The following is a 53,560-nucleotide window of genomic DNA, read 5'->3' as shown; positions in this document are numbered from 1 at the left end:
CGTCGAACGGGATTGGACGGTTGCGCGTCCAGATGCCGCCCGGCGAGCGGAAATCCGGGATGCCGCATTCGGTCGAGATGCCGGCACCGGTGAACGGCACGATTCGCTTCGCTTCGGCGATCATGTCGCCGAGCCGTTCAACGCCGCTGCCAAGGTCCGATGCTATCACGCGCTGCTCCCGATGTGTGTTGCGCTCGCTGCAAGACAAGCGGCAAGATAATTGACGCTCTGATCCACCGTGGCGAAAAGAGCGAACAGAAACAGGACTCGGCAATTCCTGCTGCCCATCGCATATCACAATCCTGCAATGCCTCCTCCCCATTGACGCCCCATTCGGGAGCCCCAATGGATGTATCGAATCCGACTCGCAGCGCGATGCGGCGGCAGTGCTCGAGGTCAGTGGAAACAGGTGCGAACAGAGGGGATGGATATGACCGAAGATGAAGAACGCAAAGCGCGCGAACGCGAGGAGATTGCCACCCGTGTTGCCGCCTTCCGCGCCACCCAGGAGAAGTTCAAGCGCGAGCGCGAGGAATATTTCGTGTCGACGCTCGAGAATGCCCGCAAGGTCGAACGTCCCTCGCTCTGGCCGTAGGGCGTGACGTCACGCGCACACGAACGAAAAAAGCCCGGAGCCTCGCTCCGGGCTTTTCGCTTTAAAACTCGCTACCAGTGCCGCCAGTAGTGGTGCCGGTAGTACGGTCCGCCGCCATAATAGGCGTAGGGACCCGGTCCGTAATAGTAGCCCGGGTCGTCATAATAGCCGTAGCCCGGCCCGTAATAGCCATAGGGATGCGATGCTGCGACTGCGCCCGCCGTGATTGCGCCGGCGGCAAGGCCGAATGCGAGGCCCGGACCGATGCCGCGGCCGCGCGCCTCGGCTGGCGCAGGCGCCGCGACCGCGGTTACGCCGACGGCTGCGACGGTGGCCAGAACTGCCAGTGTCTTCTTCATGATTTTCCTCCTTCGCGCGTCTCGCGGGACAACTGCGAGGGCCTGCGATGGTTGCGCGCAGTGCGGAACCGAAAACGGTCAAAAAAACCGTGAACCCGCGGGAACGAACGCTCGCTGCGCCGATTGACATCGCAAGTGCGGAAGCCTCCGCCATCCGGGTTGAGGCGACAGCACGAAGACCTCGTCAGCATCCTCCGCGGTGCTGGCGGGGTTTTTTAGTTTCGCAGGAGAGATGCAGCAGACCATAGCGGCCGCCAGCGTTGCGGCCTTCGGCCGGCAGTTCGATCCTTCCTCGCGGCACCGAAAGACGTTTCTTTTTGTGAGCGCGGAACAAGATTTTCGCGCACACGTTGAAGTCGTCTTCAGGCAGAAGAGGCCCGACATGCCCGCGTGGCTCGAAGTCCTGCTCAACCTGTGCGGTTATGCCGGTTTCGTGGCGCTCGCGACGCGCGGCGGCACGTTCCGGGATACGTCCGCGAACGACCGGATCTGCGGCGAGAAGCGCTAGTTCGCGTGCAGCGCCTGCCCTGCCGTGCGCACCAGCCGATCGGCCTTGACCGCGACACGGGTGTCCTCGGCCTGCGGCCGCAGCGAGAAGCTGATCCCCACGAAAGCGAGACAGAAGAGCGTGCCGACGATGGCGACGCGCCGGTAGGTGTGGCGATCGCCTTGATGAAAGGACGGCTCTGAAAATGGCGTCATGACAAAATGGCTTCTTCGCAAAATCGCTTCTTGATTGTCGTTGCCACACCTATCCCAAGTAGCGGCAAGCGCAACGCGATTGGGCTTTTAACCTAACCGAATAGGGTTATCGGCTTTCGGACAAGGTTTCGTTAGGCGTTGCGTCGCCCCGGCTCGACGACCGCCTTTGTTCCAGCTTCGACTCCCTTTCGTTCGCGAAGAGCGAATCGGAATCGAAGAAATCGGCGCGGAGCAACTCTTAACAAGTGGTGTGAGCGCGCGCGGCGAGTGCCCGATCACGTGAGGTCGATCGCTGCGGCACCGACAGTTTGTCCTGGCGCAGCCGCGAGTCGCGGTCGCAACAAACGACTGCCTGCAAAAGCCAGCCGTGACCGACATGTCCCGCATCGATACAGAAGGCACGGCTTGTTCTGCATCCGACTCCATTTCGTTCGCAAAGAACGAATCGGAGTCGGAAAAATCAGAGAGATGCGAATCCTAACGATCGATGAAAGCGGGCGCCGCCACCGGCACAGGACTCTTCGGCGGCAAAATTTTCGGCGGCAAGAATTTAGACTGTGAACACGATGACGATCTCGCGGCACGACTCGCACCGAAAGCTGTTGGGTGAGTTTGCCGTCATCGGCTTGGCGCATTGCGGGCACGTCATGCTGCGCGAACGCGTGACTTCACACGTTCGTTCCGTCGCACGTTGCGTCGACTCTCGCCGATCCACTCACGCCGCCCGCTTTGCTTTGCCCTTCTCCGAAAAGCATTCCAGGATCTGGATGCGCAGCTCCTCTGCAGCCGGGCCTTCGAGCTTCCTGAGCTCGTTCCAGAGCCTGATCACTTCGCGCTGTTTCTCGACGGTCATGAATCACCTCCAAGAGAAGATGATTGACTAGAACAAAATGAGAACAAAAAGTCCAGCCCCTCCCCGAAATTCCACAGGGGCACGGCGGCTTGAACCTTTTCCGCGCTGCGCGGGACCCATGGAGGCTGGGGATTTCAGGGCCCAGTCATACGGCAGCGCCGCCTGACGAACATACTCCGTCATCGCGGCGCTGTTGCTTTTTGGATTTTCAACCTTACGTTACGAACGTAGCCGGCGGCCAGGCGCTGAAATCCCAACGCCGTCGGCCAAGAGAGCCCCGTGCGAAAGCGCGGGGTTTTTCTTGTCAGCCGCGGTTGCGCGGCAGGCGACGGCCGGCGGGCCCTGTGGTTTCTCCTGATCGTCGTGGTGATCGCCGAGCACCACCTCGACTTCAGCCGCTGATCCGTTGCGATGCTGCGCGAAGTGGCCCGCCGGCGCCTTAGACGGCGTCCTTGGCCACCTTCAGCGGCGAGGCCTTGACCGACTTGCTCGCCGGCTTGGCCGCAAACTGCATCGGCTCCTTGGTGAAGGGATTGATGCCCATCCGGGCTTCGGTCGCGGGCTTGTTCACCACCGACATCTTGACGAAGCCGGGAATGACGAACTCGCCGGACTCGTTGAGCTCCTTGTAGCCCACCGTCGCCATGTATTCGATCACCGACTTCACGTCGTTCTTCGACAGCTGCGTGCCTTCCGCAATTGCATCGATCAATTGGGTCTTCGTCATCTTCGCCATGTTCTGAATTCCTTTGAAGGGATGCGCGTGCGTAAACTCTGCTGTGGACGCGGCCGGACCGCGGAGGCGCGCTTCTAATTCATGCCAGAGGTCATGAAGTGACCGGGCTTAGAGCCTATCGAGGCCCAAAACGCAAGCAGGGGTTCTCTAGGGTTCCCGACTTCCTGTGAAAGATGTTGCAGCATTTGCCGATTCTTTTTGAACCATTTGCCGCCTGGCGCGTCTTACTCATTGAAGTCCCTAAGCTTCACCCCACCAGAAAGCCCCGCTTTCCCCAGGCGGGGTTTTCGCTTTTGCCGGCCTGATAGAGCGCCGCGGCTGCTATATGGTCGAAAGGTTTCTCGTGGGGGACTCATGAAGGTCGCTATCGTCATCGCCGGCTTGATCGTTGTTGCAATCGCCGCCCTCGTCGCCATCCAGCCGAGCTTCTTGAAGCCCGCGTCCCTGGCCCTCGTGAAGAAATCCGACATCTTCGGTTTCTCGCCCGGGATGACGTTCGACGAGACCGGCAAGCTCGTCAGTCAACGTCGCTACCTCTGCCGCCAGATCCGGGGCTCGTACGTCCTCGAATGCGAGATCAATGGCGCCAAGGTCACGGTCGATAATGACGACGCTGACGCCAAGCACCCGATCTGGCGCGTCCATGCGGAGTTGAACAATCCGGGGCCGCAGGACGCCGCCGTCAAATCGATCTCCGACCAGTTCAACGCCCAGCCGATCAAGGTCCACGCGGGATGGACATGGATCGTCGGCCGTGAGCTCAAGCTGAGCTATGACGGCCTCGCCTTGAACCTCGTGGACGAGGCTGCGGAGGCCAGGCTTCGCAAAGACGAAGCCAAGCGCTAGCGAGCACGACGAGTCACCTCATCGTGAAACTTGTGACTGGGCACGCCTTGTTGAGACTTCGGTAACCTAACGCCTCCAATCTCGCATCAGTATCGTTGCGTTGGAGTATCCTCACAGTGCTGGATTTTAACGAGCTGCGTGAACTCGCGGCTGATGTACGCGTTTTTGTCGATATCGCCGAGGACAAGGCCGAAGCGCTGCGAGCCGTCATCGCAGCTTATGACGTCGTGCTCGCGATCTTCCCCTCTGGTGACGGCATGGGCCTCCACGTCATCAAAGGCAAAGAGATCCTGGACAAGATCGCAAACTCGCGGAGCCATGCGATGTACAGCCACACGGCCATCGCGGTCCCCGACCTCGAGCATGCAGAAGTGCTCAAATACCTGACGGCGCCGGTCGAGCAACGGATCGCAGCCTGAAGCGGATGCGTTTTGATTGAATCGGTGCGGGCCGTGAGCACCTCTCCCGTAGGGAGAGGTCGGATCGCATCGCAAGATGCGATCCGGGTGGGCGAGCCTTCCCACATTCACTGGCCGCCCAGCACGAACACCGTGAAGCCAATCACGATGCAGCCGAGCCCGAAGACCGCCGTCACGCTTTCGACGACGTTTTCCAGACCGAAAAATCGGGCGGTGGCGCTCCATGCGGCAGACAGGAGCATCTCCGCGATCGCGCTGAGCAGGCCTTGAAGCATGGCAATAGGTCGCGTCGGTCGTCAGCGGGGTTCAACCGCCGTAACCACTCGGCCTGTCCGCAGTAGAACCGCCCCTCACCGAACGTCCCCGGCCTTCCGGCTTTCACCAATTGAAACCGGCTTGTTCAGGAAATACTCGCGATTACCGGTCGCAGCTTCCGCGTACTGGTCGATGGCCACGATGATGGCCTGGACGTGGGCATAGCACCACCCTTCCCGCGTCGCTCTTCGGCGAACATCCTCGAGCGCGGTCAGGAAGGGCGATAGCTCTCTCTCATCGTCGAACCAACGCCTGCTCACCATGTCCTCCCGCCGAGCACCCTGCCCTTGGTCTGGCGCGGCTGCGCGCTCTTCAGCGCGTCCCGCTGGGCGCAAAGACTTTCAATCTTCGCTTCCATCCGCGACAGCAGCGCTTCGGCCGAGGCCGTCCCGACTCCCGCCCGCTGCAATTGGAGGATCTCCTTCCTCTGCCTTCCCATCCGGATGCGCATCCGTTCGATCTCCCGCCTGACAACGTCCAGGTCCGGCATGTTCAGCCCCGCGATTTTGAATATGGCCCATGAGAACAAAAACGGAACGTAAAGTCGAGTCCGACGTTGGACTGAGAAGTAGGAATTGTGCCGCCTGCGCCGCCCTTACGTCGCACCCGCCCAGACGGATGCACGCGTGCGAGTGCGCGGGTAGCCCTACCTTCCATAGGGAACAGACGATCGCCGCTCGTTTTGACTAGGCTGACCCAAATGCTGGAGGAGCCGGGATGCCGTACTTCATGCCCAAGCAGGACCAGGCGCAACGCACTTACAAGGTGCTTGCCGACGTCTTCTGCGCGATCATGCTCGCAACCTTTTCGATTGTGTTCTTCGGACTGCTCGGCGGCATTGTTGCCTTCGTTCTACTTGAGGCCGGCCTGCTTGCGATCGATTGGCTCTTGCCGAACGAGGACGACGATGCGGCAGGCGTTGTTCGCTAGCGGACTTTCAGCGGACTTTCCCGTGGTAGCCCCACGCCGACTTGCTCGAACCCATGAGGTCGACGAGCACGGTGCAAGTCCGGCCGGCTCCCGCTTGTTGGCCAGCGACCACTATTAGAGGCCTCCGAAAAGGACTCCGAGCGCGACCGGGATGGCTCTCGCACACAAAGCCGATGCCAAGCCAGATCGGGCAATCAGGCTTTGTCAGAACAGATCGCCTATGAGCTTGAGGATGCTGACGATCAGGCCCGAGAGACATGCTGCAGTGCCGAGGTCGGCCAGATAAAGCAACACGTCACGTTCGTCCTCACTCAGTTCTGCCAGTGCCTTGCGCATCTTCCCTCTCCATGGCCTCGATCAGCTCTTCGTCATCGAGAACATCCAGCAGATCATTGATTGTCTTGTTGCCGTCGCGCGCCCCCGGCTCGACATAGCTTGCGAGAATGGCCTGGGCCTGCTTGACGGCTGCCCTCACGCGATCCGGTTTCACGGCCGGTACTCCACGCATACTGTGGAAGCTAAAACGCAGCTAGGAACGGCGCGTTCCTTTGCTCAGCCCCTTGAATGAGCTGGCGCGCAACAACCCTTCGGATGTGATGTCGCGATACTCCACGTCAGCGTAGAACTTCGGCTCGACCCAGGTGGCCTTCGGCTTACTGACGGGCTTGGTGAGCTTGGTTTTGGGGCTGACGACGGTCTCCAGTGCCTTGCGGATCTCCGCGGACTTGGTTCGAGACCAGCCGGTCCCGACTTTGCCCATGTAGCGCAGCTCTTTGCCCTCCTGCTTGCCGAGGTATAGCGCCGCGACGCCGGAGGGATCTTTGATGAACCCGACCACGGGAAATTTCTCGCGCTGGACAGCCTTGATCTTCTGCCAGGCTTCGACCCGGTCCGACCGGTACGGCGCGTCAACCCGCTTCGAGATGATGCCTTCGTAGTTGAGCTTGCTTGCGGCCTCGAACAACGCCTGCCCGTCCCCGACATGGTGCTCGCTGTAGACGATCGGCTTCTCCAGCTTGTGGCTCTCGATCAGCTGCTTCAGCAGCTCTTTGCGGGCAAGCTGGGACAAGTTCCGAAGGTCTCGCCCATCGAGCCACAGGAGATCGAAGGCGAAGTACAGCAGGCGATCCTGATCGCCCCTTGCGAGATCGGCCTGCAGCTCGGCGAAGCTGGGACGATCCTCGTGGATGACCACGACCTCGCCATCCACGATCGCCTGTCCCTGGATGTCGAAGGCGCCCGCAATGGTGGAAAACTTGTTCGTCCAATCCAAACCTTTCCGCGTCAAGGCTCTGCGGTCGTCGCCGTCAATGCGGAGCTGGATGCGGTAGCCGTCGTATTTGATCTCGTGAATCCACCGAGCCCCCGAAGGCGGCTTCATCTTCGGGATCGCCAGCTGCGGGCTGATGAAGCCCGGCATGGGCGCGGCTTCCGGCGCTTTGGCCGGAGGTGCCTTGGTACGCTTCGCCACTGACGCAACTCATGAGAGCCCGCCGCTGGCGTTGGGCGCTGAGGCGGGCAGTGCACCTGCCTTACTCACGTGTCGCAAACGCGGAGGCGTTCTCCGCGTTCCGAAATTCTGGCTGAGGTTGGGTGGGGCCAGGCGATCTACTAGGACGCGGTCTCCCGCGCGGCCGACTTGGGAGCTGCGATGCTCGTTGCAGAATCAACTGCTGGGACCTGGGATCGGCTTCTTCTCGGAGCTGACAATGATCTCTTGAAGTACTGCTCTAGCAGCCCGAAGATCTAGTGTCTCAAAGCCCTCAGCGAACTGGCCATAGAGCGGACTGAGCAGGTCGTGAGCTTCGCTGCGCCGGCGCTGTTCTATCCAAAGTCGCGCGAGCGATGTCGCTGCGCGCAGTTCCCAGAGCTTGGCGCCTTGCCGGCGCGCGGTTGCAGCGGCATGGCAGAGCCGTGCTTCCGCGGCGATCGGATCGGGCCTCGGCAGCCTCAGCATCAGCTCGCCCATCATCCGATGGAGTTCGGCCTCGAACCACCGCTCGCCGGTTTCTTCCACGCGGTCGAGCGCCTTTGCAATCAAATCCAAGCCTTCCTCCACTGCGCCGGAGCGGCCAAGCGCCTCGGCCTGGAGGCCGAGGAAATGCGGTTCATAGACATTTGCCCCGGTGGCACGCCAAGCCGGCAAGCCCTGCCGAAGCTGCGCCAGCCCTGTCTCTAACTCACCTGACTCGGTCAGAGCCCATCCACGGATCACGATGGCAGGCGCGAGGAAATGCGGAAAACCCTGCTCGGTCGAGAGCTCAACCAGTGCCTCGGCTCGATTCCGGGCTTCGGGCCCCGCCCGGCGGTACTGCTCGAAGAGACACGCGAACAGGAGAGCGTACGCCAGCGTGTTGAGGTGATTGAGATCGTTGGCGGCATCGAGCGCTTCGCGGCTCCGTGCCAAGGCCTGTTCCGGATAGCCCAGCGCCAACAACGTCCATGACAGCGCCGACAGCGCCGCCACCCGAGGATCCTGCACGTAGAAAAAGGCGAGCGAGCGATGCCGCTCTGGGTCGTAGAGCGCGAGCGTCCGCTCCAGATGGAGGCGGGCAGCGGCGATCTCGCCGCGCCACAGGGCACCGGTCCCGCTGACGCGGTGAGCAACTATGGTTGCGGAAGTTTCCTGATGATTCTGCGCCCGGCGCAAAAACTCGTCTGCCACCTCGCGCGCCGCGTTGTGCTCGGCGCGCACGCCGTGAAACACCCATTGACCATAGAGCACGGGCCAGAGCTGGGCGGTGGCTCCGATCTGCTCGCAGAGCTCGCGGGCACGGGCGTTGGCCCGTCCAGCTTCCGGCGACGCCCAGCCTTGCGTGGCCATCAGCGCGACGCCCAACGCAACCTGCAGGTCAAGTTCGCGCCGCCTTCGATCGGCCTCGGGCAACCCCGCGACAAGATTCAATCCGTTCCGTAACTGCGCAAGCGCTTCAGCCATAGCCGATCGGGCGATGGCTCGTTGTCCCGCCTTCAACCAATACTCGGTCGCCGGCTCGGTCAGTCCTCCCTCCGTGTAGTGGTGGGCCACAAGTTCGGGCTGCGCCTGCATAGTCTCCGGAAAATGCTGCTCGATCGCGGCGGCGATGCGGGCGTGCAGGCGCTGTCGCTTGACGCGCACCAGGGTCGCATAGGCGGCGTCCTGCACGAGCGCATGCTTGAAGCTGTAGGTTGCCTGCGGCGGCGTCCCGCGCCGGAACACGAGGCCCGAATCGACGAGGTCATCCAACCCCGCCTGCAGGTCGCTCTCCGGCAACTGCGCCGTCCTCGCGAGCAGTTCATAAGAGAATTCCCGCCCGATCGCGGCCGCGACCTGCGCCACCTCACGGGCGGGGGCCAGCCGGTCAAGCCGGGCCAACAGCGATTCCTGGAGTGTGGTTGGGATTGCCATGGGCGGCAGCGGCCCCGCGAGCGCGTAATGGTCGCCCTCATCGCGCAGCAGATTGGTCTCCAGCACAGTCCGCGTCAGCTCCTCGACGAACAGCGGCACGCCGTCGGTCTTCGCGACGATCTGGTCGAGCACCGCAGGCGGCAGCGCCTTGCCGCCGCTCAGCCGCGCGACCATTGCCGCGCCCTGCCGGCGGCTCAACCGGCTGAGGGTCAGCGGGGTCACATGGGCATAGCGCGTCCAGCGCCGCACGAACTCGGGCCGGAAGGTGATGAGGACGAGCACGGGGGCGCCTTGCACCCGGTCGACCAGCAGATCGAGCAGCTCGAGCGAGGTCGGATCTGCCCAGTGCACATCCTCAAACAAGGCGAGGACGGGCCGGCGCGTCGCAAGCCCCAGGACCTGATCGACCAACGCCTCGAGCGTCCGCTCCTTCTGCCGATGCGGGCTCATGTCGAGCGGCGGGTAGCGCGCATCCGTCTCGAGCGACAGCAATGCCGCGAGCAGCGGAGCCACCGCGGCGACATGTTCGGTCGATAGCGCGAGCAGCGCCTCGAGCTTGTCGAGCCGCGTTGCAGCGGGATCGTCCGCAGCAAAGCCCGCCGCCCGCTCCAGATGCCCGATCACAGGATAGAGCGGGCTGGTCTGATGGTGCGGTGAGCAGTAGTGGCTCAGGGCCGTATGCGGCTCATTCTCAAGTCGCCCGCGCAGCGCCCGCAGAAGGCGCGACTTGCCGATGCCAGGCTCGCCCCCGAGCAGAACCACCTGGCCATCTCCCTCCTTGGCCCGCTCCCAGTGCTCGAGCAACAGGCCGATCTCATGGTCGCGACCGACCAGCGGCGTCAGGCCAGCCCCGTGCAACGCCTCGAACCGGCTCTCGGCGGCGCCTTCCCCGACCACGCGCCAGGGCCGCACCGGAACGGGAAAGCCTTTCAAGATCTGCATGCCGAGCTCGGTAAGCTCGAACAGTCCGCCGATGAGCTCCCGGGTGCGGGCGGAAATCACCACAGTGCCGGGCGCGGCCATTGTCTGCAGGCGCGCGGCGAGGTTCGGCGTGTCACCGACCACGGTCTCCTCGCGCGCCGCACCTTCGCCGATCAACTCGCCGACAACCACCGGACCGGTCGCAATGCCCACACGGGCCGCCAGCGTGTCGCCATCCGCCGATGCCAGGCTGTGTACCGCCGCGACAGCCGCGAGGCCGGCGCGCACCGCGCGTTCGGCCTCATCCTCATGGGCGCGCGGATAGCCGAAATAGGCCAGCACGCCATCGCCCATGTACTTCGCCACGTGCCCTTCGAACCGCGCGATCGCGCCCGCCACTGCACTCTGATAGGACCGCAGGACTTGCGCCATTTCCTCCGGATCGAGCCGCGCCGCGAGCGCGGTCGAGTCGACCAGGTCGACAAACATCACGGTGAGCTGGCGGCGCTCAGCCTCCGGTGCAAGCGCAGCGCTGCCGGAGGTGACGGTGGGTACGGCCGTAACAGGGGTGGTTGCCGACATTGAGCCGGCGCGCAGTGCAGCAATGGCGGCAAGCAGCTTGCGGCGATGGCCGATCGAGACGATCCCGAGCCCGACCAGATCCTCGGCCGTGAGGTGCATGAGGACCCCGGCATCGATGTCGTTCTCCCGGAACGCCTGTTCGTACTGTCCCAGCCCCAGACCACATAGCCAGGTCCCGATGTCCATGGGCTCCTCCCGGCTTTGGTATTCAGCGCTAAGGTGCTCCAGTCTATCTCAAGATGGCGTGCGCCGGGCGCGGTGAAACGTCACGAGTTGAGCACGGAGGAAGGGCAGAATTTCGGTGACAGTGCATCAAATTCATTCGCCAGACGCCCTGCGCCCCCGCGCCTTCGATCAACGCTAGCGGCGCCTGAATTGAGTGCACTGTCACCGTAACTCCGTAACTCCAGCTGCCGCTGTTTCCACGCCCTAACGTCGGCTTGCGGGGTTGCGAACGGGCCCAGGACGAATATGGCGGCGACGTCCCCATGTGACCTCCAGCAGACGTTCGCTGGGTCGACTTTTGTTCTGGCGTCGCGCCGGTTCCGGGTGCACACTGGTTCTATCACCGCACGGCGCTGTGCTTTGATCGGTGATGAGAACGCCGGTTTGCGCTCCCTCCCAATTCACGCAGGGAAAGGAGAGTGCCATGGGAAGACACTCACAATCCCACATTGACGACAACCTGAACGCGGAACGTGCCCGCATCATAGCGGAACTGGAAAATACGCAGCCAGGACCACAGCGTGATCTTCTAGAAAGCAAAATGCGCCAGCTCGAAACCGCTTCTCATATAGATGAATGGCTGACGTCGTCGGGTCTGCAACCCCCCGAGGAATAAGGCCGTCTCAGGCCGACCGAGCGCGTAGGGGTCAGCAGATAGCGAGAGGTCTTTCGATGACTATCACCCTCAACCACACCATCGTCCCTGCCCGCGACAAGAGGGCAGCGGCGCAATTTTTTGCACGCATTTTTGGCCTCCATGCCGATCCGAAAGACGGCCATTTCGCGCCCGTACGTATCAACGACACGCTCACGCTCCTCTTCGACGACGACGAGGCGTTCGAGAGCCACCACTACGCCTTCCACGTCAGCGATGCCGAGTTCGATGCCATCTTCGGCCGCATTCGCGAGGCGAATCTCGCCTATGGCAGCGCACCCTGGAGCCTCGACGACGGTAAGCTCAACGACTGGAACGGCGGCCGCGGCGTCTATTTTCGCGACCCTGACGGCCACGTGCTAGAACTCATGACCGTACCGCAGTGAGCCGCTACAGCGACGAGGCGATCGAGGAAATTGTCGTTGTGTCGTGTGTGAGATCATCTGGTATTACGGCGACTGTGCACAAATTCATTCGCCAGATGTCCTGCTCCCCGCGCCTTCGATCGACGCTAGCGGCGCCTGTCAATTGAGTGCACCGTCACCGTACTTCCGAGGGGTTGACATTGAGGTCAACAAAAAACTCCGAGATACGGCGCAAGAGCGAGACTTTGGTGAGCCGGCAGAGCTCGTAGGATGGGTAGAGCGAAGCGAAACCCATCGAGGGCCTCGTTGCCTGACGAAACATGATGGGTTTCGCAAGTGCTCTACCCATCCTACGAGCTGCGAGTCCGGCCGCTAGAGTATCGGGTCTATCCGCAAGAGGAACACCCAAGAACCAATTGCGTTTACGCGCGGAGGGCTTTGGAATGAAGCCGACGAAACAGATCAAGCAGCAGGCCCTGGTAGCCGAGCGGGCGGCTCGGGAAACCGCAGACGAGTTCGTGTCGCGGCAGTTGAAGGCGTTGGCCTCAGGCTTCAGGGCCCAAGCAAAGGTCATCAAGAAGAAAAAGAAGAAGGGGCCTAGCCGCCCCGCCTGAGGCGCTATTGAAGACCCCGTCCACCCGATGGCTGGGTCAGGTCAGTGGCTCTCCAATAGACACTGGCAACAACAGGCACCGTCGGGGTCTCGACGCAGCGTCCCATAGGAACAGGTCGACAAGTCGGAATCGATTGATCAAGCGGTGCCGGCATGCTCCTTCTGCATGTTGGCACTGAAAGCCCCGTGGCGTCGTCGCTGCGGGGCTTTCCTTGAGGAGGCCGTCATGAGGATCGCGCAGGCGATGAGCCCGCACCTCTGGTGCTTTTCGGCATGGCCGTTCTCCCTGTCATCGCGGTGCTGGCGTGGTTCGCGTTCTGACTTCAATTGACGATATTCCGAGGCGCACTTCGGCTCGGCAGGGCCACTTAAACCCCTTTGCCTTTCCTGTTGAGCTAAGAGCGCCGGCACGCGGAGTCGAGCTGACTTAGTCTCTCAATGTTGCGAGTTCGTCCATGGAAAGGGGAATCGATTTGTATGGCCTCCTGAGATGAGGAAGCACTCACGCAATCGAGAGCGCAAAGGGCAGGTGGCACGCAATTGTCACGCGAACCCCTGCACCATGTTTGAATTTGCTGCTATTTAATGCCCGTCGTGTCGAAACGGGCGGAAACTTCCTACAACGTTCTGAGAAGGATAAGAAACATGCGATACCTCCACACCATGCTGCGCGTGCGCAATCTCGATGTCGCGCTGAAGTTTTACCAGGATGCGCTGGGCTTGAAGGAGGTGCGGCGGATCGAGAATGACAAGGGGCGCTTCACGCTGGTGTTCCTGTGCTCGGCCGATGATCTCGAGGCGCTGAAGAAGCAGCCGCAAACGCGCGGCGCGCCGCTGGTCGAGCTCACCTATAATTGGGACGAGGAGAAATACGGCGAGGATCGCTTCTTCGGCCATCTTGCCTATGAGGTCGACGACATCTACGCCACCTGCGAGAAGCTGATGAAGGCCGGCGTCACCATCAACCGGCCGCCGCGCGACGGCAACATGGCCTTCGTCCGCTCGCCCGACCTGCACTCGATCGAGCTGTTGCAGAAGGGCGAGCCGAAGCCGCCGCAGGAGCCCTGGTCGTCGATGCCGAATACCGGCCACTGGTAAGGCGCTCGGCAGGAACAAGGCCCCTCGCCGGCCGTTCTCTTCGCAACGAAGCCGATTGGAGGAGGATGCGATGGCGAGAGGGCTGTTGCTGTGGCTGCTTGGCGTGCCGATCCCGGTGATCATTCTGTTGTGGCTGTTCTTCGGCCGCTGAGCGTCGCGTTGAATTTGCAATGAAGGCTCCGCCCCGGGCGGAGCTTTTTGCATGAGGGGCTCGGCACAATCGCGCATCGCTCGATGAGGCGAATTCCGCTATCAACCGCGCGAGGTGGACTTGTAGCCCGGATGGAGCGCAGCGTAATCCGGGACCGCCGCGGTCGAAGCCCCCGGATTGCGCTTCGCTCCATCCGGGCTACGACACCGAAGAACGCCGCGGGAGACGCCTCATGCCTGACACCAAGCTGACGATCTGGGGCCGCGCCAACTCGGTCAACGTGCAGAAGGTGCTGTGGTGCCTCACCGAGCTCGGCCTGGCTTACGAGCGCATCGACGCCGGCATGCAATACGGCAAGACCCGCGAGGCCGAGTATCTGGCGATGAATCCCAACGCGCGGATCCCGACGCTGGTCGAGGGCGAGTTCGTGCTGTGGGAATCCAATTCGATCATGCGCTATCTCTGCCTCGCGCATGGGCGCGGCACGCCGATCTACCCCGAGGCGCCGAAGCAGCGTGCCAGCGTCGACCGCTGGCTCGACTGGACGCTGTCGACAGTGCAGCCCGTCGATCGCCCGGTGTTCTGGGGCATCGTGCGCACCGCGCCCGCCGAGCGCGACATGCTGCAGGTGCAGCGCGATGCCGATGCCGCCGCCGAGGTCTGGGCCATCGCCGACCGCCTGCTCTCGTCGCGCCGCTTCATCGACGGCGATGCGTTCACGCTCGCCGACATCGCGGTCGGCTCCTATGCGCGGCGCTGGCTCGGCGTCGAAGGCATCAGCCGGCCGGCGCAGCCGCACCTCACGCGCTGGCTCGCCGAGCTCGGCAAACGGGTAGGATTTGCACAATTCGTCGCACCGCCGATGTCGTGACCGCTGGCGCGGCGTAAGTCGCGATGATCGCGGGAGGAATCGCCGTTGTGGCGCAACCGTCCGGCGTCATGGCGGCGCTTGACGGCTACTGTGCATGGGGTTGTTTTCGCATATTTTGTTGTGGTGCTAGAGCGTTTTCGAGCGAAGTGGATACCGGTTCGCGTGAAGAAAACGCGTCAAAGCAAGAATCCAGAGCTTCGGTTCTGATTCAATCAGAACCGATAATGCTCTAGAGCCACCCGCGCTCGACCAGGAGCACGCAGATGATCAGCGCCAGCGTCACCGCTGCGGTAGCGAGCCGCGCGGTCCAGCTCAGGCCGCGGCCGACCCACAACAACAGCGCGCCATACATCAGCACGGGGATGAGGATGTCGAGCCGCAACAGGTCCGGCGCCATGGCCCTCAGCGCCGGATGCTGGTGTCGATGCTGACCGAGCCGCCGATCTTGACGCAGGTCCCGGTGCCCTCGACCATGACGAAGCGCGGGCCATAGGAGGCGCAGGAGCCTGCCTTCGCCGTGCCGGCCGTGCCCTTCAGCGGCAGCGTCTTGCCGGTCTCCTTGCCCGCTTGCGGCCGTTCGGCGGGCGCCAGGCGCAGGCTCTCAGCCGCGGTCGCGGAGGTGGCCAGCAACGAGATCAGGATGAGGAGCGGCGTGCGCATGGCCGCCTTGTAGCCCGGACCGGCCGCGCGCGCCATCCGGGTCGGCACCGCGATGTCAGAGGAACTTGATGCCAGCCGACTTGCCGCGGCGCCAGACCACCTGGCAGCTCCGCCCGGTGCGCGCATCGCGAGCGAAAGCCATCCGGATCACGCCAGGAAGCTGGCTCGCATCCTCGTCCATCGTGATCTTCGCGCCCGTCGCCGAGATGTCCTGGACAAGGCAATGCCGCGCCGCGAATCCGCCGTCGAGGGTGATCCAGGCGTGCCGCGACAGCAGCTTGCGCTCTGCGCGCTTCTTGGGCGGTGGCATAGGAAAATCTCCTACTCCAGCGCTACCCAGGGAACCCTAAGAAACCGTTGAATTCGCCCCCGGATGATTCCGGGGCCGACGCTTGTCCACCGCGGGCAAAAGACCGTTCCCGAACGGCTTGCCCGGGAGCGCAAAGGCCACTATACGTTCGCCGCTGCAAGCCGCCGGGCACTGTTCGGCCGGCCAGCGGCCGTGCCGCGGAAAGCGGCGGGGCCCTGCGTTTGCTCCCTTCGTCTATCGGTTAGGACGCCACCCTTTCACGGTGGAGAGAGCGGTTCGATTCCGCTAGGGAGCGCCACATTTCCAAGATATCTTTGATTTGGTTTCGCTTTTTGCGCGATTGGCAAACCACTATCCCGCTCAAGACGCGCGGTTGAGGAAGATCGGCAGCCCCCGCTTGTTGGAATAGAGAGGACGGTACCGCTCCGTGTTGTATGTACTGGCGACGTCCAGTTTGCGCGGCCCGAGCTTGGCGTCAGGGATAGGCACAAGGTCATAGCGCCCCTCGACCAGCGCTGACATGAGGCCGGACTTGCCTTCCAGAATGGCATCATAGGCCATGTTGCCAAAAGTCAGGGCGACGAGCTTGTCGATGAAGTCAGGATCGCCCGATCGCAGATCGTAAGTGAGATCAGAGACGATGGTCTCCTCGCCGGCGCGCCCCTTGATCTCATCGGCAAGGGCTTCGGCCACGTTCGTCCTTTTGCGGTGACCGTAGGCGTCCGGTTCGCCGTATTCCTGCATCTTGTAGCCCTCCCACTGGGCGCCTTCGCTCAGCACGATCAGCGCGTAGTTGCTTGGGTTGGCGCGTTTCTCCTCGAGCAGCAAACGGATCAGCTTGTCGAGATTGACTTTGTACTCCGGGATCACGCATCGGATCGAGGTCGCGTACGCCGTGTAGAGTGCCGTAAATCCGGCATCGCGGCCAAAGATGCGGAAAATGCCAATTCGCTCGTGTGAGCCGATAGTGGTGCGCTGGCGCTGGACGGCATCGCTGGCGCGGGTGATCGCGGTCGAGAAGCCGATGCAATATTCGGTGTTGCGGACGTCGTTGTCCATCGTCTTCGGGATGGCGATGATCTTCACGCCGAGCCCGCTGAGCTTGTCCGCATAACTTAGCGTGTCGTCACCACCGATGGCGATGAGGTGTTCGATGCCGAGCCCCGATAAGTTCGCCAGTACCCGGCTGGTGACGTCCCAGCTCTTGGTTGCGACGCCGCCCTTGGTACTCTCCGACATTGGAAGGTCTTGGCCAGCCAGATGATCGGGCAGCTTTTTCATCTTGGAGGGATTGGTGCGGCTCGAGTGCAGCACGGTGCCGCCGCGTCGATCGATGATGCGCGTGTTTTCGCGGTTGAGTGGGATGAGGTAGTGGGATTTGCTGGCGGGGTCGTCGAGGTTCAGGTGCGTGAGGGCCTCCCAACCGCGGCGGAGACCGATGACCTCGATGTCGTCCTCGGTCCCGCGATAGGTCACCGTCTTGATGATTGCGTTGAGACCGGGGACGTCGCCGCCGCCGGTGAGAATGCCGATGCGTTTCCTCGTCACGCCCCACCTCCCAGTATGGCATGTCGCAATAGCGCCTGCGTCACACGTTCTCTACGCGGCCGCTTCCGGCTTGCGCTCCTCGCGCAGGCGGAAACGCTTCAGGAGTGCGGATACGGTGTCGCGGAAGCCGCCATACTCCAATTCGGAATAGGGCAGCATTGCAGCGCCGGACCAGCCTTGGCTGCGCATCTCGATTGCCTTGCTTTGCGCGCGCCGGCGTACCTCGTCCCACGCCGGATTGTCGAAGAAATCGGTATAGGACTCGGAAAAGCGGCCTTCCTTGTCGATCGAAAAACCGACGCAGGAAACGATCGGCAGGCAGTACATGCCAGTCACCGGTGTATTGATCGGGACGGGCATCAGCGGCATCACATGCGAGCCGCGCGCATCGCCACCTACGAAGTGTGCCTTGGCGAAGGGAGAGACGATTTCCTCGGGCGCGGGAAAAATTCCCTGGTTCCTGATGATCGCGACCGGATCATCCTTGCCGGTGTACTTGCCTGCGATCGCGTGAAGACGCTGCGCCGACACGGCGGCGGCAACCTCGCCATAGGTTTGAGAAACGATGCGATCAATGCCAAAGCGCTCGTTGTCGCGAAGCAGCGCGGCAATGTGGTAATTGTCCGCGGGCGCGTCGAGTTCGATCACGCTGTCGCCAGCGGTGTGATCCATGTCGATGACATGGAAACGGAAGCCCCTGATCATCGGCGGCAGCATCAGCCCAGCGCAATACATGGGATCGGCGAAGGCGAGGTAGAGCGGCAGGTTGTAGGCGCCGGGGCCGCACTTGTCGGCGGCGAACACCATGAAGGACTCCGCGGGTCTCGGACTCGAGAGGCTGTGGTCGAAGCTAAGCTCGGCGACGCCCGGCCCGGCACCGCGAATGTTTCCTGAAGGTGCATCTGCGAGAAGATCCTGGCCGGCGCCGTAGAGACCGGAAGTCTTCGCAACCGAAGTGGCCGCAAGAAACGCCTTCCAGGCGAATTGATGGATCTCGGAGCTCCCCTCGCCCCGTGTGTGCGTCATGATGATCGCAATGTCGTCGCCGGTGTGGCAGACAAAACCATCGATCAACAGGCCATTGCAGATCGCCTTGGCGACCTCGCCCTCGACGGCCGCCATCATGCGTGTCGACGGCTTCGTATGTCCGCCGACGGAGCCAATGTCAGCCTTGATGACTGAAAGGGTAAGTCTCATGAGCGTTCTCCCCGCGCAAGCTCAACACCTCGGCCTCGGCGCTTGCTGCGCCGGGGCGACGGCGCTGCTCATTCCCGAAAACGAACGCCTAATGTCGGGATTAGGTTCCAGCCCTAGGTCAAATAGCGCTCCGCACTGAGTGCGCGACCTCGCCCTTTTTCGTTGTGAATTTGCGCAGCGACTTATCGCGTAGGCCGGGACCGCGCGTTTACCGGAAATTTACCCCTGCTCCTGAGTGCCGGTATCATTTGCTTAGAATTTGACTGCTACCGTGGAACTACGGAAGCAATCCCCAACATCATTGGCACTTCATGTCCGTCGCAGAGTTCCTCAGGCAACGTGCAGTGGACGTCACCGTGAGCGGCAGCTACTCGCTGCCGCGCTGGTACGATTGCGAGGGCAAGCTCCGCAGCTTCGCCTGCCGGACCAAGCGCGTCTCACCCTTCCGCATGATCGTGGACGTGCCTGTCGTCGGCAAGGTCGGCGAGCGCGTCACCTCCTACTTCGAGGATTTCGGCGAATTCCAGTGCACGATCAGCGCGACGCTGAAGTCGGGCTTCCTGATGGAGCTCGACATGACGCGGGCGCGGCGCGCCTGGATGTCTGAAAAGCTGACCTGGCTCGAGAAGAAGCAGAAGGACGCCAGCGTCCAGGAGCTGCGGCGCGATGCGCGTTTCGTTCCGCAGGTCTCACACACGTTCCTGACGCTCGCCGACGGCAGCACCCATCCGTGCTTCATCATCGACGTCTCCACCGCCGGGGTCGCGATCTCATGCGAGTACGATCCGCCGGTCGGAACCCCGCTTGCAGTCGGCGCCTGCGTCGGCCGCGTGATCCGCAAGTTCGAGCACGGCTTTGCGGTCAAATTCGCCGAGAAGCAGTCCCGGGACGACCTCGTCCGGCTGATTGTCCGCACGCCCTTGCTGCAGTCGGCCTGAGAAAAATCGCTGCCCTATCGCGGCCCCAATGCGGGATCAGCTTATGGCCTGCGCCTCGCGCCTGATGTCATCTTTTGCAGACTTGCGATCGGGGGACCGAATGGCAGTCGACAAGATCACAGTTGATAAGATCACTTGGGACAGGGTCGGCCGGGTCACCGAGCCCGGACGCTACATGTACACATTCGGCTGGCTCACCATCACCGCCGGCGATCTCGAGATCTGGAAGCAATATCCGCAGGCCGCGTTCACGCTGCTGGAGCAACCGGCGGAGCCGGACGCCCCCATCGGCGGGGAATTTCATCTCGGGGCCTTCGATATCGCCCCCGGCGCGCTGCCGTTCAGCACCCACTGAACGCGAGAAACGCCGTTGCCGGGGGCGATGGTCGCCTTCGCGGCCACGCGTGCATGTGAATCGAAGAAACCTCCGCATTCCCTTGATCTGGCTTATCAATCAGTCCAGATGACGGCGCCCGACTGTTGCCATTGGTGACGAACAGGTTCTGTCATGCAATTGATTGCGCACGTCTTTGACGTTCGGCGGCACCCCTATGAACGCCGGCTGTCGCGCTTGTTAAGCGAAGCGACAGCAGGCTCATGACACATGGTCGCATCGGTGGACGTAGATTAGCGGATCAAGGGAACCTATTTTCGGCGCCGATGTACCTGATTGAATCATTACCCACCGTCATCGGAACTGCCGCCATTGCCCCGGCGCTGCTGATGCTGTGGCTCGTTATTGCCGCCGAGGAGCGCCCAGGGCCGCCCGCCCAGGTCTGGACCGCCTTCCTGCTCGGCGCGGCCAGTATTTCGCTGCTGGGCCTCGCCCGCGCCCCCTTCTCTAGGATGATCGCAGCGCCCGCCGACCCCTGGGCCGCGCTCGCCATGCATTCGGTCTTCGGCGTCGCGCTGCCCGAGGAAGCCGTCAAGGTGATCGCCATCGTAGTGGTCTCCTCGACCAAGCGGCGGACTTTCGCCAATCCGATGGACACGGTGGTCTATGGCGCCGCGGTCGGCCTCGGCTTTGCCGCTTATGAGAACCTCGCCTACCTCGTGCAGCATGCCGAGATGTGGCGCTCGCTGGCCGCCCTGCGCAGCGTGCTGACCGTGCCCTTCCATGGCGCGCTCGGCATCATCGCGGGCGCGTACCTCACCATCGCTCGGGCTGGCACGGCGCTGGGCGCCAACCGCCACAATCGCGACTGGGCCCGCCTGTCCAGCCGCCTGCTGATCTTCGCGGGCCCGCTCGCGTTGCATTCGGCGTTCGATTTCCCGCTGCTGACCCTCCAGCGCATGCCGGATCTGGACCCGACGCTCCGGATGTGGCTCGGCGCAGCGAGCCTGTTGATCGGCTTCAGCTCGATCGCCTTCGCCATCCGTCTGGTCCGGCGGGTCGCGCGCCACCATGCGCCCCGGACCGATATTGCGCGGGAGCGGCTCAGCCAGCTGCGCCGGATGTGGGCGCTGCTGCTTGCCGGCGGCGGCATCGGCTTTCTCGGCCTTGCCTTCGTGCTGACCTCGATCCATCACTGGCTGATCAATCCCGAGCGCAATCTGACGCTGGCCCTGATCCCGATCGGCTTCGTCTCGATCCTGCTCGGTCTTGCACTTCTGATTGTCACGACCGCAATCTACATTCTCGGCCGCAACCGCATCCGCACCAGCGCGGAAGGTTTTTCATCGGCGCCCGGCGGCGGTTGAGCCCGCGGGATGGCGAGCGCGCTGCGCGCATACTAGATTGAGCCCAGCCCTCTCGTTCTGGAGCCTGCCGATGACATCGCCCGAGGAGTTTTCACGGATGCAGTCCGCGATGAGCCAGGCAGTCAAGGAGCATTGGAAGGCCTTTCTGTTCGAAGGAATCCTGCTCGCCGTACTCGGCATTGCCGCGCTGATCCTGCCGCCGCTCGCGAGCCTTGCGACGGCGATCTTCCTCGGCTGGATGTTCCTGATCAGCGGCATCGGCGGATTGATCGTGACTTACTGGGCGCGCAGCACGCCCGGCTTCTGGTGGTCGCTGATCTCCGCCGCGCTGGCGGTGCTCGCCGGCGGAATTCTGCTGGCCCGGCCGATCCAGGCGGTGCTGACGCTGACCATCGTGCTCGGTGCCTACTTTCTCGCCGAAGGCGTCGCCACCATCATGTATGCGCTGGAGCACCGCCGCGAGCTGAGCAGCCGCTGGTCGTGGCTCCTGATCGCGGGCTTCGTCGACATCGCGATCTCCTTCATGGTGATCGCCGGCCTCCCGAGCTCGGCGGAATGGGCGATCGGCGTCCTCGTCGGTATCAATCTGCTGTTCGGCGGCGCCACCCTGATCGGCATGGCCCTGGCGGCACGCAAGAGCAACACTTGAGACGCCTCGTCGCGTCTTGTGCCGTTTGGGGGGTGACAACCCGCCAACGGCGCGCTATATGGCCTGCCATGATCACCGTCGCCACCAGCTATTTTTGGTACTTTAGCTACGACAGCTCGCTGGCGGCGGGAGGATCGCGCTCAATCTGACACATTGGAGCAAACGTCCGAACAAGCCGCCAGACCTGGCGGCTTTTTTGTTGGCCGGCAGGTTCTAAACACAGACAGGAGCCCGCCGTGCTGAGCACGACCGACGATCTTCGTATCCGCGAACTGAAAGAGCTGAACACGCCGGAAGAGGTGATGCGGGAAGTCCCGCGCACGCTCACCGCGACGCGTGTGGTGATGGCGGCGCGTAACGCCATCCATGCGATCCTCAACGGCCAGGACGACCGCCTGCTGGTCGTGGTTGGCCCGTGCTCGGTGCATGATCCCAAGGCCGCGCTCGACTACGCCGAGCGCCTCGCACACTTGCGCGAGGACCTCGCCGACCAGCTCGAGATCGTGATGCGGGTCTATTTCGAGAAGCCGCGCACCACGGTCGGCTGGAAGGGCCTGATCAACGATCCCGATCTCGACGGCAGCTTCGACATCAACAAGGGCCTGCGGCTGGCGCGCAACGTGCTGTCGGCGGTGAACAATCTCGGCCTGCCCGCCGGCACCGAATTCCTGGACATGACGACGCCGCAATACATCGCCGACCTCGTGTCATGGGCTGCGATCGGCGCGCGTACGACCGAGAGCCAGATCCATCGCGAGCTGGCGTCGGGACTATCCTGTCCGGTCGGCTTCAAGAACGGCACCGACGGCAACGTGCGGATCGCAGCGGACGCGGTGAAGTCGGCCTCGCATCCGCATCATTTCATGGCGGTGACCAAGCTCGGCCGTTCGGCGATCGCTTCGACCGCGGGCAACGAGGACTGCCACATCATCCTGCGCGGCGGCAGCAAGCCGAACTATGACACGGCAAGCGTCGCGGCCGCTTGTAACGAGCTGACCAAATCGGGCGTCGCGCCGCTCGTGATGGTGGATGCGAGCCACGCCAATTCGAGCAAGAAGCCGGAGAACCAGCCGCTGGTGATGACCGATATTGCCGGCCAGATCTCAGGCGGCGAGAACCGCATCATGGGCGTGATGATCGAGAGCAATCTCGTCGCCGGCCGTCAGGACGTAGTGCCCGGCAAGCCGCTCACCTACGGCCAGAGCATCACCGACGGCTGTATCGACTGGGCGACGACGGCGGCCGTGCTCGAGCAGCTCGCCGATGCGGTCGAGATCCGCCGCAACACTCAGCGCGCAGGGCTGCATGAACGATCGGCGTGACGAGGCGAAGTGTCAGTCGCTTGCTCAGTTCCTCACCTCTCCCCAGCGGGGAGAGGTGAGAGAGATCAGCAGCCGCGGCAGATGCTCTTGATCTTGCGATCGAGCTCAGCGTCTTCCTTGTTCGCGGGAGTGTTCGGATTGCTCAGATTCTTCTCGCTCGGCACGTCGGCCGCGCGCGGCTGGCGGTGACCGACGGGGGCCGGCAACACCGTTCCAGGGGTCGCGCCGCCCGATGTCGATCCCTTGGAGCCGCCGGTCTGTGCAACCGCCCCGCCCCCGAGCAAGACCACGAGCGATGCTGCCACCATGATCTTTTTCATGTCCGCCTCTCCATTCTCAACCGGCGCACGCTCCAACACCGCTCAGGTTTCGGGCGGATAGAGATGAACGTCGCCGCAATAGTCCACGATACGATAGCGCGTTTCGGCTCCCGCTTCACGCGCATCACCTGCGGTATTTTGTGCCACCGACACATAATTCGGTCCGACCGGCGACTTGCCGGCGCCGCCGGGAATATCGATGACATAGTCAGGCTGACACAACCCTGACACCCGCCCGCGCAACTGCCGCATCAACTCCTGTCCCTGCGCTAGCGTCGTTCGCAGATGCGCAGTGCCCGGCGCGAGATCGCCGTGATGCAGGTAATAGGGCTTGATCCGGCATTCGACGAAAGCTCGCATCAAATCCGACAAAGCGGTGACGCTGTCGTTGACACCGCGCAAAAGCACGGACTGGCTCACCATGGGAATGCCCGCGTCGACGAGCCGCGCGCAGGCGGCACGCGCCGTAGTGGTCAGTTCCCGCGCATGGTTGGCATGCAACGCGACCCAGGTGGTCGCTCCGTCGACCTTGAGCGCGGCGACCATCTCGTCGCTGATGCGCGCGGGGTCGGCCACGGGCACGCGGCTGTGAAGACGGATGATCTTGACGTGATCGATCGCGGCCAGATCGGCCATGATCTCGCTCATGCGGCGCGGCGACAGCATCAGGGGATCGCCGCCGGTCAGGATCACCTCCCAGATTTCGCTATGCGCGCGGATGTAGTCGATCGCCGCACGATAGGCGCTGTCCGAGAGTGCGTTCTCCTTGCCGGGCCCGACCATCTCGCGGCGGAAGCAGAAGCGGCAATAGACCGCACAGACGTGAACGAGCTTGAACAGCACGCGATCGGGATAGCGATGCACGATTCCGGGAACCGGCGAGTGAGGATGATCGCCGATCGGGTCGGCGTTTTCGCCCGGCTGCGCGTCCAGCTCGGCTGCGGTCGGAACGAACTGCCGTGCGATGGGATCCTCGGGATCGGCGGTGTCGATCAACTCGACCAGCGCCGGCGTGATCGCCACCGCATAGCGCGCAGCAACGCGTTCGAGCGCCGGCAGCGTCGCTGCGGGCGCCAGACCTTCGGCGACGAGCTCGGCCGACTCGCGCAAGGTGCGTGCAAGATTTGTCGTCCTCATGTCTCACTTAGCGTTTCATTTACAGGCGGTGTCCAGACCACCTGATCAATTCGCGATGCGCCGCTCGCCAGCATGACCAACCGGTCGAAACCGAGCGCGACGCCGCTCGCCTCCGGCATTGCGGCGACTGCGGCCAGAAAGTCCTCGTCCAGAGGATAGGCCTCGCCGTAGCGGCGCTGCTTCTCCGCCATCGATTCCGTGAAGCGCTTGCGCTGCTCCTCGGCGTCGGTGAGTTCGCCAAAACCGTTGGCGAGCTCGACGCCGCAGGCATACACCTCGAACCGCTCGGCGACCCTGGGATCGTCCGCCTTCACCCGTGCCAGCGCCGCCTCTGGAGATGGGTATTCGAACAGAATGGTCAAACGGCCCTGCCCCAGCTGCGGCTCGACATGCTCGACCAGAACCTTACTGAAGATGTCAGACCAGGTGTCATCCTCGGCCACACGGACCTTCCCGCCGGCGGCCACGGCAAGCGCGGCACGGTTACCCTCGCCGCCCGAGATTGTCGACAGCAGGTCGATGCCGGCGAACTGCTCGAAGGCTCCCGCGACAGTCACAAGCTCCGGCTCGGCGAAGGGATCGGCGGTCCGGCCCCGGAACGAAAAGGTCCCTATGCCGCTCACCTGCGCCGCGCGGGCGATGATGACGACGGTATCCGCCATGATCGCGTCATAGGGGGCACCCGCCCGGTACCATTCCAGCATGGTGAATTCGGGTAGATGCAGGTCGCCGCGCTCTCGGTCCCGGAACACCCGGGCAAACTCGAAAATCCGCGTCTCACCCGCCGCCAGCAGCTTCTTGCAGGCGAACTCCGGCGAGGTTCGCAGGTAGCGGCTCGCCCGGCTGCCGTCCGGCCGCATGATCTCGGTCCTGGGGGCGTGCAGATGGGTCTCATTGCCAGGGGAGACTTGGAGCACGGAGGTTTCGACCTCGACGAAGCCCTGCTCGGCGAAAAATCCCCGTAGGGCCCCGGTAATGGCCCCCCTGGCCTGGAGGAACGGCCGCCGGTCGAGGTGCCGCTCGGGCGACCAGAACGGCGAAATCGGCTTGTCCCCAGTCATTAATCGACCGCCCCTCGGAACAGCAAAGTGCTGGCATCCAACGGCAAAATCAGTATGTTGCGGCCCGAAACGGGCGCCGAGGTCTGATTTGAGGCCCCAAGTCCCCCATCGATTTGACCACGTCCTGGCCGGTGCCGGGCCAAGCAAGCAGGAAATACAGCTTTGAGAGTCATCGCCAGTTCTATTCGCAAGGGCAACGTGATCGAGCAAGACGGCAAGCTTTATGTCGTCGTGAGCGCCGAGAACATCCATCCCGGCAAGGGAACCCCGGTCAGCCAGATCGAAATGCGCCGAATCTCGGACGGGGTAAAGATCTCCGAGCGCTACAAGACCACCGACCAGGTCGAAAAGGCCACGATCGAAGAGCGCAACTACACCTACCTCTATGAGGACGGTGACGGCTACCACTTCATGAACCCGGAGACCTACGACCAGGTCCAGGTCTCCAAGGACGTCGTAGGCGACGCCGCTGCGTATCTTCAGGAGAGCATGACGGTCAAGCTGTCCATGCACGACACCAACCCGGTGTCGATCGCGCTGCCGCAGCGCGTGACGCTGGAAGTGGTCGACACCGAGCCCGTGACCAAGGGCCAGACCGCCTCCTCCTCCTACAAGCCTGCGGTGCTCTCCAACGGCGTGCGCACCACCGTGCCGCCGCACATCACGGTCGGCACCCGCGTCGTGGTGATGACCGAAGACGGCTCCTACGCCGAGCGCGCCAAGGACTAACGGGGAACAGATCGATCGCAACAGGTGCCGCCGGGGGGCGAGACAGTGGTTGGGAACGGTTTCCGCTTCGTCTCGCAACTTCTGGCGTCGCTTTCGCTCCTCATTGCCACCCCGCTGGCTGCGGATGAATTCCGCAGCCCCTCGCTCACGGCCCTGCGCGTCGATTGGCGCGCAGCGCTGGACCAACTCCGCTCCGAGATCACCACTCGTCCCCGCGTCGCGGACGATTTCATTTTCGCACCCCGCCGTTCGGTGCCGCGCTTTGATCCGCGCGCGATGCCTGCGCTGGTGCAGCTCAACGCGATCTCCTCGCAATTCTTCACCGGTATCGCCCGCAGCCCCGTGCCCGTGCTGCTGCCGTTCGACGCCGCCGCGTATCTCGAGGCGCAGCGCAACGGTGCGCCGGCTACAACAGCGCTGTCGCGCTACCAGGCTGACTTCAATCCCGTCGACATGTTCGACGCCGGTCCCGCCGGCTACAGCGCGACCTTCTCGTTCGAACCTGGCGCCGGCGAAGGCATGCCGAGCCGGGTGTTTGCAAGGCCGGTCGAGGTGCAGATCACGGGATCGGCGCTCGTCTATGACATCGCCGATCCCTCAGGCGGCAAGGGCGAGCTGATCAAACCTCTCACAACGCTTTATCCGGACCTGCGCAGGTTCATCAGGGAAGGCTATGTGCGTTACGCCTTCACGCGTTTCGGTGTCGCCTATGTGGTGTCGGTCCAGTGCCTCGACAGCGTCGCAAAACCGCGGCGGCTCGCCTGCAAGGAAGCCTATCCGGTCGCAGAACGCTTCCTGAAGGCGCTGCGGGTCGCCGGGGGGCAACGGATGCGGCCTCTGATGGATGTTGCCTCCAACATCCTCGATCGTCCTGCCGCGCGTTCGCCGGATTTCAGCTATCGGCCGAGCGGCGACATCATCCCGAATACGGGTTATCGCAAGCAAGGCGGCCATCCCGACGTGATGGCATATGCGCAGATCCGCTTTCCGCTCGAAAAGACGCCGGCCTTCGTACGCTCGCAATCCTACAGCAAGCGTGACAAGAGCGACGACCCGACCGTCTATCCCTGGCGCGACAATTTCTGCGAGTCCCGCAGCTTCGAGGTCTGGCAGTGCGCCGGCGGATACGGCCACCAGGGCGAGGACATTCGCGCCGCCGATTGCCCGCCGCCCGGAGAAGGGCGCGAGCCCTGCGATCCCAAGCAGCGCGGTGTCGTCGCCGTGCGCGACGCGATCGTAATCCGCAACGCCAAGGACCAGGCAGCGACGCTGCAAGTCAACAGCCGGACCGAACACATCCGCTTCCGCTACATGCACATGAACCCGCAGGCGATGAACGCCGATGGCCTGGTCAACGGCCGCATCGTCAGCGAAGGCGAGAAGATCGGCGTGGTCTCGAACTATCTCGACCATCCCGCCGGCACCTCGATGCACCTGCACTTCGATGTGCAGGTGTTCACCCGCGACGGCTGGATCTGGGTCAGCCCCTACATCACGCTGGTCTCGGCCTATGAGCGCCTGATCCGCGCCCGCGGCCGCGAGGTCGGCCCGGAGATCGCAGGCGCTCCGCAGCCCGTTGCACACACGCTGCCCGAGGACGTGATCAAGCCGGACCTGCGCGAGGGATCGAGCGGCGAGGAGAATTGAGCAACTCGTGCAAACGGATTGCTCTCACCACACATTCGGTGTCGTCCCGGCCTAGCGCGCAATTGCGCGCGGGGGGCCGGGACGACGTTGAGGCACTACTCCAAATACGTTGTCAGCTGCGCACCCTCATCCGCCACGAACACCGCGATCAACTCTGCCGGCTCGGTTGCGCTGGCATTGGCGGATACCAGATGCGTCGAGCCCGGCGGCTCGAAGAAAGACTGGCCGACACTGAACGTCTCGACCGGGCCGCCGCCGAGCTGCGAGCGGATCTCGCCCTTGGTGATGTAGGCCGTCACCGAGCCTGCGTGACGATGCGGCCGCGAAAAACCACCCGGACCGTAGGATACGCGCACGATGGTGACGCGCTTGCCGGGGACGTTCGGTAGCGCGTAGGAGCCGATCGGCTCGACCTTGTCGAGCGGCGAACTCTGCGCAGCGGTGGCGCAGAGCGGCGCCAGCGCGCCTGACACACTGTCGATCGTCACCGGCAGCGCCTTGCCGATCGCAAGCGCGCAGGCAAGCCCTGCCACGACCGCGAGCGCCGTCGAACGTGAGGGCGTCGGACGCTGCACGGCGGAAACACTCATCGCTGTCATCGTGACCTCCCCTCAGCTTGATCAGGATGCCGCAGCAGTCGCGGCTGTCGGCCGCTTGGCCGGCGTCCAGCGATAGGCCGCACCAAACCGGTTCCAGACGTTGATCGAGGCGACCGCCGAGGTCAGGTAAGTCAGCTCGGTTTCGGAGAATTCGCGCGTTGCCTCCGAATAGACCTCCTCGCTGACGCCACCGGGGAGCAGCGTCAACGCCTCCGCCCAGGCCAGCGCCGCGCGCTCGCGCGCGGAAAAGATCGGCGCCTCGCGCCAGACCGCAACCAGATGGAGCTTGTCGACAGGAACGCCGATCCATTCCGACAGCAGGACGTGATGCTGCAGGCAGAAGGCACAGCCGTTGATCTGCGATGCGCGCAGCTTGACGAGCTCGATGAGTTGCTTGTCGAGGCCGGCGTTGGCGGCAAGCTGACCGAGCGCCAGCACCACATCATAGACGTCGGGCGCCAAGCGCTTGAAATCCTCGTATTCGCTGCGGGCGTGTGACATCGCGGTTCACCTCGTATTATTGTAAATGTTCTGATATCTTATAAGAGCTCTGATATGTCACGCAAGACCGCTGCCATCACAAGATCGAAAACCGCGCGCTCTGCGCCCGCACCTGCCGACGACGGCGCCGTGCGTATTCCTGCGCCTGGCGAAGGCAAACGCGGCGAGCAAGGCTATCTCGGCTACCTCCTGCGCCAGGCTCACGCCGCTGTCCGGCTGAAAATGGAGCGCACCCTCGCCGATCTCGGCGTGACCTCGCCGCAATTTGCGGTGCTGACCATGCTCAACGCCTATCCTGGCCTGTCCGGCGCCGACGTCGCCCGCCTCACCTTCCTGACCCCCCAGACCGTTGGCGTCATCATTCGCAACCTCGAACGCGACGGTGCGATCGCGATGACGCCGCATCCGGTCCACGGCCGCATTCAGCAATGGACGCTGACGCCGCGGGGCGCGACGCTGCTGAAGGCGTGCCGCGAGCGGGTGATCGAATTGGAGAAGCGCCTTGCTCTGGGTTTGGATGGCAAGGCGGAAACCACGATCCGGCGCTGGCTCGCCGGCATCGCGGCCGAGTTGCAGGAGGACTAGCCGCCCTTCAACACATTCTTGACCTCACCGTCGGGCCAGGATTCGCCTGCGGCAATCACCCGCACGCGGGTTCGGTCCGCGGCATTGACCAGCACGTGCGAACTCACCCGGTCACGGCTAGGCTCCAGGTGCAGATCGGTTTCGGGCTTCCAGCTCAGCGTGGTTGCAAGATCGCCGGGAAAGATCTGCCATTGCGATCCGTCGTCGAGCTCGACGACATGGCTTTCCGGATGTGCGTGAATCTTCATTCCACCCCGATTGCTATGGCGGCCGGATATTTCCTCATCTTCTCCTCCTCATTGTCGTGGAGGAATGCAGGACTGCGACAGTTTGTTCCGACGGAACGGCTGATCCGGCCGCGCGGAAATCAGGGGTCAGGAACCGACTCACGCGCGCCATGTTTCGGGCTAGAATGTGCACATGACGCACGCTGATTCCTCATCCCATCCAACGCGCCGCGCTCTGCTCCACTCGACGTTCGCTGCAGCGGCGTTGCTTGCAGTCCCGAAACGCGCTCTCGCCGCGCCTCCAGGCTTCGACGAATGGCGCGAAGCCTTTCGCGCACGGGCGATGGCCAAAGGCATTTCGGCCGCGACTTGGCAGCGCGCGATGGCGCGGGTCGAGCCGGACATGAGCGTGTTCAAGCAAATGCGCAACCAGCCCGAATTCCACGAGCAGGTCTGGCAGTACATCAACCGCCGCGTCTCCGACTGGCGCATCATCAACGGCAAGATCGCGTTGAAGAACAACGAAGCGCTGTTTGCGCGCATCGAGCGCGATTTCGGCGTCGAGCGCGGCACGCTGCTGGCTTTGTGGGGCGTCGAGTCCGCCTATGGCGATCCGCTGGTGCAGCAGAACCATATGACGCCGGTGTTTCCCTCGCTCGCCGCGCTCGCCTGGAACGAACCGCGGCGCAAGGCCTATTGGGAGACCGAGCTGATCAACGCGCTGCGCATCGTCGACAAGGGCTGGAGCACGCCGGAGCAGATGCAGGGATCCTGGGCCGGTGCAATGGGCCATTCGCAATGGATGCCGGAAGTCTGGCTCAATGTCGGCATCGACTATGATGGCGACGGCAAGGTCTCGCCCTTCGGCAAGCCCGATGACGCGCTGGGCTCGACCGCAAAATATCTCGTCAATCGTGGCAAGTGGCATCGCGGCGAGCATTGGGGCTATGAGGTGCGCGCGCCCGGCAACATGAGCGGTAACCGCACCTACGCCGCTTGGGCGTCGGCTGGTGTCACCCGTGCCGACGGCCAGCCATTCCCACAGCCGAACGCCACCGCGCAGCTGTGGACGCCTGTTACGGGCGGACCGAGCTTCCTGCTCGGATCAAATTTCTACTCGGTAAAGAGCTACAATCCCTCGATGAACTATGCGCTCGCGATCTGCCATCTCGGCGACCGTTGCCTGGGCGCGCCTCCCTTCATCCAGCCCTTCCCCGGCTCCGAACGGGCGCTGACGCTCGCCGAGGTGCAGGAGATGCAGACGCGCCTGACCAAGGCCGGCTTCGACACCGGCGGCACCGACGGCCGCGTCGGCAACGACACGATGAAAGCGGTCAAGGATTTTCAGCAGCGCGCGGGCATCACGCCGGCGGACGGATACGGCGGGCTGAAGGTTCTGGCGAAGCTGCGGCAGGGGTCGTAGGCCACCTCAGTGCCGGTACTGCGGCTCTTCCGCGTCGAGTTGGCGGCGGATGGCGGCGAGATGCAGCCGCGCGGATTCGGTATCACCTTCGCGCATCTGCCTGTAGGTTTCGGCCGCAACCGCGGGATCGACCGGCAGCACTTTTCGTCCGGTCGACATCGCCAGCACCTGCACCTCGGCTGCGCGTTCAAGGTAATAAAGATCGTCCCAGGCTTCAGCGATGGTCGGGGCCAGTACCATCACGCCGTGATGCTTCATGAAGACGATGTCGGCATCACCGACGGCAGAGGCGATCCGCGCGCCTTCGCGGTTGTCGAGCGCGAGGCCGTTATAGTCGCGGTCGACCGCGGTGCGGCCGTAGAATTTCAGGGCGGTCTGGCCAGCCCAGATCAGGGGCTCGCCCTCGGTCATCGAGAGCGCCGTCGCATAGGGCATGTGGGTGTGGAAGGCGACCTTGGCGCGCGGCAGGCGCTTGTGCATCTCGGCATGGATGTAGAAGGCGGTCGCCTCGGGCACGCCCTCGCCGTCGAGCACGTTGCCGTGGAAGTCGCAGATCAGCAGCTTTGACGCGGTCAGCTCGCGGAAGGCGTAGCCATAGGGGTTGACCAGGAAGAGATCGTCATGCCCCGGCACCACGGCCGAGAAGTGATTGCAAATGCCTTCCTCAAAACCGTTGCGCGCGGCCATGCGGAAGCAGGCGGCAAGATCCTCGCGCGCGGTGCGGATCGCATCGGTGGCGAGGTCCGGTCGGTTCGAACGATGGGGCGCGGATGAGGAAGCGTGAAGGCTGTGCGCCATAGCGAAGGACACCTCTGTCGGTCGGAAGCTTCTCGCGTTGTACAGGGGCTGCGCCTGCGCGTCAGCCCCTGCGACCGCCACCCTGCCCTGCGCGGCTCAGGCGCGCCGTGGCACGCCGCCGGCATTCATGCCGCCGTCGATGACGAGCTCGCTGCCGGTGACATAACGCGAGGCATCGGAGGCCAGATACAGCACGCCAGAGGCGATCTCCGCCGCCTGGCCGGCCCGGCCCAGCGGCGTTGCGACCTTGGCGCGCTCCTCCGGATCAATCGGCGCGTTCTGGCCGGCACCGGTCGCGCCGGTCGGGATCTTGCCCCAGATCGGCGTGTCGATGATGCCGGGATGCACCGAGTTGACGCGGATGCCGTCGCCGGCCGCCGCGCACTCCATCGCGATCGATTTCGCAAACAGCCGCACGCCGCCCTTGGTGGCCGAATAGGCCGACAGCCCGGGTGCACCGCGCAGGCCCGCCAGTGACGACATCATCACGATCGAGCCGCCACCGGTCCTGCGCATCAAGGGCAGGCAGTGCTTGACCGAGAGGAACACGCCGTCGAGGTTGATCGCGTTCTGCTTGCGCCAGTCGGCCAGCGTCATGTCGACGATTGAAGGGACAGAGATGCCGATGCCGGCATTGGCGACCATGACGTCGAGCCGGCCATAGCGCTTTCCGACCTCGGCAACGACCTCGATCCAGCGTTCCTCGCTGGTGACATCCTGCTCCAGGAAAATTGCCTTGCCGCCGGCCTTGGTGATGCGCTTGGCGAGCTCGGGGCCGCGCAGCTCGTCGATGTCGGTTGCAATAACGGTGGCGCCCTCGCGCGCGAACAGCTCGACGATGGCCTCACCGATGCCGGAGGCGCCGCCCGTCACCAGCGCGATCTTGCCCTCAACCTGCCCTGCCATGTTCACTCCCTTTCATTTTGTTGTTTGCGGCCGCTATCTGATCACGGATGGCCCCTGATCCGGTAGCGCGACGTCGACCACGCGGAATTGCACACGCTCGACGCCCTGGTAGCGATCGACCGAAAATGATCCCGCGACATGCATTTGCTGACCGCGGTTGGCGAGCAGCGCATTGCCGAGCTTCTGGCCGACCGAACGGAACGCGATGCCGTTGACGATGGCGCCGTCGCCGGATTTGAAGCGCAGCCTCAAGTGCGCCTGCCCGACCTCGTCGGCATAGACGAGCTGGTGCGCTGGCAAGGCCAGCACCGGCTCCGGATTGCCACTGCCGAACGGGCCGGCGCGGTTGAGGGTGGTCGCAAGCTCCGGCGTCACGGCGCGCGCGGAGACCGCGCCGTCGACATAGAGCTCGTTGACGTGCCGCGCCTCCGCGACATCGCGCGCCAGCGCGTTCTCCAAATAGGCGCGGAATTCGGCGAGCTTCTCCTTGCGCAGCGTCACGCCCGCAGCCATCGCGTGGCCGCCGCCCTTGAGCAGAATGCCATCAGCAACCGCCTGCCGCACCGCCTTGCCGAGATCGACGCCGGCGATCGAGCGGCCCGAGCCGGTGCCGATGCCGCCGGGCTCGAGCGCGATGGCAAAAGCAGGCCGCGAAAACTTCTCCTTCAACCGGGAGGCGACGAGGCCGACCACGCCGGGATGCCAGCCTTCGGAGGCCGTGACGATGACGCCGAGCTTGTCTTCCAGCCCTATCGAGGCGATCGCCTCGGCTTCCGCCTGAGCTTCGGCCGCCTGCTCGATGATGCGGCGCTCGCTATTGAGGCGGTCGAGCTCGGCGGCGATGCGCGCGGCCTCGACGCTGTCGCCTTCGAGCAAGAGCCGCACGCCGAGATCGGCGCGGCCGATGCGGCCGCCGGCATTGACGCGCGGCCCCAGCATGAAGCCGAGATGCCACGCCTCCGGCGGGCCGTTGAGCCGCGCCACATCCATCAGCGCAGTATGGCCGACATGGTCGCGCCGCCGCATCGCGATCAACCCTTTTGCGACGAAGGCGCGGTTGAGACCGATCAGCGGGGCGACGTCGGCGACGGTGCCGAGTGCGACGTGATGCAGCATGCCGAGCAGATCGGGCTCGGGCATCTCGGCGCGCCAGAAACCGCGCTGGCGCAGCTCGCGATTGACGGCGACCAGCGTCACCAGCACGAGGCCAACGGCGGCGAGATGGCCAAGGCCCGACAGATCGTCAGAGCGGTTCGGATTGACCAGCGCATCGACCTCGGGCAGATCGAGGCCGCATTGGTGGTGGTCGATCACGACGACGGACATGCCGAGGCGCTTCGCCTCAGCCAATGGCTCGATGCTGTTGGTGCCGCAATCGACGGTGACAAGCAGCGTCGCGCCCTTCGCAGCGAGCGCGCGCACCGCTTCGGTGTTCGGGCCGTAGCCTTCGAAGATGCGGTCGGGAATGTGGATCAGCGGATCGAGGCCGCAATGGCGTAGATGCCAGGCGAGCAGAGCCGCCGATGTCGCGCCGTCGACGTCGTAATCGCCGAAGATCGCGACCTTCTCGCCCTTCGTTGCGGCATCCGCGATCCGCTGGGCGGCGGCTTCCATCTCCGTCACCGTGAACGGGTCGGGCAGCAGTTTTCGGATGGTCGGATCGAGGAAGTCCGGCACGGTGTCGATGTCGACGCCACGGCCGGCCAGCACCCGCGCCAGCAGCTCCGGCAATTGGTGGCGCTGCACGATGGCAAGTGCCTTGGCTGCCCCGCGCCCGTCGAGCCGGTCACGCCAGAGCTTGTCGGTGAGCGAGCGCGTCACCCCCAGGAACGCCTGGGGCGCTTCGACGGGCAAGGCAGTGGCGGGTGGCGTCATGATTCGAGAGCGATCTTGGGAACTCGGGGGGCCGGACGAACACGCAAGGCGTCCGGGTCACTGGCGGATTGGCCGGCAAGCCGCCGGATTTTGCAACGGTCACCAGGCACAAAGCGGTGGATGAGCCATCCTGGCGGCACGAGGTGACTATCATTTAGGCAATCCGCAAACAGCAAATTAAGCGGGCGTTAGGCGGAATCCTCGAAAAGGAATCGTATTCGATCTGTAATTTGTTGTCCTGGGTTCATTGCAGATCAGACCTCATTGCCAAGGGAAGCTCCCCGATGTCCGCTGCGCTGGGTCTGAAAGCCAAGCCGATTGCCACTGAACCCGCTGATGATGTTTCCGACATCTCCGCGCTGATCAACCGCCTGACTGCGGAGGTCAACCAGATCGCGGTCGACAAGACCAAGGCGATCCAGCAGATCACCAACCAGATGAAGATGCTGGCCCTGAACGCGCTGATCGAGAGCTCGCGCGCCGGCGCGCAAGGCGCGGGCTTTGCGGTGGTGGCGCAGGAGGTGCGCGGCGTCGGCCAGCAGGTCGAGACCATCGCCCGCGAGCTCGAGACACAGCTGACGAAACGAACCGGCGACCTCGTCGCCTCGATCGACCGGATGAGCCAGCGCTCGCGCGGCGAGCGCATGGTCGATCTGTCACTCAATGCCATCGAGCTGATCGACCGCAATCTCTATGAGCGCACCTGCGACGTGCGCTGGTGGGCGACCGATTCCGCCGTGGTCGATTGCGCGGCTTCGCCGAGTGCGGCGGCTGTATCGCATGCCTCGCAACGCCTCGGTGTGATCCTCGGGGCCTACACCGTCTATCTCGACCTCTGGCTCTGCGACCTCGACGGCAACGTCATCGCCAACGGCCGCGCCGACCGATTCCGCGTCGTCGGCCAGAACGTCGCTCACACCAAATGGTTTCGCGAGGCGCGTTCCTTGCGCTCCGGCGACGACTACGTCGCCGGCGACGTCGAGAACCAATCGCTGCTCGGCAACGCGCAGGTCGCGACCTATTGCGCCAGCGTCCGCGCCGGCGGCCAGGCCCACGCCGCGCCGATCGGCGTGCTCGCCATCCATTTCGACTGGGAGCCGCAGGCCCGCGCCATCGTCCAGGGCGTACGCATCGGCGACAGCGACAAGGCGCGCGTGCTGCTGGTCGACTCGAATCTTCGCGTGATTGCGGCCTCCGACGGCCAGGGCATCCTCAGCGAGCGTATCTCGATCTCGCTGAATGGCCAGCGCTCCGGCTTCTATCACGACCGCACCGGTGCGCTGGTCGCATTCCATGCCACCCCGGGCTATGAGACCTATCGTGGACTCGGCTGGTACGGCGTGATCGTCTGCGGGGCGTGAGGCCCCGCAAAATCGGACGGGTAGCCAGCCAATATCAAAACTCGCAAAAACAACCCCATGCACAGTAGCAAGGGGTTGCTTTCATTGGTGTTTTCCGACGAGGCTTCCTTGCTGTTCTTAGGGGCCGCCACAACGCTTTGACACGTCGGGCAAAACACTGGCAATCTGCGATCATCGCAGGTTGTGTTCACGGCACGAGGGAATGATCCCTTAGCGGTTTTGTGAGATCGCACACCGGCTTCTGAAGCATTTTCCGGCAAGCCACGCTCGTTACAGACAAGAGCCCCGCGCCAATGGTCGCGTAGAGTCGCTTCGCATCACGCTCATCGATGTGAGAGCGCGAGTTCGCATTGGTCATCTCGCGCTCCGAAATACCGAGGAGACATGCCATGAAGATCGTCGTGATCGGCGGGACCGGATTGATCGGATCCAAGCTCGTGGCCAGGCTCAAGGAGCAGGGTCATGACGCGGTGGCCGCCTCACCGAAATCTGGCGTGAACGCCGTGACCGGGGAAGGTCTCGCTGCCACGCTGGCCGGCGCCGATGTCGTCGTCGACGTCGCCAACGCACCGTCCTGGGAGCCGGCCGCCGTGCTCGATTTCTTCCAGCGTTCGAGCAAGAATCTCGTCGCGGCAGAGGCTGCTGCGGCCGTGAAGCATCACGTGGCCCTTTCAATTGTCGGCACCGAACGGTCGCCCGACAACACCTATTTCCGTGCCAAGCTCGCCCAGGAGACCATCATCAAGTCCTCTTCGGTCCCCTACTCAATCGTGCGCGCCACTCAGTTCTTCGAATTCCTCGCCGCCATTGCCGAAACAAGCGTGATCGAGGGGAAGATCGTCGTTCCCACGGCCCAGTTTCAGCCGATCGCAGCCGATGACGTCGTTGCTCGCCTCGCGGAGGTCGCAACAGGCCAGCCGCTCAACGGCACGATCGATATCGCAGGACCTGAGAAGGCCCCCTTCAATGAATTCATCGCACGCCGCCTGAAGGCCGCCGGCGACACACGTCCCGTGGTCGGAGACCCGAAGGCGCTGTATTACGGCGCCCCCATCGACGACACATCGCTGAACCCACTCGGCGAGGCGCGGCTCGGGAAAACGCCGCTCACAACATGGCTCGCCGGCCTCTGAGACTTGTAATCACGACCATCACCGCAGTGAAGGACATCCCATGCGCAGATTGCTGATCGCTACAGCGGTTTATGCTGCCTCGTTGCTGACGGCTCATGCAGCCGAGCCGGCAGCGCCATTGGCAAAGGTAACGGTCGTGTTCGACCAGGCTCTGCCCAACGTCCCCGGCAAGAGCATGAAGGGCGTGCTGGTCGAGTATGGTCCCGGAGGCTCCTCACCCGCGCACATTCACGCCCCCTCCGCCTTCATTTATGCCACGGTCCTGGAAGGCGCGATCCGCAGTCAGGTCAATGATGGCCCCGCCAAGGTCTTTCACAAGGGAGAGAACTTTTCCGAGCGGCCCGGCGACCGCCACGCCGTCAGCGCCAATGCCAGCGATACCGAGCCTGCGAAACTGCTTGCCGTGTTCGTGGTGGACACGGCCGACAAGGAGTTGACGACGCTGATCGCGAAATAGCGCCGGATCTGCAAGCGAGGCCCACAATCGTCGTGCCAATCGACGGGTTATCGTGTACGGCACTCTTTGCCCATTCGACTGAAACCTCCGCAGAGTTCCGTGTGCAACGAAGCGCGCTCGTGCATTTGCGCGACGGTGGAACCGGCCGACGAGCCGGTCAGCGCCACTTGTCGCGCGCCCAGCACGCCCCAAATGAACGGGGTGGTCGACCGCTCGATTTCCGAAAGGCGGGACCCACCGAGGTTCTCCGCCGCGGAGACCAGCATGCCGTCACCGGCACCCACAAACGAAGCTGAGAGGTTGGCCGCCCTGCGCGCGCTCGACATCATCGATAGCGCGCCGGAAGTTGCTTAATGTTCTTTCTCAACGGCCTTAAGAGGGAATATTCGCGCAACGAAGACGGAAATCTGCCGAACGATCATTTTCTTTCCGAGTATCACCGTATCGGTGGTTCGCGATTGGCCCACGAACGCTGAGAGCGCGTTCAGTGCCGCAACCGATGATCGCGGAACGGTTTGCAGACGAGCTGCCTGGCTCGCTGACCTGATTTGCCGTCAGCTCGACTTAGCGCCGCGACGAGCCGCCATCTCCGCAGCGAGCAGCAGAGCGGCGCGGCTCGCGCCGATCGATGCGATGCCCTGCCCTGCAATGTCGTAGGCGGTGCCGTGCGCGGGCGTGCAGATCGGGAATGGAAAGCCCCCGAGCAGGGTCACGCCGCGATCAAAACCCATCAGCTTCATCGCGATCTGCCCCTGGTCGTGATACATCGTCAGCACCGCATCGAAGGCGCCGCCCTTGGCGCGCAGGAACACGGTATCGGCAGGAAACGGTCCCTCCGCGGCAATGCCCTCGCGCTGAGCGGTTGCGACCACGGGCGCAATGACATCGATCTCCTCGCGGCCGAAATTGCCACCGTCGCCGGCATGCGGATTGAGACCCGCGACGGCGATGCGCGGTCGCGCAAAGCCGGCATTGCGCATGCAGGAATCGGTCAGCTTGAGCGCGCGATGGATACGTTCGCTGGACAGTCGCCCGGCGACGTCCTTGAGGGGGATATGGGAGGTGACCCGCGCGTTCCAGAGCTGGTCCAGCACATTGAACTCGCTCGCCGCGGTCCTAAGGCCGACCACCTCGGCTGAAAATGCGATCTCGTCATCGTACTCGGCGCGGGCAAGGCGCATCGCCTGCTTGTTGAAAGGGGTGAAGCAGACGGCGTCGACGCGTCCGTCGCGGCCGAGCTCGAGCGCGTACCGGTAATTGACCAGTGCGAATTTTCCGCCGGCAAGGGTCGCGGATCCCCGCTCGACCTCCGCGGGATCGAGGTGGCAGAGATCGACAAACAGCGTCTCGCCCTCCGCCGCGCGAATGTCGGCCCCCTGCTCCACCGTCGTAAGCTCCGGCTTGATGCCGGCGACGCGCGCACCTTCGTCGAAGATGCGGCGGTCACCGATGACGACGAGCCGGCTGCGGGCGCGGATGTCGTCCTGCACCGCGAGCTTCGCCGTCAGCTCGGGGCTGATGCCGGCGGGATCTCCCATTGCCAATGCAATCAGCGGCTTTGCGCTCATATGATCACCTTTTCCTCAGCTGTCGTCCGATCGGTAGACGGCGCGGGTTTGCGCCAGAGCCGCGCGAGCTGCAGCACGAGCGGAAGCAGCAACAGTGCGATCCCGGCCACGATCAGGCACGTCACCAGCTTGTTTGCAAAGAAGATCCCGAGCGATCCCTTGGAGATCAGCATCGACTGCCGGAACGCATCCTCGGCCTTGTCGCCGATGACGATCGCGAGCACGAGCGGCGCCAGCGGATAGAACAGCTTCTTGAAGAGATAGCCGACGATCCCGAAGCCGAGCATCATGACGACGTCGAGATAGGAGTTCGACACCGAATAGGCGCCGACGACGCAGATGATCACGATCAGCGGCGCGATCACCACGAAGGGAATCCGCATCAGGGCGGCGAAGACTGGAACGGTCAGCAGCACCAGCGCGACTGCGACGATGTTGCCGACATACATCGAGGCGATCAGCCCCCAGACGAAATCCTTACTGTCGACGAACAGCATCGGCCCGGGATTGAGGCCCCAGATCATCAGCCCGCCCATCATGACCGCCGCGGTCGCCGAGCCGGGAATGCCGAGCGACAGCATCGGCAGCAGCGCGCTGGTGCCGGCGGCATGATCGGCCGTCTCTGGCGAGATGATGCCTTCGACCTCGCCCGTGCCGAAGTATCGGCCGCGGCGCGAGAAACGGCGGGCGATGCCGTAGCTCATGAAGGATGCCGCGGTCGGGCCGCCCGGCGTGATCCCCATCCAGCATCCGATCGCCGCGCTGCGCAGAAGCGCCACGCCATGCTGCGGCAGGCGGCCGACCGCGCGGAACACTTCGCGCCAGTCGATCTTGGAGGAGACTGCGCGGGCATGAAACTCCTCTTCGACGGCGACCAGCAGCTCGCCGATGCCGAACAGGCCCATCACGGCGACGACGAAGCTCACGCCCTTGACGAGTTCATCGACGCCCATGGTGAGGCGCACGCTGCCGGAGACGGTGTCGATGCCGATGGCGGCGATCGCAAAGCCGATGGCCAGTGCCACGACGGTCTTGATCGGCGCCGCACCGCCCATGCCGACGAAGCTCGCGAAAGCGAGGAAATAGACCGCAAAATACTCGGCCGGCCCGAACGCGAGCGCAACCTGCGCCACCCAGGATGCGAGGAAGGTGATCAGGATGACGCCGATCAGCGCGCCGAACGCCGCGGAGCCGAAGGCGGTCGCGAGCGCCGTGGTCGGCCGGCCGTCGCGTGCCATCGGATAGCCGTCGAAGGTGGTCGCGACCGACGACGGCTCGCCGGGAATGTTGAACAGGATCGAGGTCACCGAGCCGCCGAACAGCGCGCCCCAATACATGCTGGAGAGCAGGATGATCGCTGACACCGGCTGCATGCCGAAGGTCAGCGGCAACAGCAGCGACACTCCGTTCGGCGCACCCAGCCCCGGCAGCACGCCGACGAGAATGCCGAGCAGCACCCCGACTGCCATCAGCGCCAGATGCGGCACGGTGACTGCGATGGTGAAGCCGTGCAGGAGCTCTGCGAGATTATCCATCGGCCTCTCCGTCAGAACCCGAGCGCGGCGGCGAGCGCGCCGTGCGGCAGACTGACCTGGAACATGCGCTCGAACACGACGTAGAGCGCGAGTGCGGTCGCGCCAGCCATGGCGAGCGCGCGCGGCACGGATTGGTGTCTGGGGATCGCCAGCACCGCGAAGACATACAGCGCCGAAGCGACGTACATCCCGGCCAGCGGGATCGCGGCCACGAAGATCGCGGCCGGCACGAACAGGCCGGCGAGTCGGCGCAGCTCGATGGGCGTGATGGCGATGGGGACATTCGCCAGTGTGGCGGCCGGCAGCACGCCTCGCACCAGATTGTAGAGGCTCCCGACCACGATGATGATCCCGGTCAGGAACGGAAACGTGCCGGCGTCCACGCCCGCACTCGACCAGCCGATGCCGTTGTCGAGGCTGGAGACGACGACGGCCACACCAAAGCTGCCGGTGAGGACGGCGGTCGCAAGTTCAAGCGCGCGGCGGGAGATCATTGGGGGCTCCAGGCGAGCGGCGTGCACGGGGCGGTCGGACATGACGCACGCGTTGTCCCAGGGGTCGTCCCGGCGAAGGCCGGGACCCATACCGCGTGATCTCTCGAGGAGTGTTGGTCGTCGTACGGACGTGGATACGAGTCTTCGTCAAACTCGTCCCTGGGGTTATGGGTCCCGGCCTTCGCCGGGACGACGGCGGAATTTGTGGCACCGCCGATGCAACAGCCCCGCCTCACTTGACGAGCCAGCCCTGCTCGCCCGCGACCTGCTTGACGCGCTCGAGGTCCTCCTTGATGAATTTGTCGAACTCGGCGCCGGTCAGGAACGTGTCGACCTGGGAAGTCTTCTCGATGTAGTCCTTCCACTCCGGCGTGGCCTGCACCTTCCTCATGAGGTCGACATAGAACGCGGCCTGCTCCGGCGTGACCTTGCCGGGCAGCCACACGGTGCGCGGCTGCTCATATTGCTTGATGTCGAGGCCCTGCTCGACGCAGGTCGGAACGTCGCTCCAGCCTTCGCTCGCAGTGACCTTCGGCCCCTGCGGCAGCCGCTTCGGGCTGAACACGCAGAGCGGTCGCTGCGTGCCGCCGCGCCATTGCCCGAGGCTTTCGCTGGGATTGTTGACGTGGGAATCGAGATGTCCGCCGGCAAGCTGCACGGCGGTCTCGGCGCCGCTCTTGAAGGGGATATAAGTCAGCTTGACCTTGCCGGCCTTCTCGATCATGCGCGTCAGCACCTCGTCGGTGTCCTTGGACTGCGCACCGCCCATCTTGAATTCGCCCGATGCGGCCGCCTTGAGATAATCGCCCGCCGTCTTGTACGGCGCGTCCTGCTTGACCCAGAGCAAAAATTCGTCCTGCGCCATCGCCGCGATCGGGGTCAGATCGGTGTAGTTGAAGGCGACCTTGGAAACGAGTGGCTGCTGCCAGGCGTTCGAGGTGCCGAAGATCACCTTGTAGGGATCGCCGGCGGAGGCCTTGCCGTAGACATAGCCTTCGGCGCCGCTGCCGCCGCCCTTGTTGACAACGACGATCGGCTGCTCCGTCAGCTTGTGCTTGGTGATGATGTTCTGCACCGCGCGGGCAAGGTTGTCAGTGCCGCCGCCCGGCCCGGCAGTGGCCACGAACTCGATCGGCTTTTGCGGTTGCCAGGCCGCACACGCCGGCATCGTGCCGGCGAGCACGGTCGCGGCCGCGGAGAGCAGAAATGTTGACGTCCGACCCATGATTTCCTCCAGCTGATTTTTGTCTTTTGTTGTTGTCGTATCGAGGTCCGCTCAGGCGACGCGTTCCTGGCGTCTTCCTGCGGCCAGCACGATCGCGCCTTCTTTTTCGAGCGCTTCGATTCGTGACTGGTCGAACCCGTGCTCGGCCAGCACCTCGCCCGTGTGCTGACCATAGACCGGCGCACCTGACAGCACTTTGCCTGGGGTCTCCGAAAACTTGATGGGAAGTCCGATCGTCTTGACGGGACCGAGCGTGGAGTGCTCGACCTCGACGACCATCTCGCGCGCCAGCGTCTGCGGATCGCTGAGGGCTTCCAGCATGTCGTGCACGGGGCCGCAGGGCACGCCCTTCTCGTCCAGCGCCGCGAGCCAGTGCGCGCGGGATTTGGTGCGGAAGTGTTCGCTCAGGACCGCTTCCAGCTCTTTCAGATTGGCCATGCGGTCGGCCCCGTTAACGAAGCGCGGATCAGCGGCGAGCTCGCTGGCGCCGAGCGCCTCCAGCATCAACAGCCAATGCTTCTTGTTGGCGCCGCCGACCACGAGCCAGCCATCCGAGGCTTCGAAGGCCTGGTACGGCGCGTTGAGCGGATGGGCCGAGCCCATGGCGCGCGGCGCGGTGCCCGCGGCCAGTGCGATGGTCGATTGCCAGTAGGTCTGCACCAGGGCGGCCTCATAGAGCGAAGTCTCGACCCACTGCCCTTCGCCGGTCTTGAGACGATGCGTATAGGCGGCGAGGATGCCCATGCTCGCGAGCAGGCCGGCGGTGATGTCGGACAGCGGCGGGCCGCATTTGACGGGCGGACCGTCGGGACGTTCACCGGTGAAGCTCATGATGCCGCTCATGGCCTGCGCGACCAGATCGAAGCCGCGACGATGCTTGTAGGGACCGGTGCGGCCGAAACCCGACAGCGAGCAGTAGATCAGCGCCGGAAATTCGGCGTGCAGTGCCTCGTAGCCGAAACCGAGACGCTCCATCGCGCCGGGCGCAAAATTCTCGACCAGCACGTCGGCGCTCTTGATCAGCCGGCGCAGCACCTGCTTGCCGCCGTCGGTCTTCAGATCCAGCACGATGCCGCGCTTGTTGCGGTTCATCATCAGGAAGGAGGCCGCCTCGTCGCCGATCTTCGGCGGCACCGAATGGCGGGTGTCGTCGCCGTTCGGCCATTTCTCGATCTTGATGACGTCGGCGCCCATGTCGGCCAGCATCAGGGTGCAGGTCGGCCCTGCCATGACATGGGTGAGATCGATGACCTTGAGGCCGGCGAGTGGCCCCGACCGACGAGAGGTGGATTGCGAACTTTGCATCGGGCCCGTTCCTATTGGCCGCGCCATTGCGGGGCGCGCTTGTTGAGGAAAGCATCGAGCCCTTCGCGAAAGTCCTGGCTCGTGTAGCACATCAGGATGAGGTCTTCGCCCTCGTCCCGCGTCAGCCGCCGTTGCAGGCGCGCCACAGCCTGTTTGGTCGCATTCAGCGTCAGCGGCGCGTGACTGGCGACGAGCCGGGCCACCTCCTCAGTGCGCCGCTCGAGCGCGGCAATATCCTCGACGACTTCGCCAAGCAGCCCGACATTTGCAGCCTCCCCGGCTTCGACAAGACGTGCGGTGAAGATCAGATCCTTGACGCGCGCGGCGCCGATGAGCGCGGTGAGACGGCTGACATTGGACATCGACAGGCAATTGCCGAGCGTCCGGGCGATGGGGAAACCGATTTTGGCGCTCTTGGTGCCGATACGGAGATCGCAGGCTGCGGCGATACCCGCCCCGCCTCCGGTACAGAACCCGTTGATCGCCGCGATCGTCGGCACCCGGCACTGCTCCAGCGTGGTCAGCACCCGATCAATGCGGTTCTCGTAGTCGATGGCGTCCTCTGGCGTCTTGAATTCGCGGAACTGGTTGATGTCGGTGCCGGATGCAAAGGCCTTGTCGCCGGCCCCGCGCAGCACCAGCACCTTGATCGCATGGTCGCGGTTGGCCTCCTCGCAGATCGCGGCGAGCCGTTCGTACATCGCGAAGGTGAAGGCGTTGCGGGCCTGCGGACGGTTGAAGGTGATCCGTCCAATGCCGTCCTGGCGCTCGAAGACGAGGTCTTCTGCCTCCACTTGCAGGTCCATTTCCTCATGCCTTTCTGTTTTTTACATTTTTGAATGCAAAATTTGGAATTTTCAAGCAGGAACTTGCAAATATCCTCACATGAGTTCATTTTTGAATGCAAATTGAGTTCAGACCCATGCTTCATGAAGAAGTCGTCGGCCGCATCCGCGCCATCCTGCTCGACGGCGAAATCCCGCCCGGCGCGCGGATTCCTGAGCGCGAGCTGTGCGAACGGCTCGAAATCTCGCGCACGCCGCTGCGCGAGGCGCTCAAGGTGCTGGCCGCCGAAGGCCTCGTGCAGCTGCTGCCGCATCGCGGCTCGCGCGCGGCGAAGCTGACTGACAAGGACATGCGCGACCTGTTCGAAGTCTGCCAGGGCTTAGAGGCCCTCGCCGGCGAGCTTGCCTGCGAGCGCATCACCGACGCGGAGATCGACGCGATCGCGGCCGCGCATGCGGTCATGGTGCAGCATTATCGCGAGGGTGATCTGATCCAGTACTATCGCGGCAACCGCGCCATTCACGAAGCCATCGTCAATGCTGCCGGAAACCCGGTGCTCGCGGGGCTTTACACCTCGGTGACCGCGCGCATCCGCCGCGCGCGCTACGTCACGCCGATGACGCCGCAGCGCTGGGCGCTCGCCGTAAAGGAGCATGATGCAATCCTGAACGCGCTGCAAAGGCGCGACGGCGCCGGCCTCGCCCACATCCTGCGTGCGCATCTACGGCACAAGCGCGAAGAGGTTTTGCAGGCGGGCTTTGCCGAAAGGGAGGGAAACGACCTCACACTGCGCATCGCGTGAGGCGTGGCCCTGAACTTCTAACATCGACCGCCGATGCTATGGATCCTGGCGTGAAACATCGCCAAAGACCTCGACGAGGCGAAAGCGCTCGCACATCAGCATCATGTCGTCGCTATATCGTCCAAGCCTACCGAAATACGCCTGATGGGCGCGGCGCCAATAGGCCAGGCTCCGGTCACCTTCACCCTCATAATATGCAAAAGCTGCGTCGACCTCATTGAAGCGCCGATATGTTACGTCGATGGATTCGATGACGCAGCGCGCCTCTCCTCGCCCGTCGACCACGACCCAGCGCTCACCGGGCGTGGACGTGTTCGGCTCGTCTTCGGTGCTGCACGTCGCGGTCTTGATGCCCTTGATAACGAGTTCGATCAATTCATCTGCGAGTGCGGGGCTGTCCCCGAACGCAAACGTCCGGAGGTTCCGATAGCGCTCGGGAATCGGTTTGCTCATAGGTCTTCAGGCCTTCAACTCCCCTCGTGCGCAAGCAGACTTTACTGGGTCATGAAGACACGGCCTAACAGCCCAGCTTATCGGCGATCCCGCCAAAATCCTTGGCGATGATGTCCCAGTTGCCGGTGGCCTCGAAATCGACCTTCTGAAGCGGACCGTATTCGGTCGGCCGCGCCACGAAGGCGGTCTTCAGCCCGTTCTTCTGCGCGGCCGCGAGATCGCCGTTGTGGGCAGCGACCATCATCACCTCTTCCGGCTTGAGACAGAGCAGGCGCGCGGCGCCGAGATAGGTTTCCGGATCGGGCTTGTAGTGCTCGAACAGCTCGGCCGACATGATGAGGTCCCACGGGAGCCCTGCAAACTTCGCCATGTTGGTGAGCAGCGCGACATTGCCGTTCGACAGCGGCGAGATCACGAATTTCGATTTGAGCCGCGTGAGGCCGGCGACGCTATCGGGCCAGGGATTGAGACGATGCCAGCCTTTGGTGAGATAGTCGAGATCGGCTTCGGTGAGGCCCTTGATCGAGAATTGATCGACCAGCTTTTCCAGCGAGCGGCGGTGCAGATCATCCAACATGACATAGCCGCGCTCGGGATGTTTGCGCACGTCATCCATCGAGGCCATGTACATGCCGCGCCAGCCGTCGACCAAAGCGGTCCAGTCGGCGCTGATGGCGCGCTGCCTGCTCCACCACATGAAATCGGTGATGAGGCTAGTGCGCCAGTCGACCACGGTGCCGAACACGTCGAAGACGAGGGCTTTGACGGCGGAGAGATCGGACATGGGCGCTTCCCGTGATGATTCTTATTGTCATTCCGGGGCGCGCAGAGCGTGAACCCGGAATCCATTTCACCTCAGACTCTGCCGCTCGATGGATTCCGGGGGCTCTCCGGGCCGCGCGTTGCGCGGTCCCGTCGCCCCGGAATGACAGGGAGCATCAATCCAAATGGAACTTCGCCAGTTCGCGGTGCTCGGCCTTGATGTAGCGCACGGTGCCGGTGACGGAGCGCATCACTACCGTCTCGGTCTCGATCACGCCATCCTTGCGGAACTTGACGCCCGACAGCAGCGAGCCCGTGGTGACGCCGGTGGCGGCGAACAGGCAGTCGCCGCGCGCCATGTCCTCGATGCCGTAGATCATCTTGGGATCGTTGACACCCATCTTGGCGGCGCGCTCGCGCTTCTCCTCGGAGTCGAGGATCAGGCGGCACTGCATCTGGCCACCGATGCAGCGCAGCGCCACGGCGGCGAGCACGCCTTCCGGCGCACCGCCGGTGCCGAGATACATGTCGACGCCGGTGTTGTCGGGGTCGGCGCAGTGGATCACGCCGGCGACGTCGCCGTCTGTGATGAGGCGCACGGCCGCGCCGGTCGAGCGCACGCTCGCGATGATGTCGGCATGGCGCGGACGGTCGAGCACAAGAACGGTGATGCCTTCCGGCTTGACGCCCTTGGCCTTGGCGAGGCGGCGGACGTTGTCGGCGGGCGAAGCATCGAGATCGACGACGCCCTTGTCGTAGCCTGGCCCGATCGCGAGCTTCTGCATGTAGACGTCGGGGGCGTGCAGCAGGGTGCCGCCATCGGCCATCGCCATGGTCGCGATCGCACCCGGCATGTTCTTGGCGCAAAGCGTGGTGCCTTCGAGCGGGTCGACCGCGATATCGACCTGGGGACCGGCATTCATGCCGACCTTCTCACCGATGAAGAGCATCGGCGCCTCGTCGCGCTCGCCTTCGCCAATCACGATGGTGCCTTCGATCGGGAGCTTGTTGAGCTCGCGGCGCATGGCGTCCACAGCGGCCTGATCAGCCTGCTTCTCGTTGCCGTGGCCGCGCAGCCGCGCCGAGGACACCGCCGCCCGCTCCGTCACCCGCACGATCTCCAGCGTGAGAATGCGCTCGAGCAACGCTTGCGGCGGGACTGAAATATGGGTCGACATTGGCTCACTCCTTTAAAACGGCTCGGCGGACACCCGTGTCCGCATCAACTCGCAACGCCCACGGTTCGTTCGAACCGTCCTCTCCGCTTGAGCATGATCTCTTTTCCGGAAAACCGCCACATGCGTTGCGCTAACGCGGCCTTCCGGGTCCGGATCATGCTCTAGTTCTTCTCGATCCGGATTACCTGCGGCCGTCCGCTGATCACCTTGTCGTGCTGAACGGCGGCGAGCGCGCGGCGCACGGCGTCTTCATGGGTCGCATAGGTGATCAGGATGACCGGCACGGGCACCGCCTTGCCGTCGCTGGGCGCAGCGCCGCCATTGGGATGACGCTGCACGATCGACTCGATCGAAATCTTCTGTTCTGCAAGCCGGGTCGCGATCGCGGCCGCTGTACCCGGGAAATCGCGCGCGAGCAGGCGGATGTAATAACCGCCCTCATGCCGCTCCATCGGCGCCTTCTTGGTGTCGTGCAGTTGCGCAATCGGCCGGCCGAACGGATTGGCGCGGATGCCGCGCGCAACATCGGCGATGTCGGCGACCACGGCGGACGCGGTCGCGGCGCCGCCTGCGCCGGGGCCGACCAGCGTGATCGGCGGAATCCCCTCGCCGTCGATCGTGACTGCATTGGTGACACCCATCACCTGCGCGATCGAGGAGGATTTTGGCACCATGGTCGGATGCACGCGCTGCTCGATGCCCTTGGCGGTGCGAACCGCAACGCCGAGCAGCTTGACGCGGTAACCGAGATCGGCCGCCGCACGGAGATCTTCCGGCGCGATGGATGAGATGCCTTCGACATACACTGCGCTTTGAGCAACTTTTGTGCCGAAAGCGAGGCTGGCGAGAATGGCGAGTTTTTGCGCGGTGTCGTGGCCGTCGACGTCGAAGGACGGATCGGCCTCGGCATAGCCGAGCCGCTGCGCGTCCTTCAGGCATTCGGCAAAGGACAGCCCCTCCTGCTCCATCCGGGTCAGGATGTAGTTGCAGGTGCCGTTGAGGATGCCATAGACGCGGTTGATGCCGGTTCCGGCAAGACCTTCACGTAACGTCTTGATGACAGGGATCGCGGCGCCGACCGCTGCCTCGAAATTCAGCGCGCCGCCGTGCTTTTCAGCCGCCTTGGCGAGCTTGAGGCCGTGCTTGGCGAGCAGCGCCTTGTTGGCGGTGACAACCGACTTGCCGGCATTGAGCGCGGTTTCCACCGCCGACAGCGCGGGATCACCGGCGCCGCCCATCAGCTCGACGAAGCAATCGACCTCGGGATGGGTGGCAAGGGCCATCGGATCCTTCGCCCATTCGACGCCGCGCAGGTCGACGTCGCGCTTCTTCGCCTTCGAGCGCGCGGTGACGGCAACGACGCGGATGCCCCGACCGCTGCGCCCGGTGAGCACGCGCGCCTGCGTTTCGATCAAACGGACGACTTCGGCACCCACGGTGCCAAGCCCCGCTATGCCCACTTTTAGGGGTGCGACCATGATACTTCAGAAAACCTGCAGAAGAGAACTAGCGCCGGTTGGCGAGCGGAACGACGTTGTGCAACGTTTCGATGCCGCTTTCAAGGAAGCGGCGCACGCCGCGCGCGGCCTGCCTGATCCGTTGCTCGTTTTCCACCATGGCGATGCGGACATATCCTTCACCATGCTCGCCGAAGCCGACGCCGGGCGAGACCGCGACGCCGGATTTCTCCACCATCAGGGTCGCGAACTGCATGCTGCCGACACTGCGGAAGGCCTCCGGCAGCGGCACCCAGGCGAACATCGAGGCCTCCGGCGGCGGAATCTCCCAGCCGGCGCGGCCGAACGATTCCACCAACGCGTCGCGGCGCTTGCGGTAGGTGTCGCGCATCTCCTTGATGCAATCGTCGGGGCCATTCAGCGCCGCGGTCGCGGCGACCTGCACCGGCGTGAACGCGCCGTAGTCGAGATAGGATTTGACGCGGGCGAGTGCCGCGATCACGCGCTCATTGCCGACCGCAAAACCCATGCGCCAGCCGGCCATGGAATAGGTCTTCGACATCGAGGTGAATTCGACGGTGACGTCCATCGCGCCGGGCACCTGGAGCACCGAGGGCGGCGGGTTGCTCTCGTCGAAATAGACCTCGGCATAAGCGAGATCGGACAGGATCAGGATCTCGTGCTTCTTCGCGAACGCGACGAGATCCTTGTAGAAGTCGAGGCTCGCGACATAGGCGGTCGGGTTCGAGGGATAGCAGACGACGAGCGCCAGCGGCTTGGGGATCGAATGGATGATCGCCCGCTCCGCCGCCTCGAAGAATTGCGGCGTCGGCTCCGAAGGTACCGAGCGGATCACGCCGCCCGCCATCAAAAAGCCGAAGGCGTGAATCGGATAGCTCGGGTTCGGACAGAGGATGACATCGCCCGGCGCGGTGATGGCCTGCGCCACGTTGGCAAAGCCTTCCTTGGAGCCGAGCGTCGCTACGACCTGGGTGTCGGGGTTGAGCTTCACGCCGAAGCGGCGGTCATAATAGGCGGCCTGAGCCCGGCGCAGCCCCGGGATGCCGCGGGAGGCCGAGTAGCGATCGGTGCGTGGCTTGCCGAGCGTCTCCTTGAGCTTCTCGAGCACATGCGGCGGGGCCGGCAGGTCCGGATTGCCCATGCCGAGGTCGATGATGTCGGCGCCGGCATTCCGCGCGACCGCCTTGGCCCGGTTGACCTGTTCGAACACGTAAGGCGGCAGGCGGCGGATGCGGTAAAATTCTTCCATGGCTCTCTGGGCTCCGGGCAACCGGTCAGGACAGAATCGACAGGCCACAACGGCCGTTCGGAAACGCGCCCAGCCCCTCGCGAAAATTACTCAAAATCAAATACTTAGAGCAATCATCGACAATGGCGACTGAAGTCGTTCGCCCTGACTCTCGGCTGAACTGAGGTCTTTTAGCACGGCAAGACGGGGGCGCCAGCGATTACCTTGCACCGTCTCACTTGCTCACTTGCTTGCTCACTTGGCGTCCTTGGCGGCCACGGCCTGACGATCGCGCGCGGCGGCAAGCTCAGCCTCGATCTTGGCGCGCTGGTCCGGCGGGATGATCGCCTGATCGCGATCCGGCGGCAGATCATGCACCGGAAGATAGCTGCCAGGCTCCTTGGGATGCGCCTGCGCATCCGCGGGCGTCATATCCGCGAGCTGGCTCGAGCAGCCGCCGAGGGCGAGCGCCGCGATCAACAGCGCGCCGCAGATCGGCAGCGTCTTTTGCAGGTCCCACAACGCCAACACTTGGGAAATCCCCTACTCGTCCCAAAGCACGGCCCCGGGCAAACCTTACCCAAGACCGCGCCCAAGCTCAAACCATTGCTGCCCAAATGGTGTAAGCGAGAAAATAGCCCAGCACTACCAAGCCGAGCGGTGCGGCTCGATTGTGACGAAACCAAGAAAATTTGTCGCACTGCAGCACATCTTCGAGAGTGTTTAACGCCAAAGATGCGAGCTTCGCGGTGACGAATACGGAATGAATCGTTACTGTTCTGCGCATGAGTACCGTCACAACCGACACGCCCAAATCCGGCAACACGTTCGAGACGAAGTTCGATGCCGAAGCCTTCGCGATGAATGTCGCGCGGGCGATGGAGAGTGGTGGCAAGGCGCTTGCTGCCTACCTCAAACCACGCGAGAGCGGCGAGGTGCAGGATCGCCCGCCGGCCGAGCTTGCCGAGGTCGTCAAGACCTTCACCTCGGTCGCCGAATACTGGCTGTCGGACACGTCCCGCTCCTCCGATCTCCAGACCAAGCTCGCCAAGGACTATCTCGACCTCTGGGGCTCGGCGGTCCGCCGCATGGCTGGCCAGGACGCCCCGCCCGCGATCGCGCCCTCGCCGCGCGACAAGCGCTTTGCCGATCCGGAATGGAAGTCGAACCAGTTCTTCGATTTCGTGATGCAGCTCTATCTGCTCACGACCAAATGGGCGCAGGAGCTGGTGCGCGACGCCGAAGGGCTCGATCCGCACACCCGCCGCAAGGCCGAGTTCTACGTTCAGCAGGTCACCAACGCGCTGTCGCCATCGAACTTCGTGCTGACCAATCCGGAGGTGTTGCGCGAGACCGTGGCGTCCAGCGGCGAGAACCTCGCGCGCGGCCTCAAGATGCTGGCCGAGGACATCGCGGCCGGCAAGGGCATGCTGAAGATCCGCCAGTCCAATCCGGACAATCTCGTCGTCGGCGTCAACATGGCGACGACGCCGGGCAAGGTGATCTACCAGAACGAAATGATGCAGCTGATCCAGTATTCGCCGACCACGGAGAAGGTGCTGCGCACCCCGCTCCTGATCGTGCCGCCCTGGATCAACAAATTCTACATCCTCGATCTCAAGCCGGAGAAATCCTACATCAAGTGGTGCGTCGACCAGGGCATCACCGTATTCGTGATCTCATGGGTCAATCCCGACAAGCGGCTCGGCAACAAGGGCTGGGAAGACTACATGAAGGAAGGCCCGCTCACGGCGATGGACGTGATCGAGAGGGTCACCGGTGAGATGAAGGTCCACACCGCCGGCTATTGCGTCGGCGGCACGATGCTCGCGACCACGCTCGCCTGGCTCGCCGAGAAACGCCGCCAGCGCGTTGCATCGGCGACGTTCTTCGCGGCCCAGGTCGACTTCACTCATGCCGGCGATCTCCTCGTGTTCGTCGACGAGGAGCAGATCGCGGCGCTCGAGCACGACATGAAGACCGCCGGCGTGCTCGAAGGCTCGAAGATGGCGATGGCCTTCAACATGCTGCGCTCCAACGATCTGATCTGGTCCTACGTCGTCAGCAACTATTTGAAGGGCCAGCAGCCGAGCGCGTTCGACCTGTTGCACTGGAATTCCGATGCGACGCGCATGACCGCGTCGAACCATTCCTATTATTTGCGCAACTGCTATCTGGAGAACCGGCTGTCGACCGGCACGATGGTGCTCGACAACACCCTGCTCGATCTCTCCAAGGTCAAGGTCCCTGTCTACAACCTCGCCACCCGCGAGGACCACATCGCGCCGGCGGAATCGGTGCTGTACGGCTCGCAGTTCTTCGGGGGCCCGGTGAAATATGTGCTGTCGGGCTCCGGCCACATCGCCGGCGTGGTCAATCCGCCGGCCTCGAACAAATATCAGTACTGGACCAACGACAACATCAAGGACGTCAACGTCGCGCAATGGATGAAGGGCGCCGTCGAGCACAAGGGCTCGTGGTGGCCGGACTGGCGGCAATGGCTGGGTGCACTCGATCCGGAGGAGGTCCCGGCGCGCACGGTCGGCAGCGACGCCCTGCCCCCGATCGAAGACGCGCCCGGCAGCTATGTCACGGTCCGCGCATAGCGCATGATCCGGAAAAGTGCGAAGCGGTTTTCCGAAAGCGTCATGCGCAAACAAGGCATCCTTGCCCATGGCGCAATCTAGCGCGCTTTCGTATAGACTCGCTCTCACCACCGTGACGACAGAGGGGACCGGACTATGACGCGCGAATTGTTCTGGCTGACACTGACGGTGATCCTGACCGGTATCCTCTGGATCCCCTACATCATCAACCGCTGCCAGGTCCGCGGTCTTTCCGGGGCCATGGCCAACCCCTCGCGCAGCGACAAGCCGCAAGCCGAATGGGCCACCCGGCTAATGTTCGCGCACGACAACGCGGTCGAGAATCTCGTGATCTTCGCGCCGCTGGTGCTGATCCTGAACGCGATCGACTATTCCACGAAATGGACCGTGCTCGCCTGCGCCATTTATTTCTGGTCGCGCGTCGCACATGTC

The 53,560-nt window shown here is 63.7% G+C and carries 65 protein-coding genes and 1 tRNA gene (2 of these 66 cut by a window edge); 27 read left to right on the top strand and 39 right to left on the bottom strand.

The window, feature by feature from the left end:
• Positions 1-169, bottom strand: the start of a protein-coding gene (locus LRP30_RS19505; protein ID WP_249761397.1) for an NAD-dependent protein deacetylase. The gene continues 593 nt to the left of window position 1, outside the view; 169 of the gene's 762 nt are visible here — the first part of the coding sequence; it begins with the start codon at positions 167-169; its stop codon lies beyond the left edge, outside the window.
• Positions 170-430: 261 nt separating this feature from the next.
• On the opposite strand from LRP30_RS19505, the gene LRP30_RS19500 reads away from it, so the two are divergent.
• The gene (locus LRP30_RS19500) at positions 431-595 is read left to right on the top strand and encodes a hypothetical protein (protein WP_164935006.1); all 165 of its coding nucleotides are present in this window, start codon (positions 431-433) and stop codon (positions 593-595) included.
• 71 nt (positions 596-666) lie between these two features.
• Here LRP30_RS19500 and LRP30_RS19495 read toward each other — a convergent pair whose 3' ends face one another.
• The gene (locus tag LRP30_RS19495; RefSeq protein WP_128934027.1) at positions 667-954 is read right to left on the bottom strand and encodes a hypothetical protein; all 288 of its coding nucleotides are present in this window, start codon (positions 952-954) and stop codon (positions 667-669) included.
• 199 nt (positions 955-1,153) lie between these two features.
• On the opposite strand from LRP30_RS19495, the gene LRP30_RS19490 reads away from it, so the two are divergent.
• Complete coding sequence (locus tag LRP30_RS19490; protein ID WP_128944358.1) at positions 1,154-1,462, top strand: hypothetical protein; 309 nt, start codon at positions 1,154-1,156, stop codon at positions 1,460-1,462.
• Here the strand turns inward: LRP30_RS19490 and LRP30_RS19485 are convergent.
• Both LRP30_RS19485 and LRP30_RS19480 read right to left on the bottom strand, forming a co-directional pair.
• Positions 1,459-1,656, bottom strand: a complete 198-nt coding sequence (locus LRP30_RS19485) for a hypothetical protein (RefSeq protein WP_249761396.1) — start codon at positions 1,654-1,656, stop codon at positions 1,459-1,461. The two genes, LRP30_RS19490 and LRP30_RS19485, sit on opposite strands and share 4 nt — an antisense overlap.
• Positions 1,657-2,371: 715 nt before the next feature.
• A complete protein-coding gene (locus LRP30_RS19480; protein WP_008558897.1) occupies positions 2,372-2,509 on the bottom strand; it encodes a hypothetical protein in 138 nt (45 codons plus the stop codon).
• Between the two features lie 279 nt (positions 2,510-2,788).
• On the opposite strand from LRP30_RS19480, the gene LRP30_RS44975 reads away from it, so the two are divergent.
• Positions 2,789-2,911: a hypothetical protein gene (locus LRP30_RS44975; RefSeq protein ID WP_256477665.1), complete on the top strand. Its 123-nt coding sequence runs from the start codon at positions 2,789-2,791 to the stop codon at positions 2,909-2,911.
• Between the two features lie 37 nt (positions 2,912-2,948).
• On the opposite strand, the gene LRP30_RS19475 is transcribed toward LRP30_RS44975, so the two are convergent.
• Complete coding sequence (locus LRP30_RS19475) at positions 2,949-3,245, bottom strand: HU family DNA-binding protein (protein ID WP_008558895.1); 297 nt, start codon at positions 3,243-3,245, stop codon at positions 2,949-2,951.
• Positions 3,246-3,599: 354 nt separating this feature from the next.
• Here LRP30_RS19475 and LRP30_RS19470 point away from each other — a divergent pair, with 354 nt between their 5' ends.
• Both LRP30_RS19470 and LRP30_RS19465 read left to right on the top strand, forming a co-directional pair.
• A complete protein-coding gene (locus tag LRP30_RS19470; protein WP_249761395.1) occupies positions 3,600-4,091 on the top strand; it encodes a hypothetical protein in 492 nt (163 codons plus the stop codon).
• A gap of 116 nt (positions 4,092-4,207) precedes the next feature.
• Positions 4,208-4,510 (top strand): hypothetical protein, encoded by a 303-nt coding sequence (locus LRP30_RS19465; RefSeq protein WP_091887822.1) that lies wholly within the window; start codon positions 4,208-4,210, stop codon positions 4,508-4,510.
• A gap of 107 nt (positions 4,511-4,617) precedes the next feature.
• On the opposite strand, the gene LRP30_RS19460 is transcribed toward LRP30_RS19465, so the two are convergent.
• The 3 genes from LRP30_RS19460 to LRP30_RS19450 form a co-directional block, all read right to left on the bottom strand.
• A complete protein-coding gene (locus tag LRP30_RS19460) occupies positions 4,618-4,785 on the bottom strand; it encodes a hypothetical protein (RefSeq protein ID WP_249761394.1) in 168 nt (55 codons plus the stop codon).
• Between the two features lie 75 nt (positions 4,786-4,860).
• Positions 4,861-5,088 (bottom strand): hypothetical protein, encoded by a 228-nt coding sequence (locus tag LRP30_RS19455; protein WP_091887823.1) that lies wholly within the window; start codon positions 5,086-5,088, stop codon positions 4,861-4,863.
• Positions 5,082-5,315 (bottom strand): hypothetical protein, encoded by a 234-nt coding sequence (locus LRP30_RS19450; RefSeq protein WP_091887825.1) that lies wholly within the window; start codon positions 5,313-5,315, stop codon positions 5,082-5,084. The genes LRP30_RS19455 and LRP30_RS19450 overlap by 7 nt, the downstream gene beginning before the upstream one ends.
• Before the next feature lie 227 nt (positions 5,316-5,542).
• Here LRP30_RS19450 and LRP30_RS19445 point away from each other — a divergent pair, with 227 nt between their 5' ends.
• Complete coding sequence (locus LRP30_RS19445; protein ID WP_128944363.1) at positions 5,543-5,755, top strand: hypothetical protein; 213 nt, start codon at positions 5,543-5,545, stop codon at positions 5,753-5,755.
• A gap of 204 nt (positions 5,756-5,959) precedes the next feature.
• Here LRP30_RS19445 and LRP30_RS44970 read toward each other — a convergent pair whose 3' ends face one another.
• The 4 genes from LRP30_RS44970 to LRP30_RS19430 form a co-directional block, all read right to left on the bottom strand.
• Positions 5,960-6,091 carry a hypothetical protein gene (locus tag LRP30_RS44970; protein WP_256477664.1) on the bottom strand — a complete coding sequence of 44 codons (132 nt, stop codon included), beginning with the start codon at positions 6,089-6,091 and terminating at the stop codon, positions 5,960-5,962.
• Complete coding sequence (locus LRP30_RS19440) at positions 6,063-6,245, bottom strand: hypothetical protein (RefSeq protein ID WP_128934033.1); 183 nt, start codon at positions 6,243-6,245, stop codon at positions 6,063-6,065. The genes LRP30_RS44970 and LRP30_RS19440 overlap by 29 nt, the downstream gene beginning before the upstream one ends.
• A gap of 39 nt (positions 6,246-6,284) precedes the next feature.
• Positions 6,285-7,226 carry a non-homologous end-joining DNA ligase gene (ligD, locus tag LRP30_RS19435; protein WP_249761393.1) on the bottom strand — a complete coding sequence of 314 codons (942 nt, stop codon included), beginning with the start codon at positions 7,224-7,226 and terminating at the stop codon, positions 6,285-6,287.
• Positions 7,227-7,421: 195 nt separating this feature from the next.
• Positions 7,422-10,832, bottom strand: a complete 3,411-nt coding sequence (locus LRP30_RS19430; RefSeq protein WP_249761392.1) for an adenylate/guanylate cyclase domain-containing protein — start codon at positions 10,830-10,832, stop codon at positions 7,422-7,424.
• A 463-nt stretch (positions 10,833-11,295) separates the two neighbouring features.
• On the opposite strand from LRP30_RS19430, the gene LRP30_RS19425 reads away from it, so the two are divergent.
• The 5 genes from LRP30_RS19425 to LRP30_RS19405 all read left to right on the top strand — a co-directional run bounded on the left by LRP30_RS19425 (position 11,296) and on the right by LRP30_RS19405 (position 14,624).
• On the top strand, positions 11,296-11,487 hold the full coding sequence (locus LRP30_RS19425; protein WP_249761391.1) for a hypothetical protein: 192 nt from the start codon (positions 11,296-11,298) through the stop codon (positions 11,485-11,487).
• 56 nt (positions 11,488-11,543) lie between these two features.
• Positions 11,544-11,912 carry a VOC family protein gene (locus tag LRP30_RS19420; RefSeq protein WP_027576603.1) on the top strand — a complete coding sequence of 123 codons (369 nt, stop codon included), beginning with the start codon at positions 11,544-11,546 and terminating at the stop codon, positions 11,910-11,912.
• A 422-nt stretch (positions 11,913-12,334) separates the two neighbouring features.
• A complete protein-coding gene (locus LRP30_RS19415) occupies positions 12,335-12,505 on the top strand; it encodes a hypothetical protein (RefSeq protein ID WP_249761390.1) in 171 nt (56 codons plus the stop codon).
• Positions 12,506-13,149: 644 nt separating this feature from the next.
• Entirely contained in the window at positions 13,150-13,602 is a 453-nt protein-coding gene (locus LRP30_RS19410) for a VOC family protein (protein WP_249761389.1), read from the top strand.
• 383 nt (positions 13,603-13,985) lie between these two features.
• The gene (locus LRP30_RS19405; protein ID WP_128942212.1) at positions 13,986-14,624 is read left to right on the top strand and encodes a glutathione S-transferase; all 639 of its coding nucleotides are present in this window, start codon (positions 13,986-13,988) and stop codon (positions 14,622-14,624) included.
• A gap of 229 nt (positions 14,625-14,853) precedes the next feature.
• Here the strand turns inward: LRP30_RS19405 and LRP30_RS19400 are convergent, their stop codons facing one another.
• Genes LRP30_RS19400 through LRP30_RS19390 form a run of 3 tightly spaced genes read right to left on the bottom strand, consistent with a single transcriptional unit; the run spans position 14,854 to position 15,594 of the window.
• A complete protein-coding gene (locus tag LRP30_RS19400; protein WP_091887849.1) occupies positions 14,854-15,021 on the bottom strand; it encodes a hypothetical protein in 168 nt (55 codons plus the stop codon).
• A gap of 5 nt (positions 15,022-15,026) precedes the next feature.
• Positions 15,027-15,284: a hypothetical protein gene (locus tag LRP30_RS19395; protein WP_249761789.1), complete on the bottom strand. Its 258-nt coding sequence runs from the start codon at positions 15,282-15,284 to the stop codon at positions 15,027-15,029.
• 55 nt (positions 15,285-15,339) lie between these two features.
• Positions 15,340-15,594 carry a PilZ domain-containing protein gene (locus LRP30_RS19390; RefSeq protein ID WP_091887851.1) on the bottom strand — a complete coding sequence of 85 codons (255 nt, stop codon included), beginning with the start codon at positions 15,592-15,594 and terminating at the stop codon, positions 15,340-15,342.
• A gap of 223 nt (positions 15,595-15,817) precedes the next feature.
• Here LRP30_RS19390 and LRP30_RS19385 point away from each other — a divergent pair.
• Positions 15,818-15,892, top strand: a tRNA-Glu gene (locus tag LRP30_RS19385).
• A gap of 62 nt (positions 15,893-15,954) precedes the next feature.
• On the opposite strand, the gene LRP30_RS19380 is transcribed toward LRP30_RS19385, so the two are convergent.
• Together LRP30_RS19380 and LRP30_RS19375 are read right to left on the bottom strand one after the other, a co-directional pair.
• Positions 15,955-17,142, bottom strand: coding sequence for a 6-phosphofructokinase (locus LRP30_RS19380; protein ID WP_128942215.1), 1,188 nt, complete (start codon positions 17,140-17,142; stop codon positions 15,955-15,957).
• Positions 17,143-17,193: 51 nt separating this feature from the next.
• Complete coding sequence (locus tag LRP30_RS19375) at positions 17,194-18,339, bottom strand: fructose-1,6-bisphosphatase (protein ID WP_091887857.1); 1,146 nt, start codon at positions 18,337-18,339, stop codon at positions 17,194-17,196.
• Positions 18,340-18,650: 311 nt separating this feature from the next.
• Here LRP30_RS19375 and LRP30_RS19370 point away from each other — a divergent pair, with 311 nt between their 5' ends.
• The 5 genes from LRP30_RS19370 (at position 18,651) to LRP30_RS19350 (ending at position 22,949) form a co-directional block, all read left to right on the top strand.
• On the top strand, positions 18,651-19,277 hold the full coding sequence (locus LRP30_RS19370; RefSeq protein WP_128943491.1) for a PilZ domain-containing protein: 627 nt from the start codon (positions 18,651-18,653) through the stop codon (positions 19,275-19,277).
• A gap of 100 nt (positions 19,278-19,377) precedes the next feature.
• Entirely contained in the window at positions 19,378-19,632 is a 255-nt protein-coding gene (locus LRP30_RS19365) for a hypothetical protein (protein WP_164939144.1), read from the top strand.
• Between the two features lie 305 nt (positions 19,633-19,937).
• The gene (locus LRP30_RS19360; protein ID WP_128934041.1) at positions 19,938-20,978 is read left to right on the top strand and encodes a PrsW family glutamic-type intramembrane protease; all 1,041 of its coding nucleotides are present in this window, start codon (positions 19,938-19,940) and stop codon (positions 20,976-20,978) included.
• A gap of 70 nt (positions 20,979-21,048) precedes the next feature.
• Complete coding sequence (locus LRP30_RS19355; protein WP_128934042.1) at positions 21,049-21,627, top strand: HdeD family acid-resistance protein; 579 nt, start codon at positions 21,049-21,051, stop codon at positions 21,625-21,627.
• Positions 21,628-21,863: 236 nt separating this feature from the next.
• A complete protein-coding gene (locus tag LRP30_RS19350) occupies positions 21,864-22,949 on the top strand; it encodes a 3-deoxy-7-phosphoheptulonate synthase (RefSeq protein ID WP_128942218.1) in 1,086 nt (361 codons plus the stop codon).
• A 65-nt stretch (positions 22,950-23,014) separates the two neighbouring features.
• On the opposite strand, the gene LRP30_RS19345 is transcribed toward LRP30_RS19350, so the two are convergent.
• From LRP30_RS19345 to epmA, 3 genes are read right to left on the bottom strand one after another with little or no spacing between them, the layout of a single operon-like run.
• Positions 23,015-23,269 carry a hypothetical protein gene (locus LRP30_RS19345; protein WP_128934044.1) on the bottom strand — a complete coding sequence of 85 codons (255 nt, stop codon included), beginning with the start codon at positions 23,267-23,269 and terminating at the stop codon, positions 23,015-23,017.
• Between the two features lie 42 nt (positions 23,270-23,311).
• Positions 23,312-24,406, bottom strand: a complete 1,095-nt coding sequence (locus LRP30_RS19340; RefSeq protein ID WP_249761388.1) for a lysine-2,3-aminomutase-like protein — start codon at positions 24,404-24,406, stop codon at positions 23,312-23,314.
• The gene (epmA, locus tag LRP30_RS19335) at positions 24,403-25,467 is read right to left on the bottom strand and encodes an EF-P lysine aminoacylase EpmA (RefSeq protein WP_249761387.1); all 1,065 of its coding nucleotides are present in this window, start codon (positions 25,465-25,467) and stop codon (positions 24,403-24,405) included. The genes LRP30_RS19340 and epmA overlap by 4 nt, the downstream gene beginning before the upstream one ends.
• Positions 25,468-25,629: 162 nt before the next feature.
• On the opposite strand from epmA, the gene efp reads away from it, so the two are divergent.
• Positions 25,630-26,196 (top strand): elongation factor P, encoded by a 567-nt coding sequence (gene efp, locus LRP30_RS19330; protein ID WP_028177546.1) that lies wholly within the window; start codon positions 25,630-25,632, stop codon positions 26,194-26,196.
• Between the two features lie 24 nt (positions 26,197-26,220).
• Positions 26,221-27,843 (top strand): M23 family peptidase, encoded by a 1,623-nt coding sequence (locus LRP30_RS19325; protein ID WP_249761386.1) that lies wholly within the window; start codon positions 26,221-26,223, stop codon positions 27,841-27,843.
• Positions 27,844-27,938: 95 nt separating this feature from the next.
• Here LRP30_RS19325 and LRP30_RS19320 read toward each other — a convergent pair whose 3' ends face one another.
• Complete coding sequence (locus LRP30_RS19320; protein WP_249761385.1) at positions 27,939-28,442, bottom strand: cupin domain-containing protein; 504 nt, start codon at positions 28,440-28,442, stop codon at positions 27,939-27,941.
• Between the two features lie 21 nt (positions 28,443-28,463).
• The gene (locus tag LRP30_RS19315; RefSeq protein WP_249761384.1) at positions 28,464-28,943 is read right to left on the bottom strand and encodes a carboxymuconolactone decarboxylase family protein; all 480 of its coding nucleotides are present in this window, start codon (positions 28,941-28,943) and stop codon (positions 28,464-28,466) included.
• Positions 28,944-28,997: 54 nt separating this feature from the next.
• Between LRP30_RS19315 and LRP30_RS19310 the strand changes: the two genes are divergently transcribed.
• Positions 28,998-29,528: a MarR family transcriptional regulator gene (locus tag LRP30_RS19310; RefSeq protein WP_249761383.1), complete on the top strand. Its 531-nt coding sequence runs from the start codon at positions 28,998-29,000 to the stop codon at positions 29,526-29,528.
• Here LRP30_RS19310 and LRP30_RS19305 read toward each other — a convergent pair.
• On the bottom strand, positions 29,525-29,776 hold the full coding sequence (locus tag LRP30_RS19305; RefSeq protein WP_128934051.1) for a hypothetical protein: 252 nt from the start codon (positions 29,774-29,776) through the stop codon (positions 29,525-29,527). The genes LRP30_RS19310 and LRP30_RS19305 overlap by 4 nt on opposite strands.
• A gap of 172 nt (positions 29,777-29,948) precedes the next feature.
• Here LRP30_RS19305 and LRP30_RS19300 point away from each other — a divergent pair, with 172 nt between their 5' ends.
• Positions 29,949-31,178: a lytic murein transglycosylase gene (locus tag LRP30_RS19300; protein WP_249761382.1), complete on the top strand. Its 1,230-nt coding sequence runs from the start codon at positions 29,949-29,951 to the stop codon at positions 31,176-31,178.
• A gap of 6 nt (positions 31,179-31,184) precedes the next feature.
• Here the strand turns inward: LRP30_RS19300 and LRP30_RS19295 are convergent, their stop codons facing one another.
• The 3 genes from LRP30_RS19295 to recJ all read right to left on the bottom strand — a co-directional run bounded on the left by LRP30_RS19295 (position 31,185) and on the right by recJ (position 34,757).
• Complete coding sequence (locus LRP30_RS19295) at positions 31,185-31,976, bottom strand: aldolase (RefSeq protein ID WP_164935127.1); 792 nt, start codon at positions 31,974-31,976, stop codon at positions 31,185-31,187.
• Between the two features lie 96 nt (positions 31,977-32,072).
• Positions 32,073-32,882, bottom strand: a complete 810-nt coding sequence (locus LRP30_RS19290; protein ID WP_164935128.1) for a glucose 1-dehydrogenase — start codon at positions 32,880-32,882, stop codon at positions 32,073-32,075.
• A gap of 33 nt (positions 32,883-32,915) precedes the next feature.
• The gene (gene recJ, locus LRP30_RS19285) at positions 32,916-34,757 is read right to left on the bottom strand and encodes a single-stranded-DNA-specific exonuclease RecJ (protein ID WP_249761381.1); all 1,842 of its coding nucleotides are present in this window, start codon (positions 34,755-34,757) and stop codon (positions 32,916-32,918) included.
• Between the two features lie 284 nt (positions 34,758-35,041).
• Here recJ and LRP30_RS19280 point away from each other — a divergent pair, with 284 nt between their 5' ends.
• The 3 genes from LRP30_RS19280 to LRP30_RS19270 all read left to right on the top strand — a co-directional run bounded on the left by LRP30_RS19280 (position 35,042) and on the right by LRP30_RS19270 (position 37,708).
• Entirely contained in the window at positions 35,042-36,118 is a 1,077-nt protein-coding gene (locus LRP30_RS19280) for a methyl-accepting chemotaxis protein (protein ID WP_249761380.1), read from the top strand.
• Positions 36,119-36,507: 389 nt separating this feature from the next.
• Positions 36,508-37,251: an SDR family oxidoreductase gene (locus LRP30_RS19275; protein ID WP_249761379.1), complete on the top strand. Its 744-nt coding sequence runs from the start codon at positions 36,508-36,510 to the stop codon at positions 37,249-37,251.
• 40 nt (positions 37,252-37,291) lie between these two features.
• On the top strand, positions 37,292-37,708 hold the full coding sequence (locus LRP30_RS19270) for a cupin domain-containing protein (protein ID WP_249761378.1): 417 nt from the start codon (positions 37,292-37,294) through the stop codon (positions 37,706-37,708).
• 554 nt (positions 37,709-38,262) lie between these two features.
• On the opposite strand, the gene LRP30_RS19265 is transcribed toward LRP30_RS19270, so the two are convergent.
• The 6 genes from LRP30_RS19265 to LRP30_RS19240 form a co-directional block, all read right to left on the bottom strand.
• Positions 38,263-39,276, bottom strand: a complete 1,014-nt coding sequence (locus tag LRP30_RS19265) for a 4-hydroxythreonine-4-phosphate dehydrogenase PdxA (protein ID WP_249761377.1) — start codon at positions 39,274-39,276, stop codon at positions 38,263-38,265.
• Positions 39,273-40,811 carry a tripartite tricarboxylate transporter permease gene (locus tag LRP30_RS19260; protein ID WP_128934061.1) on the bottom strand — a complete coding sequence of 513 codons (1,539 nt, stop codon included), beginning with the start codon at positions 40,809-40,811 and terminating at the stop codon, positions 39,273-39,275. The genes LRP30_RS19265 and LRP30_RS19260 overlap by 4 nt, the downstream gene beginning before the upstream one ends.
• Before the next feature lie 11 nt (positions 40,812-40,822).
• On the bottom strand, positions 40,823-41,305 hold the full coding sequence (locus LRP30_RS19255; protein WP_249761376.1) for a tripartite tricarboxylate transporter TctB family protein: 483 nt from the start codon (positions 41,303-41,305) through the stop codon (positions 40,823-40,825).
• A gap of 232 nt (positions 41,306-41,537) precedes the next feature.
• Positions 41,538-42,530, bottom strand: a complete 993-nt coding sequence (locus tag LRP30_RS19250) for a tripartite tricarboxylate transporter substrate-binding protein (RefSeq protein ID WP_249761375.1) — start codon at positions 42,528-42,530, stop codon at positions 41,538-41,540.
• Between the two features lie 51 nt (positions 42,531-42,581).
• Positions 42,582-43,835, bottom strand: coding sequence for a CoA transferase (locus tag LRP30_RS19245; protein ID WP_249761374.1), 1,254 nt, complete (start codon positions 43,833-43,835; stop codon positions 42,582-42,584).
• Between the two features lie 11 nt (positions 43,836-43,846).
• On the bottom strand, positions 43,847-44,641 hold the full coding sequence (locus tag LRP30_RS19240) for an enoyl-CoA hydratase/isomerase family protein (RefSeq protein WP_249761373.1): 795 nt from the start codon (positions 44,639-44,641) through the stop codon (positions 43,847-43,849).
• 116 nt (positions 44,642-44,757) lie between these two features.
• Between LRP30_RS19240 and LRP30_RS19235 the strand changes: the two genes are divergently transcribed.
• Entirely contained in the window at positions 44,758-45,423 is a 666-nt protein-coding gene (locus LRP30_RS19235; RefSeq protein WP_249761372.1) for a GntR family transcriptional regulator, read from the top strand.
• Positions 45,424-45,459: 36 nt separating this feature from the next.
• Here the strand turns inward: LRP30_RS19235 and LRP30_RS19230 are convergent, their stop codons facing one another.
• The 7 genes from LRP30_RS19230 to LRP30_RS19200 all read right to left on the bottom strand — a co-directional run bounded on the left by LRP30_RS19230 (position 45,460) and on the right by LRP30_RS19200 (position 51,330).
• Positions 45,460-45,876, bottom strand: a complete 417-nt coding sequence (locus LRP30_RS19230) for an ASCH domain-containing protein (protein WP_249761371.1) — start codon at positions 45,874-45,876, stop codon at positions 45,460-45,462.
• Positions 45,877-45,940: 64 nt separating this feature from the next.
• On the bottom strand, positions 45,941-46,660 hold the full coding sequence (locus tag LRP30_RS19225; protein WP_249761370.1) for a haloacid dehalogenase type II: 720 nt from the start codon (positions 46,658-46,660) through the stop codon (positions 45,941-45,943).
• A gap of 154 nt (positions 46,661-46,814) precedes the next feature.
• Complete coding sequence (glpX, locus tag LRP30_RS19220; protein WP_035703675.1) at positions 46,815-47,816, bottom strand: class II fructose-bisphosphatase; 1,002 nt, start codon at positions 47,814-47,816, stop codon at positions 46,815-46,817.
• A gap of 161 nt (positions 47,817-47,977) precedes the next feature.
• Positions 47,978-49,294, bottom strand: a complete 1,317-nt coding sequence (locus tag LRP30_RS19215) for a homoserine dehydrogenase (RefSeq protein ID WP_128942242.1) — start codon at positions 49,292-49,294, stop codon at positions 47,978-47,980.
• Positions 49,295-49,322: 28 nt separating this feature from the next.
• A complete protein-coding gene (locus tag LRP30_RS19210) occupies positions 49,323-50,543 on the bottom strand; it encodes an LL-diaminopimelate aminotransferase (RefSeq protein WP_249761369.1) in 1,221 nt (406 codons plus the stop codon).
• A gap of 234 nt (positions 50,544-50,777) precedes the next feature.
• Positions 50,778-51,053 (bottom strand): hypothetical protein, encoded by a 276-nt coding sequence (locus LRP30_RS19205; RefSeq protein ID WP_249761368.1) that lies wholly within the window; start codon positions 51,051-51,053, stop codon positions 50,778-50,780.
• Between the two features lie 67 nt (positions 51,054-51,120).
• Positions 51,121-51,330, bottom strand: coding sequence for a hypothetical protein (locus LRP30_RS19200; protein WP_128942244.1), 210 nt, complete (start codon positions 51,328-51,330; stop codon positions 51,121-51,123).
• Between LRP30_RS19200 and phaC the strand changes: the two genes are divergently transcribed.
• Together phaC and LRP30_RS19190 are read left to right on the top strand one after the other, a co-directional pair.
• Positions 51,308-53,128 carry a class I poly(R)-hydroxyalkanoic acid synthase gene (phaC, locus tag LRP30_RS19195; protein WP_249761367.1) on the top strand — a complete coding sequence of 607 codons (1,821 nt, stop codon included), beginning with the start codon at positions 51,308-51,310 and terminating at the stop codon, positions 53,126-53,128. The two genes, LRP30_RS19200 and phaC, sit on opposite strands and share 23 nt — an antisense overlap.
• A gap of 135 nt (positions 53,129-53,263) precedes the next feature.
• Positions 53,264-53,560: the 5' portion of an MAPEG family protein gene (locus LRP30_RS19190; RefSeq protein ID WP_128942246.1), read on the top strand. The gene runs 102 nt beyond the window's last position; only the first 297 of its 399 coding nucleotides appear in the window; the start codon lies at positions 53,264-53,266; its stop codon lies beyond the right edge, outside the window.

It is taken from the genome of Bradyrhizobium sp. C-145 (assembly GCF_023375135.1).
GTDB lineage: Bacteria > Pseudomonadota > Alphaproteobacteria > Rhizobiales > Xanthobacteraceae > Bradyrhizobium > Bradyrhizobium zhanjiangense.
The sequence above is the reverse complement of the archived record's forward strand: the minus strand, read 5'-3'. Positions and strand labels throughout refer to the sequence as shown.

Bases quoted from the DNA above. Each gene is read 5' to 3' on its own strand.
- LRP30_RS19475 (WP_008558895.1), bottom strand. From the start codon at position 3,245: ATGGCGAAGATGACGAAGACCCAATTGATCGATGCAATTGCGGAAGGC.
- LRP30_RS19260 (WP_128934061.1), bottom strand. From the start codon at position 40,811: ATGGATAATCTCGCAGAGCTCCTGCACGGCTTCACCATCGCAGTCACC.
- LRP30_RS19235 (WP_249761372.1), top strand. From the start codon at position 44,758: ATGCTTCATGAAGAAGTCGTCGGCCGCATCCGCGCCATCCTGCTCGAC.
- LRP30_RS44970 (WP_256477664.1), bottom strand. From the start codon at position 6,091: ATGCGCAAGGCACTGGCAGAACTGAGTGAGGACGAACGTGACGTGTTG.
- LRP30_RS19215 (WP_128942242.1), bottom strand. From the start codon at position 49,294: ATGGTCGCACCCCTAAAAGTGGGCATAGCGGGGCTTGGCACCGTGGGT.
- LRP30_RS19450 (WP_091887825.1), bottom strand. From the start codon at position 5,315: ATGCCGGACCTGGACGTTGTCAGGCGGGAGATCGAACGGATGCGCATC.
- LRP30_RS19375 (WP_091887857.1), bottom strand. From the start codon at position 18,339: ATGAGACTTACCCTTTCAGTCATCAAGGCTGACATTGGCTCCGTCGGC.
- LRP30_RS19275 (WP_249761379.1), top strand. From the start codon at position 36,508: ATGAAGATCGTCGTGATCGGCGGGACCGGATTGATCGGATCCAAGCTC.
- LRP30_RS19420 (WP_027576603.1), top strand. From the start codon at position 11,544: ATGACTATCACCCTCAACCACACCATCGTCCCTGCCCGCGACAAGAGG.
- LRP30_RS19410 (WP_249761389.1), top strand. From the start codon at position 13,150: ATGCGATACCTCCACACCATGCTGCGCGTGCGCAATCTCGATGTCGCG.
- LRP30_RS19290 (WP_164935128.1), bottom strand. From the start codon at position 32,882: ATGGCAGGGCAGGTTGAGGGCAAGATCGCGCTGGTGACGGGCGGCGCC.
- LRP30_RS19370 (WP_128943491.1), top strand. From the start codon at position 18,651: ATGTCCGTCGCAGAGTTCCTCAGGCAACGTGCAGTGGACGTCACCGTG.
- LRP30_RS19300 (WP_249761382.1), top strand. From the start codon at position 29,949: ATGACGCACGCTGATTCCTCATCCCATCCAACGCGCCGCGCTCTGCTC.
- LRP30_RS19425 (WP_249761391.1), top strand. From the start codon at position 11,296: ATGGGAAGACACTCACAATCCCACATTGACGACAACCTGAACGCGGAA.
- LRP30_RS19470 (WP_249761395.1), top strand. From the start codon at position 3,600: ATGAAGGTCGCTATCGTCATCGCCGGCTTGATCGTTGTTGCAATCGCC.
- LRP30_RS19360 (WP_128934041.1), top strand. From the start codon at position 19,938: ATGTACCTGATTGAATCATTACCCACCGTCATCGGAACTGCCGCCATT.
- LRP30_RS19305 (WP_128934051.1), bottom strand. From the start codon at position 29,776: ATGAAGATTCACGCACATCCGGAAAGCCATGTCGTCGAGCTCGACGAC.
- LRP30_RS19240 (WP_249761373.1), bottom strand. From the start codon at position 44,641: ATGGACCTGCAAGTGGAGGCAGAAGACCTCGTCTTCGAGCGCCAGGAC.
- LRP30_RS19400 (WP_091887849.1), bottom strand. From the start codon at position 15,021: ATGGCGCCGGACCTGTTGCGGCTCGACATCCTCATCCCCGTGCTGATG.
- LRP30_RS19415 (WP_249761390.1), top strand. From the start codon at position 12,335: ATGAAGCCGACGAAACAGATCAAGCAGCAGGCCCTGGTAGCCGAGCGG.
- LRP30_RS19495 (WP_128934027.1), bottom strand. From the start codon at position 954: ATGAAGAAGACACTGGCAGTTCTGGCCACCGTCGCAGCCGTCGGCGTA.
- epmA (WP_249761387.1), bottom strand. From the start codon at position 25,467: ATGACTGGGGACAAGCCGATTTCGCCGTTCTGGTCGCCCGAGCGGCAC.
- LRP30_RS19270 (WP_249761378.1), top strand. From the start codon at position 37,292: ATGCGCAGATTGCTGATCGCTACAGCGGTTTATGCTGCCTCGTTGCTG.
- LRP30_RS19225 (WP_249761370.1), bottom strand. From the start codon at position 46,660: ATGTCCGATCTCTCCGCCGTCAAAGCCCTCGTCTTCGACGTGTTCGGC.
- LRP30_RS19310 (WP_249761383.1), top strand. From the start codon at position 28,998: ATGTCACGCAAGACCGCTGCCATCACAAGATCGAAAACCGCGCGCTCT.
- LRP30_RS19265 (WP_249761377.1), bottom strand. From the start codon at position 39,276: ATGAGCGCAAAGCCGCTGATTGCATTGGCAATGGGAGATCCCGCCGGC.
- LRP30_RS19345 (WP_128934044.1), bottom strand. From the start codon at position 23,269: ATGAAAAAGATCATGGTGGCAGCATCGCTCGTGGTCTTGCTCGGGGGC.
- LRP30_RS19395 (WP_249761789.1), bottom strand. From the start codon at position 15,284: ATGCGCACGCCGCTCCTCATCCTGATCTCGTTGCTGGCCACCTCCGCG.
- LRP30_RS19455 (WP_091887823.1), bottom strand. From the start codon at position 5,088: ATGGTGAGCAGGCGTTGGTTCGACGATGAGAGAGAGCTATCGCCCTTC.
- LRP30_RS19320 (WP_249761385.1), bottom strand. From the start codon at position 28,442: ATGACAGCGATGAGTGTTTCCGCCGTGCAGCGTCCGACGCCCTCACGT.
- LRP30_RS19210 (WP_249761369.1), bottom strand. From the start codon at position 50,543: ATGGAAGAATTTTACCGCATCCGCCGCCTGCCGCCTTACGTGTTCGAA.
- LRP30_RS19390 (WP_091887851.1), bottom strand. From the start codon at position 15,594: ATGCCACCGCCCAAGAAGCGCGCAGAGCGCAAGCTGCTGTCGCGGCAC.
- LRP30_RS19460 (WP_249761394.1), bottom strand. From the start codon at position 4,785: ATGCTTCAAGGCCTGCTCAGCGCGATCGCGGAGATGCTCCTGTCTGCC.
- recJ (WP_249761381.1), bottom strand. From the start codon at position 34,757: ATGACGCCACCCGCCACTGCCTTGCCCGTCGAAGCGCCCCAGGCGTTC.
- LRP30_RS19245 (WP_249761374.1), bottom strand. From the start codon at position 43,835: ATGCAAAGTTCGCAATCCACCTCTCGTCGGTCGGGGCCACTCGCCGGC.
- LRP30_RS19445 (WP_128944363.1), top strand. From the start codon at position 5,543: ATGCCGTACTTCATGCCCAAGCAGGACCAGGCGCAACGCACTTACAAG.
- LRP30_RS19230 (WP_249761371.1), bottom strand. From the start codon at position 45,876: ATGAGCAAACCGATTCCCGAGCGCTATCGGAACCTCCGGACGTTTGCG.
- glpX (WP_035703675.1), bottom strand. From the start codon at position 47,816: ATGTCGACCCATATTTCAGTCCCGCCGCAAGCGTTGCTCGAGCGCATT.
- LRP30_RS19355 (WP_128934042.1), top strand. From the start codon at position 21,049: ATGACATCGCCCGAGGAGTTTTCACGGATGCAGTCCGCGATGAGCCAG.
- LRP30_RS19500 (WP_164935006.1), top strand. From the start codon at position 431: ATGACCGAAGATGAAGAACGCAAAGCGCGCGAACGCGAGGAGATTGCC.
- LRP30_RS19280 (WP_249761380.1), top strand. From the start codon at position 35,042: ATGTCCGCTGCGCTGGGTCTGAAAGCCAAGCCGATTGCCACTGAACCC.
- LRP30_RS19295 (WP_164935127.1), bottom strand. From the start codon at position 31,976: ATGGCGCACAGCCTTCACGCTTCCTCATCCGCGCCCCATCGTTCGAAC.
- LRP30_RS19405 (WP_128942212.1), top strand. From the start codon at position 13,986: ATGCCTGACACCAAGCTGACGATCTGGGGCCGCGCCAACTCGGTCAAC.
- LRP30_RS19485 (WP_249761396.1), bottom strand. From the start codon at position 1,656: ATGACGCCATTTTCAGAGCCGTCCTTTCATCAAGGCGATCGCCACACC.
- phaC (WP_249761367.1), top strand. From the start codon at position 51,308: ATGAGTACCGTCACAACCGACACGCCCAAATCCGGCAACACGTTCGAG.
- LRP30_RS19315 (WP_249761384.1), bottom strand. From the start codon at position 28,943: ATGTCACACGCCCGCAGCGAATACGAGGATTTCAAGCGCTTGGCGCCC.
- LRP30_RS19250 (WP_249761375.1), bottom strand. From the start codon at position 42,530: ATGGGTCGGACGTCAACATTTCTGCTCTCCGCGGCCGCGACCGTGCTC.
- LRP30_RS19480 (WP_008558897.1), bottom strand. From the start codon at position 2,509: ATGACCGTCGAGAAACAGCGCGAAGTGATCAGGCTCTGGAACGAGCTC.
- LRP30_RS19255 (WP_249761376.1), bottom strand. From the start codon at position 41,305: ATGATCTCCCGCCGCGCGCTTGAACTTGCGACCGCCGTCCTCACCGGC.
- LRP30_RS19340 (WP_249761388.1), bottom strand. From the start codon at position 24,406: ATGAGGACGACAAATCTTGCACGCACCTTGCGCGAGTCGGCCGAGCTC.
- LRP30_RS19430 (WP_249761392.1), bottom strand. From the start codon at position 10,832: ATGGACATCGGGACCTGGCTATGTGGTCTGGGGCTGGGACAGTACGAA.
- LRP30_RS19365 (WP_164939144.1), top strand. From the start codon at position 19,378: ATGGCAGTCGACAAGATCACAGTTGATAAGATCACTTGGGACAGGGTC.